Raw genomic sequence first — 56,764 nt, forward strand, 5'->3', positions numbered from 1 at the left:
CGCAGAGATCGGGGGATGATCATGATGTTTCGCGCAAACTGGATTTTGGCGGGTATGGCCGCAGCGGCTCTGGGCGGCTGTGCAAGCCTGCCTGGCTTGGCCACACCGGCTCAGGATGATGTGGTGGAGTCGGCCGTACCCGTTGTCGAGACCGCCCCGCTCCGTCCCGAACTGGCGCCGCTGACCTTTCTGACCGGCAATTGCTGGAAGGGCACATTCCCCGATGGCGTGCTGATTGACGTGCACTGTTATGAGGTGGCCTATGATGGTGCGTTTGTGCGTGAAGTGCATGCCGTTCCCGGCGAGACCGGCATTTATCGCGGTGAAACCCTGTATCACTGGGATCCGGAAAGCGAGATGATCCATTATCGCTATTACACCAATACCGGCGGCGTGAGCGATGGCACGGCGGGTATGGATGGCGATGCGCTGCGCTTTCCCGACGAGATCCACCGATATGCTGACGGACGTGTCCAGATCTTCTCCTCCCAGCTTGAGCGTCTGGGTGAGGATTCCTATCGTGTCGTGTCCAATGACGTGACCGATGGTGCCAATCCGGTCGAGGTCTATTCCATGGTGTATGAGCGCATTACCCGCGATGAGGCCTTTGCGCTCATTGAAGGCGGGCTCTGAAACCGGTCAGAACCCGTCGAACACGGCAATCTCATCCAGGCCGGCCCGAGAGGTGCGGGCCTGGTTGACGTCGGCGTTCAGGTCCGCATGTCCCAGAGCAATGCCGCAGAACAAGGTATGATCCTCCGGCATGCCGATCGCGGTTTTCACCGTGCGCGGATAGATGGACCAGGCTTCCTGGGCGCATGTGCCGAGCCCGGCCTCGGTTGCGGCGAGCAGGAAGGTTTGGATGAACATGCCCAGATCCGACCACTGCCCTGGTTCCATGTCCTTGTGCAGACCAATAAACAGACCGACAGGCGCATTCCAGAACTGGAAATTGCCCGCGACATGGACTAGCCGTCCCATCTTGTCCTCGCGCGCGATACCGGCAGCGGCATAGACCGTCTCGCCACATTCATAACGTCGTGTGCGCCAGGGTTCGGCCAGGGGTTTGGGATAGATGCGGTATTCGGGATCGGGCTCGCCCAGCGGATGCTCCTGCTGCACGGCCTGGACGGCATCGATCACGGCCTGACGCGCAGTTCCCGATACGACATGCACACGCCAGGGCTGGAGATTGCCGCCCGACGGGGCCTGCCGGGCCAGGTTGAGCAGGTCCTCGACCGTTTTTTGTGAGACCGGTGTATCGCGAAAGGCCCGCGTTGAAATACGCGCCTCCAGCAGGGCTGCAAGGCCGGACATGGCAGACATGAACACTCTCCCCGTGTTGTTTGGGGAAAGACTAGTCTGCCTGCCATCAAGGTCCAGCCTCCAGGCGCCCTGGAGTCTTTAATTGCTTTGGAACAGGATGGTCTGAAAACCGCCGAACATCAGGCGCTGGCCATCAAAGGGCATGGCCTCCATGCCCATATTGGCTTCCATATCCGCATGAAGGGCGGGCATGGCGGCATCCCGGGCCTCGCGTGACGGCCATTCAACCCAGGAAAAGACGACGACTTCGCCCTCTTCCAGACGTACTGCCTTGGGGAAGGAGGTGACGTTACCATCGGGCACATCTTCTCCCCAGCATTCGCGCACAGACAGGGCGCCATGTTTGAGAAACAGGTCGGCGGCCGTGCGGGCGGTTTTCAGATAGGCGTCCTTGTTCGCCGCAGGGACCGCCGCGAGATATCCATCCACAAAAGTCATGTCACTCCTCCCGAAATCGCGGAGGCCATAACACGGATCAGATGGAAAAGCTTGTGCCACAGCCGCAGGCTGCGGTCGCATTCGGGTTCTTGATCTGGAAAGAGGCGCCGATCAGCTCATCGACATAATCGATCTCGGACCCGTCCAGGAAGGGGAGGGAGGCCTCGTCGATCACCACGGTTGCGCCATCACGTTCGATGATCTGGTCATCGGACTGGGCTGCCGTGTCCAGGTCGAAGGTATAGGAGAAACCGGAGCAGCCACCGCCCACAACGCCAATGCGCAGCACACTTGCCCCGTCCTGGGCGGACATGATCGTATTGATCTGCCGTGCGGCGGAGGCGGACAGGGTCACATTAGAAGTCATGATGTTAGACCAATTCTGCTTGCAATCATGCGGGGCGTTCGTTTACTGCCCCGAAGACTATATGGACCCGACCGGGCTTTGAAGAAAGGGTCAACCCACATGACGATTGCTGCGACGGACAGGGCCCGTGCCTCCTATGCCTGTCATCCCTCGCGTTCGCGGGGACGGTTTTACCCCCAGCCCGACAGCGCCATGCGCAATGCCTTCCAGCGCGATCGCGACCGGATTATCCATTCCGCCGCCTTTCGTCGTCTGAAGGAAAAGACCCAGGTCTTTGTGGCGCACGAAGGGGATCAATACCGCACACGGCTGACCCATTCGCTGGAAGTCGCGCAGATTGCCCGCACCCTGGCGCGCGCGCTGGGCGCGGACGAGGACCTCGCGGAAGCCTTGGCGCTGGCGCATGATCTGGGCCATCCGCCCTTTGGTCATGAAGGCGAACGCGTGCTGGCCGAACGTATGAAAGGCTTTGGCGGTTTCGACCATAATGCCCAGACCCTGCGTGTCGTGACCAAGCTGGAAGTGCGCTATCCCGAGTTTGAAGGTCTCAACCTGACCTGGGAGACGCTCGAAGGCGTGGTCAAGCACAATGGCCCCTTGCTCCGGCCGGGACAGTCGCCGGACGAGCTGGCATGGGCGTTCACAGCCTATCCCGGATGGGAGGAGCTGGAAGTGGCCACTCATGCCGGTCTGGAAGCCCAGATCGCGGCGATTTCTGATGATATCGCCTATAATAATCACGATATTGATGACGGGCTTCGCGCCGGCTTGCTCGAGCTGGACGCCCTGATGGAATTGCCGCTCCTGGGCGATATTTTCCGGGGTGTTCAGAAGAAGTGGCCGGACATCGACCGTAATGTTCTCATCCATGAAGCCGTGCGTGAACTCATCGGCGAAATGGTCGGGGATGTGCTCAGCGAATCTGTACGTCGTCTGACGCAGAGCGCGCCGGGCTCAGACCAGGAGGTGCGCCTTCTGGAGGCTCCGGTGGTCGCATTTTCCGAGGAGATGGTCGGTATTCTGGCCGCCCTTCGGCGCCATCTCTTTGCCCACATGTACAGGCACTATAAGGTCAATCGCATGATGAGCCAGGCCGGCCGTGTGATGCGGGACCTGTTCGACCTGTTCCTCAATGATCCCGGTATTTTGCCTGATGAGGTGCGTCGGCAGACGGATGGCGCGGGAAGCGCGACGACGGCGCGGGTGGTCTGCGACCATATTGCGGGCATGACGGACCGTTTTGCTGTTGAGGAACATCGCCGTCTGTTTACCGTCCAGGGATATTTTTAGTGCTTGGCTGTGTGTCGGGCTGAGTCTGGCCATAATGACCATCCAGTCTCGACGTGATTCGCGTGGGGGCTCAGAGTGATTGAACGGATTGAGAATGACTGATCGCGACGAGGACCGCCTGGGCGCCTATGCGCCACCGGCCGACGAGTTCGACACTTTTGATGCGCGCGGGGAGGATGCCCGGCGCGGACCGCTCCTTCTGACCGCCGCAGCTGCCGTCTTTGTACTGTTCATCGGCGTGGTCTGGTCGGCCTATCATCAGGGTGTGCGTGAGGGTGGGCGCAATCAGCCGCCACGTATCAGCGAATCCGGTGAGCCGTTTCGTATCCGTCCGGAAGACCCGGGCGGGGAAGAAACCCGGGACGCTGGTCTGGATGTCTATAATCGCCTGACCGGTGAAGAGGATACTGGCGAAAATGCGCAGCCGCGTCCGGCGCCGGAAGAACCGCTGGATGATGTCACGCCGTCTATTCGTGTGGAAAGTGATGACGCGCCACAAGGTGAAGGCACTGTGCGCGATGCCGATACCATCCCCGATGTACAACCGCGCCAGGCGCCGCCGCGCCCGCAACGTGAGCCGGATCCGGAGCCCCAGACTCCTGCAAACACTCCGGCAAACACTCCGGCAAACACTCCCGCGGAACCCCCGGCAGATACGCCGACCGAAACGCCTGACACGTCGAGCAGGCCCACCTCAACCCCGCCCAGTTCTGCACCGGCGGAGCGTCCCGAACCGCAGGCCGAGCAACCCGACCCGGTTCCGTTCCGGCCGATAGCAACAGCCAATGGCAATTGGGTGGTCCAGATCGCCAGCTTCCGCACTGAAGCCGATGCAGAGGCCGCCTGGCTGGCGTTTCGCACCCGCTATTCGGATATAGCCTCAGGCCTCGCACCGGATGTGGCTAGTGTCGAGATCGAGGGGCGTGGCACCTATCACCGTCTGCGAATTGCGGCATTTGGCAGTCGGGAAGACGCAGCAGCGTTTTGCTCCACGCTTCAATCGCGCGGCCAGGATTGTCTGGTGGCCAGCCGATGAGTGTCTCTGCTGCGATTTACGGCCTTCAAGGCCTGACCCTGACGGCCGACGAGAAGGCTTTTTTTCGCGACAGTGATCCGTGGGCCTTTATCCTGTTTGCCCGCAATATCGAGAGTCCCCGGCAGGTTTCCCGCCTGACCATGGGCCTGCGTGATCATCTGGGACGCGATGTTCCGGTCTTTATTGATCAGGAAGGCGGGCGGGTGCGCCGCCTGCGACCGCCTCACTGGCGCGATGTGCCGGCGGCACAAGCCTTCGCGGATCTTTATCCGGATGCGCCCGAACAGGCCATCGAGGCCGTCTGGCTCAATCACCGGCTGATGGCGCATGAATTGCGGGCTGTCGGCGTGGATGTCGATTGTGCGCCGGTTCTTGATCTGCGCATTGAGGGCGCCGATGCCATTATTGGTGATAGGGCCTTTGGCCGCACTGTTGAGCCTGTTATCGCCCTGGGGCGTGCGGCGATGGACGGATTGAGTGCGGGCGGTGTGGCCCCGGTGATCAAGCATATCCCCGGTCATGGACGGGCTGATGCTGATAGTCATCTGGCTCTGCCGCGTGTGGATGAGCCGCTCGACGTGTTGCGGGAGACAGATTTTGCCCCGTTCAAGGCGCTCCACGACGCGCCCATGGCGATGACGGCTCATGTGCTCTACAGCGCGATTGACCCTGATCAGCCTGCGACGATCTCGGCGACCGTGATCGGCGATATCATTCGCTCAGAGATGGGATTTGAGGGGCTCTTGATGGGCGATGACCTGTCCATGCATGCGCTGGAGGGCGGGCTGGGCGAACGCGGCGAGCGGGCCCTGGCGGCGGGATGCGATATCCTCCTGCACTGCAATGGCGATATGGCCGAGATGATCAGTGTCGCCACATCTGCTCCGGCCTTGTCCGGTCGCGCCCTGGAGCGCGCCGATGCGGCGGCGGCCGTGCGTGAGGGAATCGAAGATTTTGATCCTGTGGCTGCCGAATCGCGCATCAATGATCTTTTGGGCCTGAACGCCCGGGCTTGAGCGTGCGCCAGGCCAGAGCCAGACCCGTGGCAAAGCGAGAGACTGTGTGAGCGAGGAGTTTGAAGAAGACGTCCGGTTTGACGCCGCCGAGGAAGCCGAAGCTGAAGCGCTTGTGGTGGATCTCGACGGGTTTGAAGGACCGCTCCACCTTCTTCTGGCTCTGGCGCGCAAGAAAAAGGTCGATCTCGCCCGGATTTCCATCCTCGAGCTCGCAGATCAGTATCTGGGCTTCATCGAGGCCGCCCGACGCCAGCGTCTGGACCTGGCTGCCGATTATCTGGTGATGGCCTCCTGGCTGGCTTTCCTGAAATCGAAACTCCTGCTGCCCAAACCCCCCAAGGTGGACGAGGAGGCCCCGGCCGAGGAAATGGCCGCTGCCCTGGCGTTTCGTCTGCGCCGGCTTGATGCCATGCGTGCGGCGGGAGAGGCGATTTATGCCCAACCCGTTCTCGACAGGGATATCTTCCTGCGCGGCATGCCGGAAGGCGTGCGCTCTACCCGGTCCATGGTGTGGGAGGCGGATCTCCACGATCTGCTGTCGGCGTATGCAAAAAGACGTGCACGCAAGGCCGCTTCGGTGTATCGCCCGCCCGCTGTGAAAGTCTATGCCCTCGACGAGGCGCGCGACCGGCTCGAACGCATCTTACCGCGTCAGTCGGACTGGCAGGATCTGGATGCGTTGATGCCGGATCTGACCGCGCTGGGGGAGGATGCGCCGCCCCGGGCTTCCATTCGTGCCAGCTCAACATTGGCGGCGTTGGAGATTGCCAAGGAAGGCGCGGCTGAAATACGACAGCGCGAAGCCTATGCGCCGATTTATGTGCGTGGCCGACAAAGAGATGAACAGGATCCGCAATGACGGACGAGACCGATATGCCAGGCGAAGGCCCTGAGGGAATAGACCAGTCGGCGCAAGCTGCCGACGCGATCACCGAGGCGATCGAAGCCTTGCGTGAACGCTCTGTTCGACAGGGTCCGGCAACGGAGGCCGAGACGGCTGACAGTCTGGGCGTGCGCCTGGCCGTGAATACCCAGCGCTACCAGTTGCGCATTCTTGAAGCCCTTTTGTTCGCTGCCTCAGAACCCCTGGACGAGGAAACGCTGACGGGGCGTCTGCCTCTGGAGGCGAATGTTCCTGAATTGCTTGCGGCCCTGCAGGCGGAATACGCCGAACGCGGTGTGCGTCTGGTTGAGGTGGGTGGACGCTGGCGGTTTGAAACCGCGCCGGATCTCGCGGAGATTCTCAATGAGGTGCGCCAGGAGCCGCGCAAACTGTCCCAGGCAGCCCTCGAAACCCTGTCCATCATCGCCTATCATCAGCCGGTGACGCGCGCCGAGATCGAGGAGATCCGCGGTGTGGCCGTGTCCAAGGGCACGCTGGACCTGTTGCTGGAATTGCGTTGGGTGCGCCCGCGCGGGCGTCGGCGTACGCCGGGCCGTCCCGTGACCTATGGAACAACGCCGGGTTTTCTGGAGTATTTTGGCCTCAGCGGAATCGGCGACCTGCCCGGCATGACCGATCTCAAGGCGGCGGGGCTGTTGGATGCGCGCCTTCCGCCTGGTTTTTCGATCCCTGATCCGGCCCGGGCCGACGAGTTGGCGGATGAAGATCCGCTGGATGACGAGGATGCACACGCCTTCCATGTGGACTATATGGAAGGTGAGGACGGGGAAGATGACGCCTGAGGGCGTTGTTTCGGCTGGTTCAGATCCGGTCGAGCCCGATTGCTGCGGTGATGGACCTGGCGACGGGCTTGCACTAGACCTGATAGAGACACTTTCGACGGAGACGGCAATGGCGCCCGGCATCTGGCAATTCGGACTGGTTATTCTTCTTGTGGTTCTCCTGTTTGGCGGACGCGGCAAGATTTCTTCCATCATGGGTGATTTCGCCAAAGGCATCACCAGCTTCCGTCGCGGTCTGCGCGATAATGAGGAGACGTCCGAGACCAAGGATGATGCTCCGGGGATCGCTGAAGACAGCCGCGACGACACCAAAGCCGGGAGCTGACCGGTATGAGCCCGGGTATCGGCGGGCCCGAACTTCTCGTCGTCCTTATTCTGGCGCTGGTGGTCGTGGGGCCGCAGCAATTGCCGGTCATGATGCGTCGGGTGGGTCAGTTTCTGGGCCAGATGCGTATGATGGCGCGGGAATTCCAGCGCAATTTCGAGGAAATCGGTCGTGAGACCGAGTTGTCGGAGCTGCGCCAGGAGATCGAGGCCCTCAAGAAGGCCAATCCCGTCAATGAAGTGCGCGATGAACTGAACGCGACGGCCCAGGATCTGCAGTCGGCCCGCCTCAACACGCTACACACCCCGCAACAGGCCCGGCAGGCCGCTGAGGTTGCCGGTGAGGTTGCCGGTGAGGCGAGCGATGATGCTGCGGCTGATCTACCCGAGGCTGAACAGGCCGCCAGCGGATTGTCCAGCTCAAAAGAGCCGAATGCATGAGCCACTCTCCCCTTGATGAGATCGAATCCAGCCGCGCGCCGCTGCTCGATCATCTGATCGAATTGCGTCAGCGCCTGATCATCGTGATCGCGGCATTGGGGGCAGGCTTCCTGGCCTGTTTCTTTGTCTCGGAGTGGATTTTCCAGGTTCTTTTGCTGCCCTATCGGGATGCCTGGGCGAGTGTGCATGACACGCCGGTCGAAGCGACCGAGTTGACGGCGAATTTTTTCAGCCCGCTGGAGATGTTCTTTCTGCGTCTCAAACTGGCGCTGGTCGGTGCCATAATCCTGACATTCCCGGTCATTGCCTGGCAGGTCTATGGTTTTGTCGCGCCCGGTCTTTACAAGAATGAGCGCGGGGCGTTTGCGCCTTTCCTGATCCTGTCTCCGGTCCTGTTCTGGTCGGGCATGGCCTTCGTGTATTACTTTGTCCTGCCCATGGTGATGCGTTTCTCGCTCAGCCAGGAACAGACCTATGTCGGCAGTGGGCTGTCGGTCGAGCTGCTGCTCAACGTGTCCGACTATTTCAATCTGATCACCACTTTGATGCTGGTGTTCGGGGCGTCTTTCCAGATGCCGGTCCTGATGATGCTGCTGTCACGGGCGGGACTGTTGAAGGCCGATACCCTGCTCAAGGGATGGCGCTTTGCTGTTGTTGCCGTGGCTCTGTTTGCGGCCTTTGCCACACCGCCCGACCCGGTCAGCCAGATCCTGCTCGGCTCCGCTCTCCTGCTGCTCTATTTCATCTCCATTGGCGCGATGAAGCTCATTGAAGCCGGTCAGGCGAAACGGGATGCGCAGGCGGCTGAAGAGGAGGCGGGGAATTCCGAGTGATCCGGTTGCCGCCGCGCGCGGGCAGGGCTATAGCCCGATGGACACATCCAAATCCGGAATGATCCCATGCATGATATCCGTCTGATCCGCGATGACGCGGCCGCCTTTGATGCCGGTCTGGCCCTGCGGGGCCAGGAGGCCCAATCCGCTCGCCTGCTCGAGCTGGACGAGAAGCGCCGCGAGGCCCTGACCCGCCAGCAGGAAGCCGAGACCGAGCGCAATACGCTCTCCAAACAGATCGGCCGGGCCAAGGCATCAGGCGATGAGGACGAGTTCAATCGTCTGCGGGCCGAGGTCGAGCGCCTGAAAGGCGTGCTGGAAGAGGCGGGTGAACAGGCCCGGCATTTCGACGAGGCGCTGAACCAGCATCTGGCCGCTCTGCCCAATATTCCCGAAGCCGACGTGCCGCAGGGTGAGGATGAGGCTGACAATGAAGAAGTGCGGGGCTGGGGCGAGCCGCGTGAATTCAGCTTTGAACCCAAGGATCATGTCGATCTGGGTGAAGGCCTCGGCCAGATGGATTTCGAGAAGGCCGCAGCGCTCTCGGGCGCACGTTTCGTGGCCCTGACCGGTGGTCTGGCGCGGCTGGAACGGGCCCTGGCGCAGTTCATGCTCGATATCCACACCCAGGAGCACGGCTATATGGAAGTCTCGCCGCCCTACATGGTGCGCGATGACGCCATGTTTGGCACGGGCCAGCTGCCGAAGTTTACCGAAGACCTGTTCCGCACGACGGATGATCGCTGGTTGATCCCGACGGCCGAGGTTCCGCTCACCAATCTGGCGCGCGAGACCATCCATGAAGAGGCCGTGCTGCCCATGCGCATGACGGCGTTCACGCCATGCTTCCGCGCAGAGGCGGGGTCGGCCGGACGCGATACGCGGGGCATGATCCGCATGCACCAGTTCCAGAAGGTGGAAATGGTCTCCATCGTGGCGCCGGAGGAGAGCGAGGCCGAGCTCGATCGCATGACCGGCTGCGCTGAACGTATTCTTCAGCTGCTCGACCTGCCTTACCGGGTGATGCTGCTGTGTTCGGGCGATATGGGTTTCTCGGCCAAGCGCACCTATGACCTGGAAGTCTGGCTGCCGAGCCAGAACACCTATCGCGAGATCTCGTCCTGCTCCAATTGCGGGGATTTCCAGGCGCGCCGGATGAATGCCCGTTTCCGCAAGGATGGCGAGAAACGTCCGCAATTCCTGCACACGCTCAACGGGTCCGGTGTGGCCGTGGGCCGCGCCATGTTGGCGGTGATGGAGAACCATCAAAACGAGGATGGCTCGATCACCATCCCCGAGGCTCTGCGTCCCTATATGGGCGGCATGGAAACGCTGACAGCCTAGGCTGGTACAGACCGGTGATCACAAGAGCCCGGGCGCCTGGCGTCCGGGCTTTTCACATGGTGATGACTGAGGTTTCCCACGGACGTGATTGGCGGGTGACTGGCGTCGCGACGGTTTTGCTTTAGAAGCGGTCGGGTAACACGAGAATGAGCAATCGACATGATCCCCGAAAATCCCCGCATCCTGCTGACCAATGATGATGGTATCCGCGCGCGCGGCCTTGTCTCTTTGGAGAAAATCGCCCGCGAACTGTCCGATGATGTGTGGATCGTGGCGCCGCATGAGGAACAGTCCGGGGCCGGGCGCTCTCTGACCCTTCATGATCCGCTGAGGATCCGCAAATGGGATGATCAGCGTTTCTCTGTGACCGGCACGCCTACTGATTGTGTGCTGATGGGGATCCAGGACATTATCCCGGGCAAGAAACCGGATCTGGTGCTCTCCGGGGTCAATCGCGGACAGAATATCGCCGAGGATGTGACTTTCTCGGGCACTGTCGCCGGGGCCATGCAGGGCATGCAGCTGGGTATTCCCTCCGTCGCCCTGTCCCAGGCCTATGGGTTCAAAAAGGGTGATCCGATCGAGTGGGAGACGGCCGAAACCTTTGGAGCGCCGATCCTGCGACGCCTGTTTGATCTCAAATGGCCCGACGATGTGCTGATCAATATCAATTTCCCGGACGCCCGGCCCGAGGATGTAACGGAAGTGGAAGTGACTCGCCAGGGTCGCCGCGACCAACATATTCTGCACGCTGAGCACCGTGTGGATCCGCGTGGTGAGGATTATTACTGGCTGGGGTTCAAGGGGCTTTTGTCGAACCCGCCGGCGGGTGTCGATCTGAAGGCGATCTATGAGGGCAAGATCTCGGTCACGCCGCTGCACATGGATCTGACCCATGGCGAAACCCTAGGCAATCTGAAAACCATGCTGGGCGGAGTTCCGCCCAAGCACTGACGCTGACAGGACGCCCGCCATGTCGATGCCTGATCCCCGGATGATCCAATTGGTCATGGCGCTGCGCGGTGGCGGTGTGACCGATGCGCGGGTGATGGGGGCGATCGAGCGGACACCGCGCGATCTCTTCGTGCCGGAACGTTTTGACGACCAGGCGTATGATGACCGGCCCTTGCCGATCGATTGCGGGCAGACGATCTCCCAGCCCCTGATCGTGGCGCACATGACCCAGGCGCTTGAGCTGGATGACCGCTCCAAAGTGCTCGAGATCGGGACGGGGTCAGGTTATCAGACGGCCATTCTTTCGCGGCTGGCGCGTCGGGTCTATTCCGTCGAGCGCTACCGGACGCTGGGTCAGCTGGCGCAGTCGCGCTTCGAGGCCCTGCGCCTGTCCAATATTGTGCCGCGGATCGGTGATGGCACCGTGGGTTGGCCCGAGCAGGCTCCCTTCGACCGCATCATCCTGACCGCGTCCGCACCCACGCGCCCGGACGTGATCCTAGATCAGCTCAAACCCGGTGGGATTGCCATCGCACCGGTGGATAGCGGCAAGCGTCAGGTCCTGATGCGGTATCAGCGGATTGAAGACGGGTTTGACGCCCGCGAGCTTATGGATGTGAGATTTGTGCCGCTCATCGAGGGCGAAGCCAAATCCCTGTGACACGCCGCGCAATTGCCACATATGGCTAACGACCGGTTAAGCCTTATCTGGCACGCTCGCCCGAGTGTTGTGTCGAGCGTCTGAAAGACTCTATGCGTTCTAACCGTGTCATATTCTGGATTGCCCTTATGGCGTCGGGACTTGCGGCCTGTTCATCGGTGCCGCGCGATCCGGCGTCTGTCGAATATCGAACCGGTTCGCGCTATCAGGCGCCCTCGAACCCGTCTCAATCCTCTCGTCCGGTTCCCACACAGTGCCAAAATTATACCGTGCGCTCCGGTGACACCTTGTCGGAAATCGCGCAGCGCTGCGGTGTGAGCACGCGCGATCTGGTGCGCGCCAATAATCTGGGCTCTGCAGACCGTTTGCGGGTGGGCCAGGTTCTGGTGATGCCGCGTCCGTCAGTTCATGTGGTGCGACGCGGTGAGAATCTCTACCGGATCGGTCTGCAATACGGCGTGGATTATCGCGAGCTGGCCGCTCTTAACAATATTCGGCCGCCTTATGCACTGGAGTTCGGTCAGGAAATTCGACTCCCGCAAGGTGTGACGTCGCGGCCGGTACCGCGCCCGCAGGATCCCCATACCGATGATCGGCGGCGGAATGAACCGCCAAGACCGCCTGTCAGTACCGGTCCGGTCCGGTTTGACTGGCCCTTGCGCGGTACCATCCTGTCCGGTTTTGGTCCCAAGCCGGAAGGCGGACGCAATGACGGCATCAATATCGCGGCCCGTCTCGGTGATCCGGTCCGTGCGGCGGCGCCCGGCACGGTCGTCTATGCGGGAAGCGAACTGGCGGGTTATGGACAGCTGGTGCTGATCCGGCATGAGAATGATTTCGTGACCGCCTATGCTCACAATTCGCGTCTGCGTGTGAGTGAAGGGGATCGCGTTTCCACTGGTCAGGTGATTGCGGAAGCCGGATCGAGCGGAACCGTCTCGACGGCGCAGCTGCATTTCGAGATCCGCCGGGGCACGAATCCCGAAGATCCCATGCGCTATCTGCAATAAGGCAGACTGCCAGCAGAGCTGGGTTTACGGTTTAGCCTTGTTGCAACACCCCACAGCACCGATATAGTCCGGCAAACTCTGTTATCGCCGTTATATAGGGGCAATCCATGCTGAATCTGACTTCCGTGGCGACCGCCGCCGCCGCACCGGGTGGTGCCGGCTTCCTGATGCAAATCCTCCCCTTCGTCCTGATCTTCGTGGTCTTCTATTTTCTGCTGATCCGTCCGCAGCAAAAGAAGATGAAAGAACACCAGGAGATGGTGTCCAATGTCAGCCGCGGCGATGAAGTCGTCACCCAGGGTGGCCTGATCGGCAAGGTGTCCAAGGTGTCCGATGAGGAAGCGATCGTCGAGCTGGCGGATGGCGTGAAGGTACGTGTGGTCAAGAGCACCATCGCGGACGTGCGCAATCGCACGGAGCCGAAAACAGCCAACGACACCCCTGATGACACGTCAGACAAGGCGTCGGACGACTAACTTCCCGTTCTCACTCACTGAAGGTCAGAGTCCATGCTGTATTTCGGACGCTGGAAGCTCCTTTCCATTTTCCTGGTCTGCGCGCTGGGTATCCTGTTTGCCCTGCCGAATTTTGTTCCGGAAAATCAAAGGTACGAAACGGCGTTTGACGGAAGTCAGCAGGCCAAGGGTGTGTGGCGCTATCTGCCCAGCCGCTCGGTCAATCTGGGCCTCGACCTTCAGGGTGGGTCGCACATTGTCTATGAAGTCGACATGTCGGGTGTGCGCCGTGAACGCCTCGACCGCCTGGCCAATGAGGTCATGCAGTCCTTGCAGGAACAGCCGCGTCTGCCTGCCGTGACACCGGCCGTTGTGGGCGAAGATGTGATCGTTCGCCTCGCGCGTCCCGAAGATCGCGATACGGCCTATGATCGCCTGCGCGCTCTGGCCACGCCCGTGAATGCGGGTCTCGGCCCGGCCGGGCCGCAATCGCATACGGTAACCCGCGATGACGATGATCCTCGGGCCTTGCGTCTGTCGATCACGGAAGCGATGTACGACAATATCCGCGAGCAGACACTGGTTCAGTCCATCGAAGTGATCCGCAATCGTCTCGACGGTATGGGCACAACGGATCCGACCATTGCCCGGACGGGTAATTCACGCATCATGGTTCAGGTGCCGGGTGAAAGTGATCCCGACCGGATCAATGCCCTGGTTCAGCAGCAGGCCCGTCTGACCTTCCACATGGTGGCTCAAGGGGTTGATCCTGGACCGGAAGGAGCGGCACGCGTGCCGCCCAATGTGATGACCCTGCCGGGAACGCAACCGGGCGAGTGGTACGCCATCGAACGTCTCGTTCGGCTCGATGGTGATAATCTCAACCGCGCCTGGGTCAGTTCCGACCCGGGATATCCGGTGGTGAATTTCCAGTTCGATACGACCGGTGCGGCGATCTTCAGCCGGATCACCAGCGATTTCACAGGGCAGCGTTTTGCCATCGTGTTGGATGAACTGGTGATTTCGGCACCGCGCATCAATACGCCGATCCTGGGCGGAACCGGTTATATCGAGGGCGGGTTCACCTTTGAGACGGCGCAGGAATTGCAAATCCTGCTGAATGCCGGTTCGCTTCCCGCGCAATTGACGGCGGTGGAACAGCGCACCGTTGGCGCCTCGCTCGGCCAGGACCAGATCGAGAGCGGCACCATGGCCATCCTGATCGGTTTTGTGGCCGTGATCGTGTTCATGATCGCAGCCTATGGCCTGTTCGGTGTGTTCTCCAACGTGTCCCTTCTGGTCAATATCGTCCTGATCCTGGGCGGTCTGTCCCTGTTCGGCCTGACGCTCACCCTGCCGGGTATTGCGGGCATTATCCTGACCATTGGTATGGCGGTGGATGCCAACGTCCTGATCTTCGAGCGGATCCGCGAGGAGTCGCGGGCTAATCGAAAACTGGCCAATGCGATTGAAACCGGTTTTGCCAGCGCGTGGTCGGCTATTCGTGATGCCAATATCACGACGATGATCGCGGCCATGATCCTTTACTCGCTGGGCGCGGGTCCTGTTCGAGGGTTTGCTCTGACGCTGGGTATCGGGATCCTGACCTCCGTGTTCACCGCCTTTGTGGTGTCCCGACTGTTGATCGTGTTCTGGCTGCGCTGGAACAAGCCGAAATCCCTTCCGATCTAAGGAGTGACCGACATGTCCTTTGCTCTTGTCAAATACATGCCGAGAACCTCGATCGGCTTCATTCGACTGCGTTTTGCCTCTCTGGTGTTCTCATCCCTTCTGATGATTGCTTCCTTGGGCGCTTTCTTTACCTGGGGGATCAATTTCGGCATCGACTTTACAGGCGGTGTGCAGACCGAAATTACCACCGAAGGCCCTGCCGATCTTGAACAGATCCGTTCCATCGCCAATGGGCTGGGTCTGGGTGAAGCCCAGGTGCAGACTGCGGGGAATGAAAACCGCGTGCTGGTGACCTTACCCCTCCAGGAAGGTGAAGGGCTTGAAGGCGAACAGGCGCAACAAACAGCCCGTCAGGCCCTGGTGCAGGCCATGACTGACAGCGTGCCCGGTGTGACCATTGAAGGTTCGACCACGATTGGTGGCGCTGTGTCGGGTGAAATGGTCCAGAAGGGCGGTCTGGCCATCGGTCTCGCCCTGTTCCTGATGCTGATCTACATTTTCGTGGCCTTCCAGTGGCAGTGGCAATACTCGCTGGGTGCCATCGCCGCCCTGGTTCACGATGTGATTGCCACAATCGGGATTTTCTCGGTCACGCAGATGACGTTTGATCTGGCAACTGTGGCCGCGATCCTGACGATCGTCGGGTATTCAATGAATGATACCGTGGTCGTCTATGACCGGATCCGCGAAAATCTGCGTAAATTCAAAAAGGAAGAGCTCGCTAACGTGCTCAACCGGTCGATCAATGACACATTGTCACGGACCATTCTGACATCCGTGACCACCTTGCTGGCCTTGATTGCCCTTTACATCATCGGTGGTGGATCCCTGCGTGGGTTCTCGTTTGCGATGATCTGGGGTGTGCTGATCGGGACCTATTCCTCCATCTTCGTGGCGGCGCCCATCCTGTTGTTTACGGATGTGAGACGCAGCGCCTTTGAAGATGAAGAGGATAGTGATTGATCCTCACCGAATCTGACATGAAAAGGCCCGCTCGAACCGAGCGGGCCTTTTTTGTTGTGCAGTTTTAAGTATGTCGCGCGTGAGCGGGTGCTCTACTGCTGGGGCAGGGTGGCGTAGACAGCCGGACGGAACCACGCCGCGGTGCGGCCATCGGGCGTGTTCTCATTGGGCAGGTTCTGGGTCATCATGACCGCCACCATCTGGGAGGCCGGGCTGACAAAGAAATCCGTGTCGAAAAATCCACCCCAGCCATAGTCTCCGGGAATGCCCATCGCGGTTTCACCCTCACCAGCCGGCAAGACGATACCGACGCCAAACCCGTAGGAAAAACCAGGCAGGCTGTCGCCCTTCTGGACCTCCGTAATCTGCGGCGAGGTCATCTGGGCCACGGTCTCTGCAGACAGAAGCCGGGTGCCGTCCAGTTCACCGCCATTGAGCAGCATGCGTCCGAAACGAATGTAATCATCGGCCGTGGAGATCAGGCCACCGCCGCCCGACGCCCAGGTCGGACGATATTCGGGATTGTCCTCGCCATACGCCGGATAGAGCTGGCCATCGGGACCGTGCACGTAAAGTTCGGCTGCACGGGCATAGAGGGCGTCGGAGGGGAAGAAGGTGGTGTCGTCCATCATCAGCGGATCAAAGATACGCGTCTGCAGGAAATCCTCATAGGCCATGCCCGAGGCGACTTCGACGACCCGGCCCAGCACATCGTTGGCATAGGAGTAATACCAGGCCTGGCCAGGCTGGAAGTACAGCGGATGATCCGCAAGGCTGTCGATCTTGGCTTCCAGATTGCCATCGCCTTGATAGAGCGAGGCCTGCATCATGGACCGGCCCAGATCGGTTTGTCCGTCAAAAACATAGCCAATACCGGATGTATGGGTCAGCAGGTGGCGGACCGTGACCGATGTGGTGGTATCAACCGTTACAAATTCGCCGCTCTCGTCCAGCATGGGCGAGGTGGCGACCTCAACGCCTTCGAATGCCGGGATATAGTCGGACAGGGCATCATCTAGCCCGATATCGCCGGACTCGACCAGCATCATGACCGCTACCGCATTGATGGGTTTGGACATGGATGCGATCCGCACGGGCGTGTGCTCGGTCATGGGCTGGTTGAGGGCGATATTGCCCATGCCCGCCGTTGAGATCAGCGTCTCGCCTGCACGATAGATTATCGCGACATAGCCGGCACGGGTCTGGGCTTCGACACGTGTATCGAGCGCGGCATCAAAGGCCGTGCGGGCCTCGGGTGTGAAGGTCTGTGCGAAACAGGATGAGGCGCAGATCAGGGCGGTCGTGGCCGCCAGCGCCAGGCTTTTGAAGCTCATTGGTCTCCCCTTATGGTTCTTTATCGAACAACCGGGGAGGAGATTAGGGCGGACCGGGCCGTTTGACGACCCGGTCGCGCTCAAACACGTGTGATTGTCGTGTGGATCAGACGGCTGCGAAATTGGCAGACGCGAACTCCCAGTTGACCAGATGGTCAAGGAAGGTGGAGATGTAGTCCGGACGACGGTTCTGGAAATCCAGATAATAGGCGTGTTCCCAGACATCCATGGTCAGCAGGGGCGTGACGCCGTCTTCCGTCAGCGGGGTTTCGGCATTGCCGGTCTTGCGCACTTCCAGCTTGCCGTTCACAGCAACCAGCCAGGCCCAACCCGAGCCGAACTGCGTGGCACCCGCTTGGGCAAACGCTGTCTTGAAGGCGTCGAAGGAGCCGAAATCCCGATCAATGGCCTCAGCCAGCGCGCCGGTCGGTGCGCCGCCGCCATTGGGAGCCATGGAATTCCAGTAGAAGGTATGGTTCCAGATCTGAGCGGCATTGTTGAAAACACCGGCCTTGGAGGCGTCGCCGGCAACCGCCAGAATGACGTCTTCCAACGATTTATCAGCCAGGTCAGAGCCGTCGATCAGGCCGTTGAGGTTTTTCACATAGGCCGCATGGTGTTTCCCGTGGTGGAAATCCAGCGTCTGAGCGGAGATATGGGGGGCCAGAGCGTCTTGCGCGTAGGGCAGATCAGGCAGGGTAATAGCCATGGAAACCTCGAAGATGTCAGGCGAAAAGATAGCCGGGAAGAACTCCCGTACCCAAGTGCATATGGGATGGGGTCACTGTGTGTCCAGCGTGAGGGCGTAACATGTCGAAAGATTTTACCGCATTGTTGCAGGCTCAGGACGAGGACCGCTATTTGGCCTCGGTCTTCGCCGCCCCGTCCACGCGCGCGGGTCTCCATGCGCTGTATGCCTTCAACTATGAAATCGCACGTATTGCGGAGGCCACGTCGGAAAGCCTGATTGGTGAAATGAAACTGACCTGGTGGCGCGACGCCGTGGACGACCTCTATCTCGACCCGGCCCGTATTCGCCGTCACGATGTCACCGAAGCCTTGGCCTTGATCATTCATCACCTGCCCAAGGTCGAGCTGCTCTCCCTTGTCGCCGCCCGGGTGGATGATGTCTCGGCCCGTCCCTTCGAGGATCTCGATGACATTCTCGCCTATGTGGATGCCAGCGCCACGGCGCTGATGCGCCTGGCCTTGAGGGTGTGTGGCGCGGAGCTGGATGAAGACCAGTTGCGTTCGGCGGGTCGGGCCTGGGGGCTCACAGGGCTCTTGCGGGCTTTCCCGATGAAAGCACAGATCGGTCGTGCGCCCGTGCCGGGAGACCGGCTGGCGCAGCTGGGCGGGAGTGCGGCCATGATGGCCCAGGGTCTGGGTGAGGAGAAAGTCACCGAAGCGCTTGAACCCGTGGTCAAAGAGGCTCAGATTGCCTATTCAGCGTTCAGGGACGCTGGCCCCCTGCCGGCAGATGCCATGCCCGCTCTGGGTTATGTGGTTCTTGTCCCGCGTTATCTCAAACACCTGCCGACATCGCCCTACGCGCTTGCCGGCGATCTCAATCCGCTGGGCCGCCGGCTAAGGCTGAGCTGGGCCTCGCTCACAGGACGCTAGCGGTCGGGATTGAAGACCTAAAGGACGAATTCATGCTTCATGCTCTCATCACCGGTGCCAATCGCGGCCTGGGTCTGGAACACACCCGTCAGCTTTTGCAGCGCGGCTGGAAAGTGACGGCCGCGTGCCGCGATCCGCAAAGTGCGAGCGAGCTGGCCGGGCTGGACACTGGAGAAGGTGAGCTGGTTGTGGTGGCGTATGACGCCACGGATCTTGCTGCGCCGGCGCGACTGGCAGACACCCTCACAGATCCGATCGATCTCCTGTTCGCCAATGCGGGATTGATGACGCGCGAAACACGCACATTCGGGTCCGCGGCCAATGAGGCCTTCATCGACGAAATGCGGGTGAATGCACTGGCTCCGCTGGCCCTGGTCGAAGCCCTGGCGGACAAGGTTGCAGCGTCCGAGATGAAAGTCATCGCCCTGCAAACCAGCCGCATGGGCTCCATCGCCGATAATGATAGCGGTGGGGCATACGGGTATCGTGCATCCAAAGCCGCGCTGAACGCTGTTGGCAAATCGCTCAGTATCGACCTGGCCGATCGGGGCATTGTGACCGTCTTGCTGCACCCGGGCTGGGTGAAGACCGATATGGGCGGTCCGAACGGTCTGCTCACCATCCCCGAAGCGGTATCCGGTCAGCTCGACCTGATTGCCCGCGCATTCAAGAATCCGGCGATGAATGGCCGCTTCTTCCACGTCTCGGGTGAAGATCTCGCCTGGTAGACGCCTGATCGGACGACGGTATTCGTCCGGCCAACCCGTTTCTGGACAATCGTCCAGACGGCTCCGGACAGGTCTTGTCAGAAACTGGCACGTGTGCGGCGGGGATTACTCCCCGCCGATATGGGTGTCGAGGAAGCGGATCACATTGTCCAGAACGGTCTCGCGGGTCGAGGCACTGGTGAGCCAGTGATCCCCCTCGTCCATGCGAATAAACTCCACCGGCTTGCCCGCGCGCCGCAGCGCATCGCGCATGTCTTCACTCTGGGAAATCGGTACCACGGTATCCTCCTGGCCATGGATCAGGAGGACCGGGATCTGGATTGCCTCGGCGTGGAAGCGCGGTGACAGCCTGCGCAGGTTCTGACGCCGACCCTCATCATTGTCATCGAGAATGGCCTCGTCCCAATAATCAACGACCCAGTGATGTCGGCCATACCGTTCGCGAACAAAACGCAGTAACCCCTGGATGTCTGTTACAGGTGCGATGGCTGCCGCGCATTGATACTGGTCCGGTGTGAAGGCGGCTCCGGCGAGAGCGGCATAACCGCCATAGCTGGCGCCGAGAATGCAGATGCGATCCGTATCCGCATAACCGGCCGTGACAAGGGCGGCGGCGGCATCGGTCACATCGTGTTGCATGACCCCCGTGCCCCATTCGCCGTAGCCGGCCTCTTCCCAGTCGCGGCCATAACCTTCCGATCCACGGAAATTGGGCTGGACGACCATGTAACCGCGCGCTGCCAGGAAATGGGCCAGATAGTCGAAACCACCCGTATCCCGGGATGCGGGCCCGCCATGCGGTAGCACGACGGTCGGATGAGGACCCTCACCGGCGGGCAGGGTCAGATAGGCCGGGATGCGAACGCCATCGCGCGCGGGATATTCGATAGACATGCGTGTGGGCAGGTCCAGCTCATCCAGTTGCGGATACTGCGACATGATCGATATGAATTGACCGGACTGGCGGTCAAAAAGGTAGTATTCCCGTGGTGCAAATTCATACTCCAGGGACAGCAGGATTTTCTGGCGGTCCTCGGACCAGTCGCGGATCAAGGGGTAGACATCGGGCAGGCGTTCGGTGAGCTGCGCCGCGATCTCTGCCAGCTCTGGATCAATCCATTCAATCTCCAGCATGTCTGAGTGATAGGCCGCGCCAACCACACGATTGGTGTAGGGGTCCCGGATCGCGGTGGCGAGGTCATAGGTGTCGTGTTCAAAAACCGTACCGTTGAACTCGCCCGTTTCCAGCGAGACGGAGTAAAGACCGCGCCGAATATCCTCCTTTAATCCAGAGAACAAAGTCGTCACACCCAGATCACCATTGGCCAGAAGCCCGACGGTGGAATAGGCCATGCGCTCGGCGTCTTCATCCTCCGCAATGATCTCCCAGTTCCCATCTCTTTGAACCCGCAGGCGCTGGAGGTTGCGCTCCTGATTATACTCGACGCGCGCAACGGGCTCGCCCGCGTCATTAATCACCCAGTCGACGGTTGATGCGGACCCGCTCGCCATGGTCGACACACCTCGTGACAGCGGATCCACACCAAACAGGTCAAGGCTTCGCCGGGTGTCGCGGGCGGGAATCAGGACCCGGCCGGTCGCATCATGGATGCCCTCAATACGCCCCATATTCACATTCAGGCCGGTCCGAGCGCTGCTCTCCAGGAGTTGGCGGGATGCCATGTCGTTCTGGATGTCAAAGGCGAAAACGGCGGAAAAATCATAGCGGCCAGTATACCGGACAAACCGGGTCGCCTCGCTCGCCGAGAGTAAAACGACTCGATTGCTGGCCCAGCGGAGGTTTTGGGGACGGATCTCGGTGACAATCGCGCCTGTCTGCTCGCCGGTCCCGAAGTCGTAGACAAACAGAATGCGTTCGCCCTGGGAGTTACTGATAAACGCGACCCGGCGTCCATCCGGAGAGAGGGCAGGAAGGTGGAAATTGGGCAAGGCTGCGAAATCCTCGACGCGTACCTGTTGGGCTTGCGCGGTGAGGGATGCCGCACTCCATTGGACCACGGCCAAGACAAGGCCCAGAAGGCCGACGAATCCCAATTTCATTGCACGCATCAGACACACTCCCTCCATGTGCGTGCAACATCGCAGATGCCGATCCAAGATTGCAACCGGGATTGTGCGGTTCAAGGTGTTCGCAAACGACTTGGTTAAAAAATGGGACCGCTACCACAATCTGTGATATCCTCGTCTCGAGCATCAAAAGATGCCGGGTTTCGGGGAGAGAAACAGATGATGTCCAGACTGAAGGTCTCAAGATTGACCGGCGCGTTTGTTGCGGCGTGTTGGATGATGAGCGCCGGCGCCGCATCGGGGCAGGGATTGCCGGCCAGTGTGAGCGAGCCCTATGCGCGCTATCAGACGGCCCAGGCTGCGGGGGATGCACAGGCCGCGGAACAGGCCGCCGGAGAGGCCTATCGTGCGGCCCGGGCTGAAGGGCTTGATCTGAACACGATCGGTGTTCTGGCCGAGATCTACGGCTATCTGGCCCGGCAGAACGGAGACGGTGAAACCGGGGCGGAAATCCTCACAGAGGCGGCCCAGATTGCAGACAGCGTCGAGTCCCCCGCAGGTGATCGATTGTGGCGCTGGTCGCTGGCAGCCTTCTCGGTCCGCGATCTCGGTCAGACCGAGACCGCACTGCGCTATTCAAGCCACGCCCTTGAGGCAGGGGCTGACCTGGATGCTCCCGACAACGAGGCTCGCGATCTGATGGCGCAGATGCGCTATTTGCGCATCAGACTGTTGCGTGCGTCGGGCGAGATGTCGGCCCTGGGTGAAGAGGTGGGGCCTGCGATCGAAAGCTATCAGGTCGCCGGATGGCCGCTCGATGCCCGCTATGCCGTCACATATTCGCATGGCGCAGCCGCGGCTTTCCAGTTTGAGGCCTATGAGGATGCCGCCACGGCTTATTTGATCGCGTCGGACCTTCTGTTCGCAGAAGGCGCTGAGCCGGCCATGGTCTGGAATGCGCGGGCCTATAGCCGTCTGGCCGAGCTGATTGCCTGGGCCGGCGATGAAACGGCGCTGGATCAACGCCTGGCCAGTGATGTGATCTTCCAGCAGATGGCAGAACAGCATGCGGCCGCGACCACGGCGCTGGAAGGCGCAGAGATCTGGTCCCGTCCGGGTTTTGTGGATGCGGTGCTCGAAGAACGTGTCTCACCAGCCTATCCGGAGACGACGGGTACTGACGAGCCGCAGGGTTTTGTCCTGGCCCGTTTTACAGTGCGTGCAGACGGCTCGACCGATGCGGTGGAGATTGTTTCTGAAATCCCCGGTGGTTTGTTCGCCGAGGCGGCAATAGACGCAGTGTCGCAGTGGAGATATGCGCCGGCCACGCTTCAGGGTGATCCGGTGGACCGCCCCGCAATGACCGAATTGCTCAGCTTCATGCCCGGTCAGACCGTCGGTGTGCAAACCGATCCGTTTGAAGGTCTTGGAAACATCCAGATTTCGGCACCTCCGCCCGCCGAGGCGCCACGCGGACCGCGCTGAGGCTCTTCCCCGGACCGGACCAGGCCGGGACTTCGGTCCCGGCCGTGTTGGGTGATCAGGCCGGGCTGTGTGCAGACCAGCTCGCCAGATCGGTGAGCGCCCGGGCCGACATAAGCTTTTTCTTGGCCACGGATTTCGCTTTGCCACGAATACGATTGCCCTCCGCATCCCGCGAGGGCGCCTGCATTTCCGGAAAGAGACCGAAATTCACATTCATGGGTTGGAAACTGCCCTTGCCATGACTGATATGGCCACCGGTCACATGCGCGATCAGGGCACCGAGCGCTGTGGTGGGAGGCGGTGCGGGCAAGGCATGCCCCAGGCGTTCTGCTGCCGCATAACGCCCGGCCAGCAGGCCCATGGCGGCGCTCTCCACATAACCTTCAACGCCGATCAGCTGACCGGCGAACCGCAGGCGCGGCTGGGATTTCAGGCGCAGCTGCGCGTCGAGAAGTTTGGGTGAGTTGAGGAAAGTGTTGCGGTGGATGCCGCCAAGGCGTGCAAACTGTGCCTCGTCGAGCCCGGGGATCATGCGGAAGACCTCGGTCTGGGCGCCGTACCGCATCTTGGTCTGGAAGCCGACAAGATTGAACAGCGTGCCCAGGGCATTGTCCTGACGCAGCTGGACGATGGCGTGCGGTTTGCGATCCGGTTCGTGGGGGTTGGTCAGGCCGACCGGTTTCATCGGTCCATGACGCAAGGTTTCACGCCCGCGTTCAGCCATCACCTCGATGGGCAGGCACCCATCAAAATAGGGTGTGTCTTCCCACTCCTTGAATTCGGTCTTGGGTGCATCGAGCAGGGCGTCGATGAACGCGTTGTACTGCGCCTCGTCCATCGGGCAGTTGAGATAGGCCTTGCGATCAGCATCGGTCTCGCCCTTGTCATAGCGCGACTGGAACCAGGCCTTATCCATGTTGACACTATCGCGATGCACCACCGGGGCGATGGCATCGAAGAAGGCCAGCTCGCCTTCACCGGTCAGCTGGAGAATGGCATCTGACAGGCTGTCAGACGTGAGCGGACCGGTCGCCACGATGACGCTGTCCCAGTCTTCTGGGGGGAGGGCGGGGATTTCCTCGCGCCGGATTTCGACAAGCGGATGATCGGACAGGCGCTGTGTCACGGCTGCCGAGAACTGGTCGCGATCCACCGCCAGGGCGCCGCCGGCCGGAAGCCGGTTGTTGTCGCCCTCTCCCATGATAATGGAATCGAGGCGTCGCATCTCTTCGTGCAACAGGCCGACCGCGTTGGTTTCGTGATCATCCGAGCGGAAGGAATTGGAGCACACCAGTTCGGCCAGGCCATCGGTGTGGTGGGCGTCGGTGCCCTTCACGCCGCGCATTTCATGGAGAATGACGGGAATGCCGGCCCGGGCCAGCTGCCAGCTCGCCTCGGAGCCTGCCATGCCGCCGCCAATCACGTGGACGGGTTTGATATCGCTGTGTGTCATGGGCGGCATATCGATCCGCATGGCAGGCAAGTCAAGTCAGGCCTTCAGACTCGCTTGTTTCGTAAAAGCGCGAAGCCGGAATAATCCCTCTTGTGTGAACGGAGTTCGCATCTACTTCATTCCCGCAGGAGTTGTTTCAGGAGATCTGGTATGCGTATGCGGTTTTTCGGTCATGTGGTGGCTTGGGTCGCGGGTCCGTTGATGTTGGGCTCGGCAGCGTCAGCATTGCCGCCCAGTGTGATGGAAGCCTATGGGGTGTTCAGCCAGGCGCATGCGCAGGGTGATACAGAAACTGCGCTGATGGCAGCCCGCCAGGCCGTCGAGGCAGCAGAGGCAGAAGGCATTGCAGCGGGCGCGATGGGCTCCCTGCTGGAAAATTATGCGTTCTATCTGACACAAACGGGTGATTTCACCGAAGCGGAAGCACGCTGGGTCCAGGCGGCGAATCTTGCGGCCGGTCAGGACGGTATGATCCGGAACGTTGTCTGGCGGTTCTACAATGCCGCCCTGGTGTCCCTGCAGCTTGACGACAACGAGGCTGGTGAACGCGCGGAGGCGCATCTCGAGCGCGCTGTCGAGGCCCTGGAAAGCGATAGCGCTCTTGCCAATGGGGATGCAGAGCTGGTTGGACAGGTGCGCTACTTGCAGACCCGAATGGCGTTTGCCGCTGGCCGACCCAACCGCATGCTCGAACCTGCAAGTCAGGCCATTGCCGCCTTTGAGCACAGCAATCGGGCACCGGATCAGGTGTATGGCCTGGCACACTATTATCGCGGGGTTGCCGCCCTCTATCGTGAACAATGGGCGGATGCGAACTACCACATGCATCTGGCCGGGGACGTGTTCGCCTTTGTGGGACAATCCCGTGAGGATGCATCACGTGCCTGGGCCCTCATGAACTACGCCCAACTTGTGGGCGAGGGTAGCGCAATGCGCGGAGTCGCCGAGCGTCTGGAGAGTTCGAGCCTCCATGCTCTTCTTGTCGATGTTGAAACCGGGACACGACCTGAGCGTCCGGGTCTGATTCCGGCCGTTCTGCAGGAGCAACGTGCTGTGCGCTACCCCCAGATGGCCGCGTCGTCCGGTATCGAGGGTATTGTCGTGGCTCAGTTCGATGTGAGCGAAGACGGTCAACCAGAGAATTTCGAGATTGTGATGGAGGTGCCGAGAGGTGTCTTTGACACAGCTGTCGAAGGGGCAATCAGCGATTGGGAGTTTGAACCGGCCCGCCTAGGAGGTCAGACCGTACGCGAAGAGGGACGAGTCTATCACTTTACGTTCAAACTGCGCTAGGCGCGGTGACCGCGGTCAGGGGGCAGCCGGGGCATCTGATGCCCCGGTTTGCCTGTGCGGGCCGGTCGGTCTAAGTCACGGTCAGCTGACCGGATACTGACCCATGACACCGACCCCGACCGCCTTGCCCCTTCTGCCCACCGTATGGACCACCTGGTTCTGGCTCGTCCGCAATCTGCCAGCCGTGGCCATGATGGGGCTGCCCTATACGGCGCTTTATGCTCTGTCCCTGATCTGGATGCAGATCGGGCCGGTCGGAGCGCTGGCCGGCGTCGGTGGTTTCCTAATTTCCCTCTCCGGTCTTCTCGCCATGCTCGCCTTTCAAGGCGCCGTGTTCCGCATGCATGGCCGTGGCGAAGCCGGAGGGCTGGGAGCATTGCGTCTGGGTGCCGATGAGGGGCGTTTGTTTATTGTCCAGCTCCTGGTCGGGTTTCTGGTTCTTCTGGTGGCTATTCTTGCGGTGATATTCTGGGCCGCCGTCCAGGTGTCCATTGCCAATGGTGTCCTGCAGGCCAACGGAATCGACCCGGAGAACAACCCCTATGACGCGGCGACTGTGATGAGCTTGTATGGCCCGTCGGAGATTGTTGTCCTTGTGATCGTCTCCCTCATCGTGATCGCGGCCATGGGCTGGCTGATTGCCCGTCTTGCACTGGCCTATCCGGCGACCATCATCCGCGGGCGAATCCAGGTCATGAAAATCTGGCCGGTGAGCAATCAAAACGCCTGGCGGATCACATTGGTCGCGGCGCTGACCCTGATCCCGGTCATGCTTGTGGAGATCGGTCTCTACGAAATCGCCGTGATGATTGTGGGATCGTCTTTCCTGGAGACGGTTCAGCGCGGTGTGGAAGCGGATGTCGCCGGTTTCGCCCGCGGACAGGCCTGGATGCGCTGGATTGGCCTCTTTACTCTGATCAATTTACCGCTGCAGGCTGCTCTGTTCTCGGGTGTGTTCCTGTTCCTGTCACCGCAGGACCGCTCCCAGGACGGTTGAGGCTGCACGGGATCGACCAACGGGTGTTCCCACTCGACTTCGCCCATCGAACTGTCATCATCTCCAGCAATCTGTACGCGGTGCGAGCACTCAGGGAGGGCAGGGGATGCCGGTGAAACCGTTCGATATGGGCCAGGCCATGGTCTTTTTCTTCAGCCGCTTTGGCGACAAGCCAGGGGCAGCGTTGTGGCTGATGTTCTGGCAGATTCTGGTGGTTTTTGCCGGATTGGCGGCTTTCTTCCTGATGGTGCAGGATTTTCTCGGCGAAGTCTTTGTTCACATCGATGTGCATACGGGCGAGCCGCTCGATGATACGTTGTTTGAAGCTGAGATGCTTGAATACATGATGGGACTGCTCCTCTGGTACCCGCTGATCATTCTGGGCGCCATCATGGTCTATGCGGTGATCAAGGCGGCCTGGCTGCGCTTTCTTGTTCGCAATGAAATCGCGTCCATTATCCCCTACCGCCTCGGCGGGGATGAATTGCGCCTTGTCGGTGTTGCGGCGATGGCCGTGTTTGTTGCGGTGTTCGGTACCATCGCATTCACCTTTGCCCTGGTGTTTGTCAGCCTGTTGATCGCCTTTGTGACAGGTAGCGGAAGCTCGGCCGCCGAAGTGTTGGGCGTGCTTGTGAGCGTTGTCTTCGCCCTTGGCGGGATTGCGCTGGTCCTCTTTGTCGCCATTCGTCTGAGCAATGCAGACGCGTTGAGTATTCGTGATCGCAAATTCCGCTTTTTCGAGAGCTGGACGGCCACGCGCGGTGTCTTTTGGCCGCTTGTGCTGTCTTATCTGGTCGTGGGCCTGGTGGGCGGTTTTGCGGCCAGCCTGGTCTCCACCTTTGTCCAGGTCGGCGTTATGGGCGCAATCCTCCCGACGCTGGAACAGCTGCAGGACGTGAATATCGACGGCATGACCGGCGAGATGCTGTTGGACATGCTATCCAGTGTTCTCCTGTCGCCCGGCATCCTGATCCCGATGATTGTGGGCACCATTCTGTCCATCGCGATACAGATTCTTCTGGAAGCCGCATTGATGGGGGTTGCCGCCTATAATGTCGTGCGTCTGGGCGGCGGTGATCTGGGTGAGGCCGAAGATGCTCCTGTGCTTGACGGCAGTCACCCGGCCGGCGCGTCGCCGACCCTGGGATAGGGCCAAAGAGTGTTGAAAACGGGCGGTCCGTCAGGGCCGCCCGTTTTGCGTGTTGTTCTGTGATGGCGGCGAGCGTACAGAGCATCGACTTGCCCGGACCCGACTGCTAATCATCCGCCCGTCAATGTGCGTGGGAGATCTCGATGAAACAGCCTGTCAAATTTGCCGATGCCTTCCTGTTCGGCTTTCGGGCCATGAGATGGCGGCCGATGCATGCCGGGATCTATATCGCCGTCGTGACCATTCTCTATTTCCTGTTTTACGCATGGGCGGGCAGCGAGAGTGGGCAGGCTTTCTATCAGGGTTATTTTGAGTCCAATCTCGCCCTGCAAAACCAGCAGTATGACCAGATCGGCCTGGAAATCCCCTTGCTCTTCCTGGTCTCCAGCCTGGCCCATGTGTTGATTGTTGCCGGCGCAGTCCGTCTTTTGGTGCGGCGTGACACCTCCCCCTACTGGCCGCTTCAAATGGGCGGTGATGAATTGCGGACTCTGGGATTGATGGTGGCCATTGTGCTGATCCTGGTCGCTGCCCTCATTGTCGGCATGCTGGGTATCAGTCTAGTCCTGGTCGTTCTGGGGGCTGTCCTGAGTGTGGTGGCCGGCTCGCAAGGCGGTGTTGTTCTCGCTTCGGTGCTGGGTGTGATCGGTGGCATCGTGCTTTTGGTGGCGATGCTCGTACTGGTCGGACGCCTTTGGGTCTCCATTCCCCTGTCCATCATTCGCCGTCGTTTTTCGATGGGCGGTTGGGAGGCCAGCAAGGGGGATGGCTGGACGCTTTTGGGGGCGCATATCGCGATCTACGCGATTATTCTCGGCATGGCGCTGCTCTCCCTGCCCAGCCTTATGGCCGCCGCAACCGATCCGAGCCTGGCTGAAGATCCGGCCGCCATGGCCCAGATGGTGGCGCGCCCGCTTGGAGCGCTGACCTGGGTTCTGACCCCGATCAATGTGGCGCTGATGGTGGTGCTCGCAGGACCGACAGCCGCTGTGGCGTGGAATGCGAGCCAGGCCCAGGATGATATCGCCGACGTCTTCTAGACGTCGTTCGTCCGGGTAAAGCAGTCTCTCCAGATACACAAAGGCCCGTCAGCGTTCTGACGGGCCGTGGTGTACCTGCTTGCAGGCGAGGCGCTGTCGCTACAACATGGGCTTGAGATAGCGGCCGGTCCAGGAGCGCTCTTCCTTGGCGATTGTCTCCGGCGTGCCAGTAGCGACAATCTCGCCGCCACCATCTCCGCCCTCCGGTCCGATATCGATCACCCAGTCCGCCGTTTTGACGACGTCGAGATTGTGTTCGATCACCACGACCGTATTGCCGGTATTGACGAGTTCGTGCAGCACTTCGAGCAATTTGCGGACATCCTCGAAATGAAGACCCGTGGTGGGTTCGTCCAGGATGTACAGGGTCTTGCCTGTGGCGCGCTTTGACAATTCCTTGGACAGTTTGACCCGCTGGGCCTCACCGCCCGAGAGCTGGTTGGCCGGTTGGCCGACCTTGATATAACCCAGGCCAACCCGTTTGAGGGTTTCCAGCTTGTCGCGCACGGCCGGAACGGCCTTGAAGAAGTCCGCACCTTCCTCGACCGTCATGTCCAGCACATCCGCGATGGACTTGCCCTTGAACTTGATCTCCAGGGTTTCGCGGTTGAAGCGGGCGCCATGACACACATCGCACGGCACATACACGTCCGGCAGAAAGTGCATTTCAATCTTCACCACGCCATCCCCCTGGCAGGCCTCGCACCGTCCCCCCTTCACATTGAAGGAGAACCGACCGGGCTTGTATCCGCGGGTCTTGGCTTCGGGCAGCTGGGCAAACCACTCCCGAATGGGCGTGAAGGCGCCGGTATAGGTGGCCGGGTTCGAGCGCGGTGTGCGGCCAATGGGTGACTGGTCGATGTCGATGACCTTGTCGAGCTTGTCGAGGCCCTCGATCGTGTCATGCGGTGCGGGAACCGTCTGGGCCTTGGACAAACGACGTGCGGCCGCCTTGTAAAAGGTCTCGATGGTCAAGGTGGACTTGCCGCCGCCCGAGACCCCCGTCACGCAGGTCATCACACCGAGCGGGAATTCCGCCGTGACATTTTTGAGATTATTGCCCTTGGCGCCGACGACACGCACCTTGCGTTTCTTGTCGATCTTGCGCCGCTCGGCTGGGATGGTGATTGAGCGGGAGCCGCTGAGATATTGTCCGGTCAGACTGTCAGGATGGGCCTTGATTTCATCGGGCGTGCCGGCGGCCACAATATCCCCGCCGTGCACGCCTGCGGCCGGACCCAGATCCACGACATAATCGGCGGTCAGGATGGCCTCCTCATCATGCTCCACCACGATCACGGTATTGCCCAGATCCCGCAATCCCTGGAGGCTCTCCAGCAGGCGGGTATTGTCACGCTGGTGCAGGCCGATAGAGGGCTCGTCGAGCACATAGAGCACGCCGGTCAGACCGGAACCGATCTGGCTGGCCAGGCGAATGCGCTGGCTTTCCCCGCCTGACAATGTGCCGGAGGCCCGATCCAGTGTCAGATAGTCCAGGCCCACATCATTGAGGAATTTCAGGCGTTCGAGGATTTCCTTGAGAATGCGTTCGGCGATCGCGTTCTGCTTGACTGTGAGGCTGTCAGGAATCTGGGCAAACCAGTCACGGGCCTTGCGGATCGACAGCTTGCTGGCGTCCGAAATGTCATAGCCGCCAATCTTGACCGCCAGGGCTTCCGGTTTCAGACGTCGTCCACCACAGGTTTCGCACGGCTGGGAGGATTGGAACCGGGCCAGATCTTCGCGCACCCAGCTGCTGTCGGTTTCGCGCCAGCGTCGTTCCAGATTGGGGATAACCCCCTCAAAGGCTTTCTGGGTTTCGAATTTGCGCAGACCATCTTCATAGATGAATTTGATCTTCTCCTTGGTGCCATAGAGCACGACGTCGCGGAATTTCTTGGGCAGGGAGGACCAGGGCGCGAACATATCGCCACCGAAGTGATCTGCCAGGGCCTGAAGGGTTTGCTGATAGAGTTTCGACGTCGCACGGCTCCAGGGCGCGATGGCCCCGTCATTGAGTGATTTCTCCCCCTCGGGCACAACGAGACCCGGGTCGAATTTCAGGGATTGCCCCAGCCCATCACAGCTCGGACAGGCGCCGAAGGGATTGTTGAACGAGAACAGGCGCGGTTCGATCTCTGAAATCGTGAAACCGGAGACCGGACACGCAAATTTCTCGGAGAAGACAATGCGCTGCGGGGCGCCATCCTCATCCTTGCGGTCGGCGAATTCCGCAATGGCGATGCCGTCCGCCAGCCCTAGCGCTGTTTCCAGACTGTCCGCCAGACGGCTTTCCATGCCCTCGCGGATCACGATGCGATCGACGACCACATCGATATCGTGCTTGAATTTTTTGTCGAGTTCGGGCGCGTCTTCCATCGTGTAGAATTCGCCGTCGACCTTCACCCGCTGGAAGCCCGCCTTGAGCCATTCGGCGAATTCCTTGCGGTATTCCCCCTTGCGGCCGCGCACCACGGGCGCCAGCAGATAGAGGCGTGCACCGTCTTCCAGCTCCATCAGTCGGTCGACCATCTGACTGACGGTCTGGCTTTCAATCGGCAGGCCGGTCGCCGGCGAATAGGGCACACCCACACGCGCCCATAACAGGCGCATATAGTCATAGATCTCGGTGACCGTACCCACCGTGGAACGCGGGTTTTTGGAAGTGGTCTTCTGTTCAATCGAGATCGCAGGCGACAGGCCCTCGATGGAATCCATGTCCGGCTTGGCCATTAACTCCAGGAATTGGCGGGCATAGGCCGACAGGCTTTCCACATAGCGCCGCTGTCCCTCGGCATAAATGGTGTCAAAGGCGAGGGAGGATTTGCCCGATCCCGACAGGCCGGTGAAAACGATCAGACTGTCGCGTGGCAGATCGACGGAGACATTTTTCAGATTGTGTTCGCGCGCGCCTTGCACACGGATTTTGTCGAGCGCCATACGGTAAGCCTGCCTTGAGTCGGAAATGTCAGTGTTGCGCGGAACAATGGGAGAACATCTCCGCTCTGTCCAGAAGAAGTGCAGAACGGACACATTTAGGGCTCACACAGGGCGTCGTCCAGCCTGTGAACCGGTTTGCTCCTGACACAAGGCTGGCAGGAGAGGGGGTAGAGGTCAGTCTCGCAAGGATCGTTTCACCCGCTGGAGCGCGAGCCAGACTCCGCCAAAAATGACCGGCACCACGAGGGCTGTGGCGAGCGCCACATTCAGCGCCGGCCAGAAACTGCCCGCCACCCCTTTGAAAAGGTAGTGGGCGAGGCCGGTGCCATAATAGGTGATGGCAACAGTCGAGAGGCCTTCGACGGTTTCCTGAAGTCTGAGTTGCAGGCGAGCGCGCTGATCCATTGAGGCCAGGAGGGCGGCATTCTGGTCTTCCAGGGCGACATTCACACGGGTTGCTAGAAGTTGATTGGCGCGGGTCACACGCTGGCCCAGCGCGTCGAGCCGGCGTTGGGCCGCCTCGCAGGTCCGCATGGCCGGCGCCTGACGTCGTTCCAGAAAGACGCTGAGCCGTTCATATCCTTCCACCCGTTCCTCGCGCAGTCGTGTCAGCCGTTCGCGCATGACGGCATCATAGGCGCGCGAAGCCGCAAAGCGGTAATGGGTGCGCGCGTCTGCTGCCGTGACCTCCCCGGCAATGCGGGAAAGACGCTCCAGCAAATCCTTGTCCCGGCCTGTTTGTGGGGGTTCGCTGATCTGAGCGGACAATGTGTCGAGTGCGTTTTCCAGCCGGTTGAGTTCCTGTCCCAGTGCCTGTGCGAGGGGCAGCGCCAAAAGCGCAGCAATCCGGTAGGCATCCACTTCGAGGAGTTTTTGCACGACGCGGCCGCGGCGATCATCGGGTGCACCGGGATCGAACAGGATAAAGCGGACTGCGCCCGTCGCGTCGGCCTTGAAATCGGTCGCGACGGTGAAATCACCCCCTCCAATCGCGCTGGCAATGAAACGGTTTTCCCCAAAGGCCTGGCGAGCGAGTTCCGGCTTGAGCCGTCCCTTCGAACTGGGTTGCACGTCCAGCCGGGTGGCGCTGAGCAGATCGCCAAACCGGTCCAGCACCTCGCCAGGCAGTCCCAGTTCGGGTGGGCCGGAGAAAGGTGGTTTACCTGGACCTTCTTCCATCAAGGTCAGCGTACTCATTTCGGTATGGCGTTCCCAGATCAGCCGGGTCCGGCCCGATTCGATCTGATGACGCCAGGCATCGGGATCCGGGGGCGGTGTCCCGAGCGCAGCACACAATGCCTCGATCTGTGCGACCGGATCGAGCACCTGCCCGTCGCGTCTGTGCATGAAGGCATAATGGGTGAGCTGGGCCGGCAGCGGAGCGGGCAGGGAGGGACGCGCATGCGCTTCTTGCAACAGCTTGCCGCGCAGGAGCGTCATCTGTGCCGCGTTCACCTGATTATCTGCGGCCATAGGGTCTGACATCACGGGCCTCCGTCCGGTTTCATCGTGAGGACGAGGCGGGTCTGGCACAGTTCAGGGCGTTGACCCAAGCGAAAACCGGGGCGAGGGGCTGGCTGGGCAGGCCCACGGTGAGCTTCGATGCAGCACAGCCCCGTGCCGGGCGATTACTCGGCAGGAATCTCAGTCTTGAACGCGTTCAGACACGTGTTGCGGCTTTCAGCTTCCATCGCAGCATAAAGAGCGAACGGATCCGCGACTTTCGCGCCCAGGGCGGTTTCAAATTCAACCTGGTTGGAGCGGGTGATCTGCGCCGCACTATCACCATCGCCGAGATTGGAGGTGAAAATGCCGGCTGCACTGACCGGCAGGAAGTCTTCATAGATAATCGGGGAGGCCGTGACCCAGCCGCGCTCGATCAGGGTGTCCAGGGTCAGGTCCGGGTCGTGACGGGCTGCGGCCGCAGCCTTGCCGGCTTCGCTCAGTGCAAAGCTGAAATAGGCCAGGCCCTGCTCTCGCATCGCGGTCCAGTCGTCCGGGAAAGCGGAAAATACCTCATCCAGATGGGCCCGGTATTGCACCGCATTGGAGCCGTCGGGCGCCGGGGTGATGACCTCGCGTACCGTGTCGAGCAGGCGGTCATACAGCGCCCGACCCTTGGGAGTGAGGGCTACACCGCGCTGTTCGATCTCACCAAAACGGGCCAGGTGTTCACCTTCCACGCCATCGGCAAAACGGACCGGTTCGACAATCGCCTTGAAGGAGGTCTGACGCAGCAGGATCGGGCATTGCCGCGCCGGCGGACCTTCGATCACGGCCTTGGGCTCGATTCCGGCCTGCGGCATGCGGGCCTGTACGATTTCAATGTCCAGCGTGCGCGGGGTGAGGTGATTGATGTGCGGTCCCTTGAACGAGACGATATCGGCAATCAGGCGGTGCGAGGTGAGAAGCGCCTCGTACACGCGAGCGGTCACAGGGGCATCGGCATGCCACTGGAAAGTCTGCGTCAGCTCCGTCACAAAGCGTTCGGCATCCTCGGCATCCAGTCCGCCCTGGGCCTCGGCACGTTCGCACAGATCCATCGCGGCGGCAGTGAAAATGGAACGCGCGGCCAGAAGCTCACGCGCCGTTTCGCGCAGCGTCTGAGACGGGATCAGGTCAAGGCGCAAAAGCGAGGTGAAGACGCGGAACGGATTGGCGGCCAGCGCATCCGGCGAGACCGGGCGGAAGGCCGTGGAATGAACCGGAATACCGGCCACAGTGAGGTCGTAATATCCCACGGGTTCCATGCCGAGCTGAGCAAACATGCGTCGCATCATGTTCAATTCGTCGGCTGTACCCAGGCGAATAGCGCCATGGCGTTCCAGTTGCAGGCGTCCGGCGGCCGAACTTTCGACCGGCGCGGCACCGGCCTGGGTGTTCACGCTGTCGACGATATCCAGCAAGGTGCCATAGGCGGGCACTTCACGGCGATACATGTCGGACATGAGGGAGGAAAAGCGGGTGCGCAGGGCATCCCGGGAGATCAACGCAACGGACATGGGACCAACTCTTTGTCTTTTTGTTCAATTTAGGTGTGTCGCCGGGCAATCCCATCAATTTTTCCGGTTGGCCTGCATGCGTTTTTGTGCGGCGCAGCACGAATTTTGCGGCAGACATTCTGCTGTGCAGCATGCCGTGCATGAACGTGCCAGACGTGAGGTGTGCTCGTGCGGTTTGCATGGCGTGCGCGAGGCCGGATGCGCGGGGGTGGGGATAACCATCGGGCCAGTGGAGTCGTTTGCTGGACGTGTGCGGGCTTCGTGATCACACTGCCAGACGATTCGCGGGTTTGACCTGCGGAACAGAATGTGAACAATGCGACAGACAAGGCTGCTCAAGGCAGTCGGCGAGCGGAGACAAGGGCCATGGCGGGCGTAAACAAGGTTATTCTGGTGGGCAATCTGGGTCGGGATCCGGAGATCCGCCGCCTGAACTCCGGCGAGCCGGTGGTCAATCTCTCCATCGCGACATCCGATACCTGGCGCGATAAATCCTCCGGCGAACGCCGCGAGCGCACCGAATGGCACCGTGTCGTGATCTTCAACGACAATCTGGCCAAGGTCGCGGAGAACTATCTGCGCAAAGGGTCGAAAGTCTATATCGAGGGCGCTTTGCAGACCCGCAAATGGACGGACCAGAACGGCCAGGAAAAATACACGACCGAGATCGTGCTTCAGCGCTATCGCGGTGAGTTGCAAATGCTTGATGGCCGCAATGAGGGCGGTGACAGCTTTGGTGGTGGCCGGTCCGGTGGTTCCAGCTTCGGCAATGACAGCTATGGCGGTGGCGGTGGCGGCCAGGTCTCCAGCGACCGTCCGCAGGAGAGCTTCCATAATGCTGACATTGATGACGAAATTCCGTTCTGATCCGGGCACCGGGTTCGAACTGACACTGTGAAGGGAGCGCCGGATGAGAATTTGCATCACCGGCGCTTCCGGTTTTCTGGGCTCGCATATCGCGGCCCATCTGCATGCGGCCGGTCATCACATCATTGGTGCGGCCCGCCGGGTGGACGCTGCGCGCCGCCAATTCCCCCATCTGGACTGGGTGACCTGTGATCTGCGTTTTGACACGGTCGAGGACTGGCAGGCCCGCCTGGTCGATGTGGACGCGGTCATCAATTGTGCCGGCGTTTTGCAGGACGGTCTGGGAGAGGCCAGCGAAGCCGTCCATGTTTCAGGGGCGTCCGCGCTGTTCGAGGCCTGCGAACGCGCCAAGCTGCGCCGCGTCATCCATATCTCCGCCGTCGGCATTGATGAGCCCGCGACCAGTGCCTATGCGCGAACCAAACGCGCCGGCGAGGAGGCCCTCAAGACCCGTGATCTTGATTGGGTGATCCTGCGGCCCTCCCTGATCGTGGCGCGCACCGTCTATGGCGGCACAGCCGTGATGCGCATGCTGGCGGGGCTGCCCTGGATCACGCCCAGTGTGGCACCCGACCAGGCCTTCAGGCCGATTTGCGCGGCTGATGTCGCCCGGGCCGTCGCCGAATGCCTGACCGCACCCCAGGCGGTGCGAGGCACGTGGGATATTGCCGGCCCGGAGGTGAAAACCGTCGGGGAGACACTGACCGCGCTGCGCCGATGGCTGGGCTTTGGGGCAACCCGGATCTGGTCCGTCCCGCTCCCGCTGGCCCGTCTGGCCTGTCGGATCGGAGATGGTCTGGGCTGGCTGGGCCTGCCTTCGGCCATGCGGACAACCGCGCTGCAGCAGCTGGACTGTGATGGATGTGGTGATCCGCGTCCGTGGCAGGCATGGAGTGCGGTCCGCCCCGCCACGCTGGAGGCCTATCTGCACAGCGAGCCCGCCTCTGTCCAGGATCGCTGGCACGCTCGCCTGGCGCCTCTGCGCCCACTGGCGCGTGTGGTTCTGGGCCTATTCTGGCTGACCACAGGGGTGATTGCGCTGGGGCCCGGCCGGGAGGCCGCACTCGCAGTTTTGAACGCAGGCGGGTTTGGGGATGCGGTGCGCGGGCCCTTATTGTGGGCGACATCGATCATGGATATCGCTTTGGGTCTGACCATGCTGATGGGCTGGCGGACCCGGCTCGTGGCCCTGGGCATGATCGGTGGAACCCTGGCCTATGTTGCCGCCATTTCACTCAGCCTGCCAGAGCTCTGGCTGGACCCGCTGGGGCCGGTTCTCAAAGTCTTTCCCGGGATGATGCTGGCGGCTTTAATCGCCGCGACGGAGGATAAACGGTGAGCCCGGTTTTTGTGACGCTGAAACTCGTACACATCCTCTCCGCGGGCATTTTGTTCGGCGCGGGCATGGCGATTGCCTTTTTCATGTTGATGGCCTGGCGATCGAGGGACCGAGCCGGATTTGCGCTCACCGCGCGCCATGTGGTGCTGGCAGACTGGGTATTCACAACGACCGCGGTGATCGTTCAGCCGGTTTCCGGAGTAGCACTGGCCCATTGGGCGGGATGGCCACTGACTTCGCCCTGGCTTCTGGCGACCTATGCCCTCTATGTGTTTATCGGGGCGTGTTGGTTGCCGGTGGTCTGGATCCAGATCCAGGTGAAACGCGAGCTGGCCTCTCATGACAGTGCACATGATGGCAGGACCGGTGTAGACGGGACGGGTCTGCCGGACCGGGTCCATCGGTTGATGCGCTATTGGTTTATGCTTGGCTGGCCCGCTTTTACGGCGCTTATTGCGATTTTTGTGCTGATGATCGCCAAGCCCGCTCTGGTGTGAGCGCGTTTCAGGTCAAAGCGGATCTCTGATCAGAATTCAGATCGGTGCCATAATCCGAGCCCAGATCCGAGCCGTGATCCGAACCTATGTTCGGCTGCGAAACTTGATCCTGAAGCGCGACAGAACCGGCTCGACATCAAGCCGAACCGGTTCCGCCGGGGGGAGGCTCTTTGGTGAAAGAGCCTGCACAGGGGTCAGTTGGTATCAGTAATAGCCATACGGGCAGCGGCCCACGACTTCCGCGTCATAATACGCGGTTGCGGTGCCGGTCGCCTGGCCGAGAAGCGCCATGTCGCCATAGCAAAACTCCTGCGCCCAGCCGACGACCTGGGTTTTGCTGGCATCGGAGTAGTATGTGTAGATGTGCAGACGGTCGCCAAACATGTTGGCCGAACCGGCTGTCGTGGCAGTCAGCGCAGCCAGGGCTGCAACGGCCACGGCCAGCTTGGTGGTGTGTGTCTTGATCATACGCATGTCGATCTCCCTCTGAGTGGGCGAACCTCCAGCTCTGTCACTCCCGATGAACAACCTAAGGTGGCTCGCAGGTGCAGGATTGCCCTGACGCGCGGAGAAATCAACCCCTGAGGGAATAATTCAATTCAAACGCGCTTGGGTGTGCGAAGCTTGCACAGATCCGAGCAAACCAGACCGACCACCAGAAACGGGTCCAGCCGATGTCGACGGACTTATAGCAAGTCGACGAGCCAGGGGCACTTTGCCACCCAGCGGCGTGAAGGCATTGAGACGGCCTGCGACCACGATAACCGGCGCCGCAAAGGCAGCCATGCGTGCAATCATCACTCACCCCTGTCACGGTTGGGGGACAGGATTAAAGAGTGTTGGAGGTCGCTCGAGCCCGGCGAAAATCCGATTCACGGGTAAGCCCCGTGTCGTCTGCCGTGATCGTGGACGACCTCCTGTCGTGTACTCGTCTGGCCGGGTTATGGCGTTCCGCAACGACCGTCCGTCAGCCGGGCCAGGGTTGCGTCATCACCGGCGGTGTCTGCCGGATCAAGACCCAGGGCACAGGCCATCAGACCGTAGACATTGACGTTCTCGAACGCGTCCGGACGTGCCCCTTGCGGGAAGATGGGACCGGCGCCGATAAAGGTGGCGCCCATATCCATCTCCATATTGTCATACCCATGATTGCCGCGGAGGTTGGCCTGGTAGGGCGAGGCCAGATCCGCTTCACGCAGGGTCACGGACCAGCGGGGTGAGGGCAGGAAGATCATATCGGGACCACGGGTCTCGTGATCGAAGTGGAAATGATCCGGCATGGTGTCGCGGGTGAAAACCTCAAGCTCGGGATGGGCTCCCTGCATGGCAGCATGCACCCGGGACACGGTTTCCGCATCGCCATAGCCGAAGATATAGGGGTTGAGCCCGGCGCCATAGCGTCCCTGGACTTCCGGCATGTACAGCCCCTCAAGCTCGGCATAATCATCGATGAAGATGACCCGGTCGGAATTGTTGACCGGTGCCATGCCGTGATCGGACACGACAATGATCGTTGTGCGCTCCAGAAGGCCGCGTTCGGTCAGGCCGTCCACGAGGTTTCCGACCAGTGCATCGACACGGGCTACCGCCTGACCTTCGGCTTCGGTGAACGGACCGGCACGGTGTGTGATGCTGTCGACATGATCAAAATAGACGGCGGCAAAATCGGGTTGTTCGTCTAGCGGGGCATCAAACCAGGCGAGGACTTCCGCCACGCGCTCCTCATAGGGTTTGTCGTGTTGGTAGGGATGCCAGACGGTGGGACGGCGACCCTCCACTTCTGATCCCAGCCAGAACATGACATGGGCGCGTCGGCCCTGGGCCTCGGCGGTCGTCCAGATCGGCTCGCCCGCCCACCAGCGCGGATCCTGGGGGCCACCGCCCCGGTTGGAAAACACTTCATCATAGACCCGGTCATACGGGGCATTGGTGATCATGCCATGATCTTCGGGATACAGGCCCGTGGCGATGGAATAGAAGTTGACGAAGGTCTTGGATGGCATCACCGGGATCATGCGTTGCGGGCGTGTGCCACGCGCAGCTAGCGCCTGCAGATTCGGTGCGGGATGGCGGTCAATCGCATCAAAGCGCAGCCCGTCCAGACCAATCAGCAGGACAATCGGATCGTCAACCGGTGCGGCAACCGCCCTCTCCGTTTCGTTTGGATCCGGGTCCACAAGGGCGGCGCAGGCGGCCAGTGTGCTGGCCAGTGCCAGAATCAAGGTGGTTTTCAGTGTATGGACGCGCATCGCTTCCCCCAATGGTTTGTCCTGAACGAGCGGTTTTCTAGTGCGATGCGGCCCGTTCGCAAACGCATATGTTTGTGACGGCGCCTCAAACCCCCCTGTTATTACTGGGAATTCAGTGTCCGGACAGGATTTCGCGTGCGTCGGGGCGGGTAATTTGTTCTCATTCTCCCAGCGGGCGGTGACGCTGCAAGTGGTCCTGCCCGACATGAGTGACTCATCCGAGTCGGAATGTGAGTGCGAAACAAACGGGTCGAACCGGACATGACACGACGCGAAAAACGATCGGAATCCCTGGAAATCCGGCTGGGCTATTCCAGCAAGCAGGCCTTCATGGAGGCGTGTCGGGAGAAAGGGGTCACCGCCAGTGAGGTGATCCGGGCGTTTGTCGAAGATTATCCGGTGAAACCCAAGCGACGGGCCTGGCCAAATTTACGTTTGCCCATCAAGGAGCCTGTCATGAATCTCTCTCTTGTTTCTCTCTTGTCCGCCACCCTGGCGACCAGCGCCATTTTGCCGACCCAGTCCGCGATTGGGGATGAGGAAAGCCCGGACGTCGTATTCGAACGTCTCGATGCGGATGGTGATAACCGTTTCCAGGTCACCACACTCTACGAACTGGCCGGACTGCACCCGGACGGTTCGTTTTCCCAGGCGATGATCGACCAGGTCACCACGGATTTCCGCGAGGCCATTGCCGGTCAGGCCGAGGTGATTGCGGCCAGCGGCCAGGAGTTCGATTATGACGAAATGCTCTCGCGCGCTTTGACGAGCGCCGAGGCCTCGGCGGCGGCCGGGATTGAACGGGTGTTCGAACGCATGGATTCGGACGGCGACACCTGGGTCAGCCGGACTGAATTCTTTGCCTTCTCAGAGTTTCACTCCGACGCCCGGTAGAGATACTCGACAATGCCTGATGTGCCGTCGCCGCCGACACGGGTGGCGCCGGCCACGGTGATGATGCGATCGGGTGTGCTCACGGCACCCAGCCCATGTCGGGGTGTGAGCATGCTCGGTCCATTGCGCCAACTGTCCGATTGCGGATCATAGATCCAGCAATTGGGATAGACACCCCCGCCATCGGCGAACCATTCTCCGCCAAACGCATAGAGTTCACCGCCCAGCTGTCCCGCCGCCAGCCCGCCCTGGCCTTGGGGCATCGGTGCGCGTGTTTCCCAGCGATCAGACTCGAAGTCATAGACCTCGTGATGGGCGAGATTACCCTCATTGACCCGGCGCCCCCCGACCACATGCCAGCCATCCGCCATGTGCACCCCGGCTGCTGAATTGCGTGGATTGGGATTGGGGGCCGCGCTTTCCCAGCGATCTGTGCGGCTGTCATAGACATAGTGCACACCGACATCGCCGTGATGGCCCCAATTGGCATTGCCACCCCCGGTAGGCTGACGACCTGTGACGGCGTGGATCCGCCCCTCATGAGAGGTCGCGACGGTTTCGCCGAGCGGACCGGGCAGGGGTGTCGTTTCCGTCCAGGTATTTTTTCGCGGGTCGTAGACCGTGTGATTGCGGATCATGTTCCACGCACCGCCATTGCCGGCCTTGAACCCGCCCAGAGCATGGATCTTGCCGCCATGTCCGACGAGATGGGGATGGTGACGTGGTTCGGGCAGGGGCGCGATCTCGTGCCAGTCCGCGTCACAGCCCAGGCGAACAACGTCTCCACCCGGCGTGCTTGAAACCGGGGTCCAGCTCCGAAGAGCAAAGGCGCGGTCGGTGATGTTGATCGGGTTGGGACCATCCGTCGACAGGCCTCCCGCCAGATACATGTCGTCATCCAGCACGGCCGGATAGATTTCCTGGGTCTGGATGGGCAGGGTCGCACCGGGTTCCCATCCGCCTTCGACCTGTGCACGAGAGGTGCGGCAACGACTGGCCAGGGCCGGGGCAGGCAGGGCGAGGGCCAGGCCGCTGGCAATCAGGTGTCGGCGATTGAGTCCCGTCATGGATATCCCTCCGGCTGTGTCTGTCCCTAAAGGCTAGCAGGACGCGCGTGTTTGACCAGTCTTTCGGGGATAACCGCGCCCGGGATTTGCGCCGAATCTGCTCGATTGTTAAACCAATGCGACAGAATTGCCGCCTGATTCTCGCGCACGCGGGACGGGCGGTGTTTTTCACAGGGCGACAGGCGGGAATTTCCCCACACCTTGCGGCCCTGCAGCGTGAAAGAGGACCGCCTTGAGCGATCAGGACGACGAACTGAACCCGGGTGCCGCCCCGCTTCCAGACGGTATTGGCAATATCGCCATCGAAGACGAGATGCGCAGCTCCTATCTCGACTACGCCATGAGCGTGATCGTGAGCCGTGCCATCCCCGATGCCCGTGATGGTCTCAAACCGGTTCACCGCCGCATCCTCTACACCATGCATGAAAACGGGCAGACCCATGAAAAGGCCTACCGCAAATGTGCGACGGCTGTGGGTGATGTGATGGGTCGCTATCACCCTCATGGTGACCAGGCCGTCTATGATGCCCTTGTCCGTCTTGCGCAGACCTGGTCCATGCGGGTGCCGCTGGTGGATGGACAGGGCAATTTCGGTTCGATCGATGGCGATCCGCCGGCAGCCTATCGTTACACCGAAGCGCGCATGCAGAAGGTGGCCCAGTCGCTGCTGGCCGATATCGACAAGGATACGGTGGATTTTGTCGAGAACTATTCTGCCGAACGGCAGGAGCCGACGGTTCTGCCGGCGCGATATCCCAATCTTCTGGTCAATGGATCCAACGGCATTGCCGTGGGCATGGCGACCAATATCCCGCCGCATAATCTGGGTGAGGTGATCGACGCCTCGCTGGCCCTCCTGGACAATCCGGCACTGGATGAGGACGAATTCCTGTCCATCCTGCCCGGGCCCGACTTCCCCACCGGAGCTCATATTCTGGGACGTTCCGGCGCTCGCTCTGCCGTGCAGACAGGGCGTGGTTCGATCATCATGCGCTCCAAGACCACCATCGAGGAGGTCCGCAAGGATCGTCAGGCCATCATCGTTCACGAGATTCCCTATCAGGTGAACAAGGCCACGATGATCGAGAAGATCGCCGATCTGGTGCGCGACAAGAAGATCGAAGGCATTGCCGATCTGCGTGATGAATCCGACCGCTCAGGCATTCGCGTGGTGATCGAGCTCAAGCGTGATGCCAATGCCGATGTCGTGCTCAATCAGCTCTATCGCTGGTCGTCCATGCAGACCTCCTTTGGTGCCAATATGCTCTCGCTGGTCGATGGGCGGCCGCAACAACTGGGCGCGCGCGAGATTATCGAGGTCTTCCTGCGGTTCCGCGAGGAAGTGGTTGCCCGCCGCACGAAGTTTGAGCTCAACAAGGCCCGCGACCGGGCACATGTGATCATTGGTCTGGCTCTGGCCGTGGCCAATATCGATGACGTGATCGCCCTGATCCGCAATGCGCCGAACCCGGCCACCGCTCGTGAACAATTGATGGCGCGCGACTGGCCGGCGGCCGATGTGGCGCCTCTGGTGGAGCTGGTTGCTGATCCGCGGTCGATTTTGACCTCCAACGGTACACTGCGCCTCACAGAGGAACAGGCACGCGCCATTCTCGAGCTCCGGCTGAACCGGCTGACCGGTCTGGGGCGTGAGGAATTGGGCAATGAAGCCCGGACCCTCGCGGACGAGATCGCTGATCTTCTCGATATCCTGCGGTCTCGCGTGCGGGTTCTGGATATCATTCGCAGCGAGCTGACCGAGGTCAGAGAGAATTACGCCACGCCGCGTCGTTCCGAATTCCTCGATGGCGGTTATGACTTCGAGGACGAAGACCTCATCCCGCGCGAAGACATGGTCGTGACGGTCACCCATGGTGGTTATGCCAAGCGTACCGCCTTGTCCGATTACCGGGCCCAGCGCCGTGGCGGCAAGGGCCGGTCGGGCATGGCGACCAAGGACGAGGACTTTATCTCGACGCTGTTTGTCGCCTCCACCCATGCACCGCTTCTGTTCTTCTCGAACAAGGGCATGGTCTACAAGACCAAGGCCTGGCGTTTGCCGGCGGGTGCGCCCAATACTAAGGGCAAGGCGCTGGTGAACATCCTGCCCCTGGATCAGGGTGAGACCATCACCTCGATCATGGCGCTGCCGGAAGACGAGAGCACCTGGTCCGAGCTGAATGTGATGTTCGCCACCCAGTCCGGTTCGGTGCGGCGCAACAAGCTGTCGGATTTTGTCCAGGTCAATCGCAATGGCAAGATTGCCATGAAGCTCGATGCCGAGGATGAACGCATTATCGATGTGCGTTTGTGCACCGAGGATGATGATGTCTTCCTGGTGAGTGAAAAAGGTCGTGCGATCCGCTTCCCCGTCACCGATGTCCGGGTCTTTGCGGGCCGCAATTCCATTGGTGTGCGTGGCATTCGCCTGGGCGAGGGCGATCGTCTGATGTCGATGGCCATCCTGCGCCATATCGAGGTCACACCCGCCGAAGCCCGCGCTTATACGAAACACGCCACGGCCATGCGTCGTGCGCTGGGGGATGAGGAGATCGAGGCTCCGGTCGCGGATGCGGCCGAGGATGTCGGTGAAGAGGCTGCGCTCAGCCCTGAACGCATCGCCGAACTGGGCGGAGCGGAACAATTCCTGCTGACCGTGGGCGCGGATGGCATGGGCAAACGATCCAGCGCTTATGATTATCGCGTCATGGGACGGGGCAATCAGGGTGTGGCGGCGATGGACCTTTCGCGCGGCGCACTGCTGGCAGCCAGCTTCCCCGTGGATGATGCGGACCAGATCATGGCAGTCACAGATGGCGGACAATTGATCCGTTTCCCTGTTGATGGGGTGCGAATTGCCGGTCGGTCCACGCGCGGTGTGCGCCTGATCCGTCTGAATGGCGATGAACAGGTGGTCGCGGTTGTGCGGATCGAGGATGCAGGTGATGATGAGGGCGGCGAGGATGAGGCGCAGACCCCGCAAACCCCTGCCGCGGACGGCCCGGAAGCCTGATGTCAGCGGAGTGATTTGCACAGCGCTTTAAACCGTCTATCACCTGTTGGAGAGACTTCCGTTCGGAGGGGCGGGAGTGGCCGGGAGACCTGAGAATGACACGGACCGCGCTCTATCCGGGAACCTTTGATCCGCTGACCAATGGTCATATCGACATCATCGGACGGGCCGTGAAAATGGTGGACCGTCTGGTGGTGGGCGTGGCGATCAATGAAGCCAAGAAACCGCTGTTCTCGCTGGACGAGCGGGTCGCCATGGTTGAGACCGAACTGGCCCGGTTCTCCGAACATGCTCATATCGAAGTGATGCCGTTTGACGGTCTGCTGATGCATTTCGCCGAAAGCATCGGTGCCCAGTCCATCGTGCGCGGCCTGCGCGCGGTGTCAGACTTTGAATACGAATTCCAGATGGTCGCGATGAATCAGCGGCTCAATGACCAGATCGAGACGGTCTTCTTGATGGCGGATCCGCGTCACCAGGCCATCGCTTCGCGTCTGGTGAAGGAAATTGCCAAGCTGGGCGGGGATGTGTCCGCCTTTGTGCCCCCCGCGATTGAAGCCAAGCTTAAGGAGCGTTTTGCGTGATTAGTCGCCTGTCCCTTGCTGCCTGCCTGACCCTGGCCCTGTCGGCCACGGCCTGCGCGCGTGATGCGCAAACCGAGACTGCACCCCAGGACGCATCGCCGACCGAGGTTGCGGCTCCGGCGGAAACGGCTCCGGCTTTTGAATTCTCCGAAGCCGCCTGGCGCGATCTTGATCCCGAAAACACGCTCTATCTGAGCACGAATTACGGACCGGTCGTGATCGAGCTGGCCCCGGAATTTGCCCCGCGGCATGTTGAGCGTATCAAGACCTTGGCAGACCAAAATTTCTACGATTTCCTCATCTGGCATCGTGTCATTGAGGACTTCATGGCCCAGGGCGGCGGGCACCGCTCCAATCCGAACCACCGGACCGATCTTCCGCCGGTCCCGGCCGAGTTTACCGTGCGTCGCGGGGGTGAGCTCCAGGTCTCGGAACTGATGATGCGCCCGGTGCGCCCGCGGGGTCGTGACCAGGCGCCCGCCGGCTTCTGGCAGGGTTTCCCGGCCGGAACCCGCCCGCTCGCGGCCGCGGCTCTGATGGGCGATGGCCGGGTGGATAGCTGGCTGCTTCACTGCACCGGTGCGGCGGCGATGGCACGAACCGCGGACCCCAACAGCGCGGGCAGCCAGTTCTACATCACGCTGGGAGATGCCGAACACCTCAATGCAGACTATACGGTGTGGGGCCGTGTGCGCCATGGCATCGAGGCGATTGAAAGCCTCAATGTCGGTGTTCTGTATGATGATCCGGAGTTCACGCCGGACGTCATCCGGTCCATACGCATGGAAAATGCCGTGCCCGAGGCCGAACGCCTTCGCGTTCAGGTCGTGGATACCAATTCGGCGGAGTTTTCCGCCTATCTCGACACTTTGCGTGACGCGGATGGTGTATTGCCGGATGTGTGCGACATCGACGTGCCGACTCGAATCTTGAACTAGGAAAGACTTATGGCTGAAGAACAGATCGTATTCACCCTCGATGGCGGCGACGTCGTTATTGGCCTGCGCCCGGATCTGGCGCCGAAACACGTGGCTCGCATCACCCAGCTGGTGAAAGAAGGCTTTTATGATGGCCTGACCTTCCACCGCGTGATTGATGGTTTTGTTGCGCAGGGTGGATGTCCGAACGGCACCGGCATGGGTGGATCGGGCGAGAATATTCCGGCCGAATTTAGCGCAGAACCGCATGTGCGCGGGACGATGTCCATGGCGCGCGCGGCCAATCCGGACAGTGCCTCCTCGCAATTCTTCATCTGCCTGGATGAAGTGCCCTACCTCAATAATCAGTACACCGTGTGGGGACAGGTGACGTCCGGCATGGAACATGTCGACGCGCTGCCCAAGGGCGAGCCGCCGGCCGAGCCGGGCAAAATCATCAAGGCGGTTGTGGTCGAGGCCTGATCCCTTGAGCTGGATCAAGACGATTTCACGCGAGGCGGCCGATGGCCGCCTCAACTCTATCTATACCCGTGTGGCGGGGCCGGACGGCCAAATCGACAATATACTGGCCGCCCATAGCCTGCGCCCGCACACGCTGGAAGGGCATATGGCCCTCTACAAGGCGGTTCTGCATCACTACGGCAATGCGCTGGACAAGGCCTATCTGGAGACTCTGGGCACCTATGTGAGCCTGCTCAACCAGTGTGCCTACTGTGTCGAACATCATTATGCCGGGCTGAAACGCCTGCTTGGCAATGATGATCGCGCCCAGGAAATCCGGGAGGCTCTGGCGTCTGACCAGCCAGCCCGGGCCTTTGGCGTGCGCGAAGCAGCCGGACTGCTGTATGCCCGCAAGCTGACGCTGTGCCCGGACCGTATCGGACAGGCTGATATCGAGGCTTTGCGCCGGGCCGGGTTCGAGGATGGCGAAATCCTGGAGATCAACCAGGTCACCGCCTATTTCGCTTACGCCAATCGCACCGTCCTGGGACTGGGTGTCAGTCATGAGGGTGAGCAATTGGGCTTGTCACCGGGCGATAGCCATAGTCCGGACGACTGGTCCCACGGCTAGGCGTCTGGCCCGTCACTCGAAGGTCGGATGCGCAGCCGGACCCGAACGGGCCGATGATCGGATCCGGTACTGGCCAGACGATCGCGGCCCAGCAGTTCCACGGCCTCTCCGGCAAAAACATGATCAATACCGATCAACGGTGTCGCCACACCGGATGCGTCTGTGCCGAAACGTCCTTCGGCGGGCCAGGTCGGCAGGCCGTAGGTCAGGCGTGCCAATCCGAAATCCTCACCGAAACGGGCCAGGGCGCGTGATGGATCTGCGGCGTTGAAATCCCCGGCGATGATCAGCGTATCCTGGGGGAAGCGGGTAAGGTGGCTGGCCAGATTACGCCGTTCGCAATCCTGGACCCCAAACGGGTTGGGCCAGTCCATATGTACGGAAACCACATGGATGACCCCGCCCTCGGGTCCGGCAAAGCGGGCCCAGCTGGCGGGCGGCAGGTCAAGCTGGCAGGGGGAGGCGTTTTGCCAGTCGGTCGCCGGACCGTGGCGAATACAGCCGGTGTCCAGGGGTGCGCGACGGGCATAGATGCGGGTTGAGGCGCTGCACTCCGTGGCGAACGGATAGGCGCGTCGAAATCCGGCTCGCTCCAGCCGCTCGATATTCCACGCTTCCTGCAGGGCGATAATATCCGCCCCGCTAGCCAGCATGACATCGCGGGCCGCCTCGGTGTCGTAATAATGGCCCCACAGATTATGGGTGACGAGCGTCAGGGTGAACGCTTGGGCTGGCGGTGTCTCGTTCGGGCGAAAGCGCAACATCGCCCATGTCGGCGTGAGTGCGGGGAGCAGGACCAGAATCAACAGCACGGCGGCGATGATCCGGCTGGCGGAGCGCGACCGGGGGCGGAAACTGCGTGGCTGGGGCACGGGGAGCCAGACCAGTGCTGTCAGCGTGAGCGCCAACAGGGCGCTGATCGGCCAGAGCTGTCGAGTGATGTCGGCCAGGCTGACAATCGGGGACAGCCAGATGAGGGCGGCGAGCCCGGCCAGGGCGGTCCCACTGCCCCAACGAATCAATTTACGCACTTGACGCCACACACGCTCGGCCTTTCCTGTCGCAGTCCCGCATACAGGCAAAAGATTGCGAAGCGGTGTGGCGGAAGTTAGATCCTGCTGCATGCAAGTGTCTGATTTCGATTTTGAGCTGCCAGAGGCGAATATCGCCCTGCGACCGGCCCGACCGCGCGATGCGGCGCGTCTGCTTCATGTCGCCGCCGATGGCGCGCTGGGCGATAAGGGTGTTCTCGATCTGCCCGATCTGCTGCAGCCGGGCGATCTGATGGTGTTCAATGACACCAAGGTCATTCCCGCCGCCCTTGAAGGTGTGCGCGCCGCGCGTGCCGAGGGCGGGGGCGGTGATGTGACGCTTGAGGTCAATCTGCACAAGCGCGAGGCGGCAGATCAGTGGCGCGCCTTCATCCGGCCGGCCAAGCGTATTCGCGTGGAGGATGAGGTGCGCTTCGGACGCCTCGTGGCCACCGTGAGCGAGAAAGGGGAGGGCGGTGATACCGTGCTGACCTTCGCGCTGTCCGGCACCGAGCTCGATGCAGCCATCGCCGAAACGGGGGCGCCGCCCCTGCCGCCCTATATTGCCCGCAAGCGCGGTGTGGATGAGCAGGATGTGGTGGACTACCAGACGCTGTTCGCCCGTGAGGCCGGCTCGGTCGCAGCGCCGACGGCGGGTCTGCATTTCACCGAACGCCTGATGGACGCGCTCCGCACGCGCGGGGTGGAGATGTGCCAGGTGACCCTGCATGTCGGCGCGGGCACTTTTCTGCCGGTCAAGTCGGATGACACGGATGACCATGCCATGCATTCGGAATGGTGCACGATCTCTGCCACAGCCGCCGAGGCCATCAACACCGCCAAGGTTCAGGGGCGGCGGGTCATTCCGGTCGGCACCACAGCCCTGCGCACACTGGAAAGCCTGGCAGTAGCCAAGGGACGGGTCGCAGCCGGCAGCCGCGACACGGATATCTTCATCACGCCGGGATATGAGTTCAAGATCATCGACGCCTTGATGACCAATTTCCACCTGCCCAAATCCACGCTCTTCATGCTGGTTAGTGCCCTGTCGGGGCTGGATGTCATGCAGCGCGCCTATGCCCATGCCATCGCGCAGGGTTACCGGTTTTATTCCTACGGCGATGCCTGTCTCCTGGAGGGTCAGCGATGAGTGTTTTTCCGTTCACGGTTCATGCCAGTGAAGGCGCTGCGCGCACTGGGACGCTGTCGACCTCGCGCGGCGAGATCCAGACACCGGCCTTCATGCCGGTCGGGACCGCCGCGACCGTCAAGGCGCTGTACATGGACCAGGTCCGGGCGACCGGTGCCGATATCATCCTGGGCAATACCTATCACTTGATGCTGCGCCCCGGTGCGGAGCGGGTGAAACGCCTGGGTGGTCTGCACGCATTTTCAACCTGGTCCGGTCCGATCCTCACCGATAGTGGCGGGTTCCAGGTCTGGTCCCTGTCCAAACTGCGCAAGATGAGCGAGGAGGGTGTCACCTTCCGCTCTCATATTGACGGTTCGGAACACAAGCTCACTCCCGAACGCTCGATCGAGATCCAGGCTGACCTGCTGGGCGCCGACATCTCCATGCAGTTTGATGAGTGCACGCCCTTTGGCTGTTCCCGCGACGAGGCGCGCGCTTCCATGGAATTGTCCCTGCGCTGGGGGCAGCGATCGAAAACCGCCTTTGGTGAACGTGAAACACAGGGCCTGTTTGGTATCGTCCAGGGATCGGTGTTCGAGGATTTACGCCGTGAGAGCGCGCAGCGCTCTATCGAGACCGGTTATGATGGATACGCGATTGGCGGTCTGGCCGTGGGCGAAGGGTTTGAAACCATGTGCGAGGTGCTCGATTTCACCACGCCGCATCTCCCCGCTGACCGGCCGCGATACCTGATGGGGGTCGGCAAGCCCATTGACCTGGTGGAAAGTGTCGCGCGCGGTGTCGACATGTTTGACTGTGTGCTGCCCACCCGGTCGGGGCGTCATGGACAGGCCTGGTCAGACTGGGGTCCGATCAATATCAAACGCGCCGAGTTTATCGAGGACGAGCGTCCGCTCAATCCGCAACTCGACTGCCCGGCCAGTACGGACTATTCCCGCGCCTATCTCAACCACCTCTTCCGCTCGGGCGAATACCTCTCGGCCATGTTGTTGAGCTGGCACAATATCGCCTATTTCCAGGACCTGACGCGGCGTATGCGCGAGGCCATTCGCGCGGGCCGGTTCGAGGCTTTCCGTGCCGAATTCAATGCGCGCTGGGCGGCAGGCCCGCAGGCCGAAGAGATTCAGGCACCCTAGTCACCGGATTCGGGATCAATGAGCTGATAGGCTTCAAAGGCACGGCTCATATAGGAGGGCGGGCATCCAAACCCGTCATACAGTCCGCGCAGATAAGCCCGTCGACGCTGACCCATATCGCGGATCTGCTGCGCCTCGCGCTCGATCCGGCCGGACTGTCCGATAAAGCGCACCACAGGCCGGACGGGATTGAGGCCGACAATGGTCGAGCGATACAGGTCCCGCGCTCCGCTGGCCGCTGCATCGGGGGCCCGGCTGGCATAATACGAACCCTGGCTGACCCAGTTCTCGTCGCTGCGCGCCTCGCGTTCCTCAATTTCGGCGAGGCGGTGCTGTTCCTCGATATCCGCCCCCAGGACGGATGTGATTCGGGCGATATCGCGGGCCACGGTCGAGCAGCGCCGTCGGGAGCCATCGCCGCCATAGGGGGTCGGGACGGTGTCATCCAGCTCGTCCACCATCACCGGACCGGGGCGTTCACGGGGTAAACCCACCGCATCCTGGACCGCAACAGAGGTTTCCGAGCTCATGAATGAGCCGGCTTCGCTCGCATTGTCGCGAGCACTGGCGCATGCAGAAAGGGCTAACGCCCCCAAAACACACGGGAAAACTCGATACACTCCCCACATATCCACACTCTTACCCAAGAATGCGGCGAAAAGTCATCAGAAATGCTGTTTTTTGTGCGCATAAGCGCATTGACCCTCCGGAATCTCGCGTATAGGTTCCGCGCTCCTTTCGGGGAGCCGATAGCTCAGCTGGTAGAGCATCTGACTTTTAATCAGACGGTCCAGGGTTCGAATCCCTGTCGGCTCACCATTCCAATCCTTTGAATTTGTTCCATTTTGTGGTGTTTCGCCCAATAACGAAATCGGATCACTCGTGAGCGTGTGACGGTTTTGGCCCTTTCTTTACCGTCTGACGTGTGACGGTTCAGCGATCGAACGTGTGACTTTTGTCCGAGATTCGGTCCGTGTTTTCCGAAAACTTGCCTCCCCGGCCCAGCCGACTAGTCTCCTGATCAACAGGGGAGAGTGTCATGGCGTTGCGGGGATCAAAGATCGTCCGGCTTTTGGGTCTGATGGCTGTGCTGGCGCTGTCCGCGTGCAGCGCGGTGGACGAGACGGCGCCGGTCGAGGCGCTCGAGATCACCCATCGCGAAATTGCCCAGGGCGAGATCGTCGGCTCGATGAGTGCACAGGGTGCGCATGTCTGGCGGGCCATACCCTATGCTGCAGCACCGGTTGGCGATCTGCGCTGGCGTGCCCCGCGTCCGCCACTGGCGTTTGATGGCCGGTTTGAGGCGCTGGATTTCGGGCCACGCTGCCCGCAGGTCACCAATGCCCTGGATGAGGGGGAGGGGCTGGAGGCCGGCCTGCTGATCGGGGCGGAGGATTGTCTCACCCTGGATGTGTATGCGCCGCCGGGTGCGCAAGACCTGCCGGTCATGGTGTGGATCCATGGCGGGGCGAATGTCTGGGGCCGGTCCTCGGCCTATAACGGGTCGCAACTGGCGCTGGACCAGAATGTGATCGTGATTGCCCTCCAGTATCGGCTGGGGCCACTGGGCTGGTTTTCGCATCCCGATCTACGCGCGTCCGCCGAGACCGAAGCGGATGAGGCAGCGAGTTTTGCGCTGCTGGACATGATCGCCGCGCTCGAATGGGTGCACACTAATGCGGCGGCATTTGGCGGAGATGCCGACCGGGTCACCGTGTTTGGTGAAAGTGCGGGCGGGCATAATGTAGCCGCCCTGCTGGCCGCGCCACGCGCCCGGGGGTTGTTTCACGGTGCGATCATCCAGAGTGGTCTGACCTGGTCCGTGACCCGTGAACAGGCCGAACAGGGGTCAAACCTGTTTCCGAACCCGTCGCGGGAGACGGCGCAGCGCATGACGCAGCGCATAACGCAGGGCGAGGTCTCGGCCGAAACGCTACGCTCGGTCTCGCTGGCCGATCTGTTCGGCGCCTATAATATCGGCGACAGTCTCGAAATGCCGCTGATGATTGAGGATGATGTGGTCCTGCCCCGTGGAGGCATTCGCCAGGCGGCCGCCACACCGGATGGGTTTGCCGACGTTCCGATCATCACGGGTACCAATCGCGACGAGATGCGGCTTTACACGGCGCTCAATCCGGATCTGGTGCGGCGGATCGGATTGATGATCTGGCCGCGCAATGCCGATGCCTATGAGGCCATCGCGGATTATCCCAGCCGGTTATGGCGTGTCCTGGCGGTGGATGATCTGGCGAACCGGCTGAACGCGGCCGGGCATCAGGATGTCTGGGCCTATCGCTTTGACTGGGATGAGGGCGGTTCGCTCTTGCTGACCGATAGCGGACAATTGTTCGGCGCGGCTCATGGCATGGAAATTCCCTTTGTGTTCAATCATTTTGAACTCTATGGCGCGCTCGACCAATTACTGTTCACAGATCGCAATGCGCCCGGCCGCGAAGCGGTGGCCGCCGCGATGGGGGCACACTGGGGCGCATTCGCTCATACCGGGGCTCCCGGCGAGACCTGGTCTCGCTGGCAGTCAGGCGGAGCCTTGCTGCGTTTTGACAGCCCCGAGGCGGGCGGAATGGAGATGATCACCGGCGAGGTTTCGCTCGACATGATCCTGACTGCCTTGATGGCAGATGATCGTCTCGATGCCGGGCAGCGCTGTTTTGTGGCCCGTGAACTGATGGCCTGGAGCCCTCAGGAGACCGGTCGGATCGCCACTGCAACCGGGTGCCTGGCGGCGGAGTGATCGCGCGGCTCCGTCTGGACTGGCACCCCACTCTGCCCGCTGATCTTGTGCGTAAACGGGCAGGGGTCTTTTTCCAAATCTGCACCTAATCACTTTTCACCGCCTCGATTATATCCTTCTCAACGAAGAACGGAGGCGGTTATGCGCTATATCAGTTTGGCACTGTCAGTGGCTGTTCTGGGTCTTATCACCTTGGCAGTTTTTTCCGGACCGGGCGGCGACGCGCTCTATCTGGTGTAACCGCGATACGGATCAGGAGGCTGTGATGACGAATATCCATTTCACCCATGAGGAAAGCGGCTCAAAGGGGCGCTATGTGGCCCATATCGAGGGGCATGACGAGACCGGCGAGATGACCTATTCGCGATTGTCCGCCAGCCGGATCATCGTGGACCACACCGGTGTACCGGACACGTTGAAAGGCATGGGGGTGGGTTCGGCCCTCGCGCGCCATGTGGTCGAGGACGCCCGCGCCCAGGGTTTCACCATCGTGCCGCTGTGTCCGTTTCTCAAAGCCCAGGCCGATCGTCATCCCGAATGGGCGGATGTGATTGAAGGGCTCACGGCGCGATAACGTCTGACCCGTCCGCCTCCCCCTGAAATCGGACGGGACTTCACGCCATGGCTCCCCCCGGCTGTGCGTGACACGGTGCCCGGTCTTTCCCTTGTCGCTCCATGCTCTAGCTTGGTCGTTTGACAAGAGGGAGGCCGGGCATGCGCGTGGCAGTCATCGGTGCGGGAATGGCGGGGCTGAGCTGTGCGGCACGGCTGCGCACATTCGGTCACCAGGTGGAAGTGTTTGAAAAATCGCGCGGCCTGGGGGGGCGCTTGTCGACCCGTCGGGCCGGTGCGTTGCGCTTTGATCATGGCGCACAATTTGCCACCGCACGCGATGCAGATTTCCTCGATCTCATGCAGCAAAACCAGGTCGACCGGATTGCTGCCCCCTGGACCTCTCCGGGCACCGGGACAGGCTGGTGGGTCGGCAGGCCGGGCATGTCGGCCCTCGTGGGACGTTTATCGCTCGGCCTGGATATCAGCCTGAATACGCGTATCACCACGTTGAACCGTCACGGCTCTCTCTGGTCTCTTGAGGACGAGACCACACGACGTCATACAGATTTCGATGCGGTGATTGTGACCGTACCGGGACCACAGGCCGAAGCGCTTCTGCGTCCCGTCTGCGCGCCCTTGGCCGAGGCGGCAGCACGCATGGCCTATGAGCCGTGCTGGACGTTGATGATGGCGTTTGAAGAGAGGCTGCCACTCAAGCAGGATGTAATTGCCGCGAAAACAGAACATATGAGCTGGATCGCGCGTGATTCGGCCAAGCCCGACCGAGTAGCTGGAGCGGATTGCTGGGTGGTTCAGGCTTCACCGACCTGGAGCCGGGCGCATCTGGAGGACACGGCAGAGGTCACGGCCGAACGCATGGCGGGCATGCTGGCGGATCGGTTCGGTTTCACCCTGCCGCGGGCGATCTATCAGCGTGCTCATCGCTGGCGGTATGCGCGTGTCGAACGCGCGCTTGAAACACCCTGTATGTTTGATCCGGATCTGATGCTGGGGCTGGCCGGTGATGCCTGTCTGGCGGCGCGGGTCGAGGCCGCTTTCCTGTCCGGACGGGCCGCGGCCGAGGCGCTCATCTCTGCCCGATAGGGGCCGCAAAAACGCAATCCTCTCCTGCAATCGAGGCGTTTTGCCGCATTTTTCATTGTGTGCAGCGCAGCAATCGCCTATCCGGCCCCTGCCGCGTCATGGGCTGTCCGCGGTGTTTTTGTCCCCGCGCGCGGTTTGTCGCGCAGCGCCTCGGCCATGATGACCGGGGGGAGGGGCACTGTGCGGCCCGGCGACTGCAGGAGGCAAGGTCATGGATTTTCTGGCCTGGGATGGCGCATTCATGCGCAAGATCCGTGAAGAATGGTTCTACAATATCCGGGGTGATGTCCTGTCGGGACTGGTGGTGGCCCTGGCCCTCATCCCCGAAGCGATCGCCTTCTCCCTGATTGCCGGCGTCGATCCGAAAATCGGTCTGTATGCCAGTTTCTCGATTGCGGTTCTGGTCGCGTTTACCGGCGGGCGTCCGGGCATGATTTCTGCCGCCACGGCTGCGACGGCCGTTCTGATGGTCACACTCGTGCGGGATCATGGACTGGAATATCTGTTGGCTGCTACGGTGCTGGCCGGGTTGATCCAGATCCTTGCCGGTCTGGTCAAGCTGGGGGCGATCATGCGCTTCGTGTCGCGCTCGGTGCTCACCGGCTTTGTGAACGCGCTGGCGATCTTGATTTTCATGGCCCAGCTGGGCGAGCTGATCAATGTGCCCTGGTTGACCTATGTCCTGGTCGCGGCCGGTCTGGGGATTATTTACGGCCTGCCCTATATCACCAAAGCGGTTCCGTCCCCGCTGGTGTGTATTGTCGTCATTACGGCTGTCACCATGGTGTTCGGTATCGATGTGCGCACTGTGGGCGATATGGGGGAGCTGCCGGACACGCTGCCGGTGTTCCTGTTGCCTGACGTCCCGCTGAACCTGGATACGCTGATGATTATCCTGCCCTATTCCGTCGCGGTGGCGGCTGTGGGCCTGCTTGAATCCCTGCTGACCGCGTCCATTGTGGATGATCTCACGGACACCCCGTCCGATCGGAACCAGGAATGTATTGGCCAGGGTATTGCCAATACGGTCACCGGTTTCATGGGCGGCATGGCCGGGTGCGCGATGATCGGTCAGTCGATGATCAATGTGAAATCGGGAGGACGCAGCCGCCTTTCGACGCTTTGCGCTGGCGTGTTTCTCCTCTTCCTGATCCTGGTGCTGGGTGAGTGGGTCGCGCAAATCCCGATGGCCGCCCTGGTTGCTGTCATGGTCATGGTGTCGATCGGCACGTTCAGCTGGTCTTCCATCCTGAACCTGCGCTCGCACCCCAAAAGCTCGTCGATTGTTATGCTGGCGACGGTGGCGGGTGTCATCCTGACGCACAACCTGGCCATTGGCGTGCTGATCGGCGTGCTGCTGTCGGGCATTTTCTTCGCGTGGAAGATTTCGCGGATTTTCCGCGTCAGCAGTACAGTGACTGATGATGGCCGCAGCCGCGCTTATGTGATCGAGGGGCAGCTCTTTTTTGCCTCCGCGGAAGACTTCATGAAAGCCTTTGATTTCAAGGAAGCCCTCGACCATGTGACACTTGACCTCAGTCGGGCACACATCTGGGATATTTCCAGCGTCACGGCGATCGATATGGTGGTTCTGAAATTCCGCC

Annotated in this window: 53 protein-coding genes and 1 tRNA gene (1 of these 54 only partly in view); 39 read left to right on the forward strand and 15 right to left on the reverse strand. The window is 61.0% G+C overall.

Features of this window, described 5'->3' with window-relative positions; all coding sequences use genetic code 11:
• Positions 1-21 precede the first annotated feature (21 nt).
• A complete protein-coding gene (locus RMQ97_RS05845; RefSeq protein WP_413659918.1) occupies positions 22-633 on the forward strand; it encodes a hypothetical protein in 612 nt (203 codons plus the stop codon).
• Between the two features lie 6 nt (positions 634-639).
• On the opposite strand, the gene RMQ97_RS05850 is transcribed toward RMQ97_RS05845, so the two are convergent.
• From RMQ97_RS05850 to erpA, 3 genes are all read right to left on the reverse strand, one after another.
• Positions 640-1,326 (reverse strand): nitroreductase, encoded by a 687-nt coding sequence (locus tag RMQ97_RS05850; RefSeq protein ID WP_413659919.1) that lies wholly within the window; start codon positions 1,324-1,326, stop codon positions 640-642.
• A gap of 78 nt (positions 1,327-1,404) precedes the next feature.
• The gene (locus RMQ97_RS05855; protein ID WP_413659920.1) at positions 1,405-1,764 is read right to left on the reverse strand and encodes a DUF1428 domain-containing protein; all 360 of its coding nucleotides are present in this window, start codon (positions 1,762-1,764) and stop codon (positions 1,405-1,407) included.
• Between the two features lie 37 nt (positions 1,765-1,801).
• A complete protein-coding gene (erpA, locus tag RMQ97_RS05860) occupies positions 1,802-2,131 on the reverse strand; it encodes an iron-sulfur cluster insertion protein ErpA (RefSeq protein ID WP_413659921.1) in 330 nt (109 codons plus the stop codon).
• A 99-nt stretch (positions 2,132-2,230) separates the two neighbouring features.
• On the opposite strand from erpA, the gene RMQ97_RS05865 reads away from it, so the two are divergent.
• From RMQ97_RS05865 to secF, 15 genes are all read left to right on the forward strand, one after another.
• Positions 2,231-3,421 carry a deoxyguanosinetriphosphate triphosphohydrolase gene (locus tag RMQ97_RS05865; RefSeq protein ID WP_413659922.1) on the forward strand — a complete coding sequence of 397 codons (1,191 nt, stop codon included), beginning with the start codon at positions 2,231-2,233 and terminating at the stop codon, positions 3,419-3,421.
• A gap of 94 nt (positions 3,422-3,515) precedes the next feature.
• Positions 3,516-4,457, forward strand: coding sequence for an SPOR domain-containing protein (locus RMQ97_RS05870; RefSeq protein ID WP_413659923.1), 942 nt, complete (start codon positions 3,516-3,518; stop codon positions 4,455-4,457).
• A complete protein-coding gene (nagZ, locus tag RMQ97_RS05875; RefSeq protein WP_413659924.1) occupies positions 4,454-5,473 on the forward strand; it encodes a beta-N-acetylhexosaminidase in 1,020 nt (339 codons plus the stop codon). Before RMQ97_RS05870 ends, nagZ begins: the two co-directional genes overlap by 4 nt.
• 46 nt (positions 5,474-5,519) lie before the next feature.
• The gene (locus RMQ97_RS05880; RefSeq protein WP_413659925.1) at positions 5,520-6,332 is read left to right on the forward strand and encodes a segregation and condensation protein A; all 813 of its coding nucleotides are present in this window, start codon (positions 5,520-5,522) and stop codon (positions 6,330-6,332) included.
• Positions 6,329-7,159, forward strand: coding sequence for an SMC-Scp complex subunit ScpB (gene scpB / locus RMQ97_RS05885; RefSeq protein WP_413659926.1), 831 nt, complete (start codon positions 6,329-6,331; stop codon positions 7,157-7,159). Before RMQ97_RS05880 ends, scpB begins: the two co-directional genes overlap by 4 nt.
• A 109-nt stretch (positions 7,160-7,268) precedes the next feature.
• Positions 7,269-7,484 carry a Sec-independent protein translocase TatA gene (locus RMQ97_RS05890; protein ID WP_413659927.1) on the forward strand — a complete coding sequence of 72 codons (216 nt, stop codon included), beginning with the start codon at positions 7,269-7,271 and terminating at the stop codon, positions 7,482-7,484.
• A gap of 5 nt (positions 7,485-7,489) precedes the next feature.
• Positions 7,490-7,924 carry a Sec-independent protein translocase protein TatB gene (gene tatB, locus RMQ97_RS05895; protein ID WP_413659928.1) on the forward strand — a complete coding sequence of 145 codons (435 nt, stop codon included), beginning with the start codon at positions 7,490-7,492 and terminating at the stop codon, positions 7,922-7,924.
• On the forward strand, positions 7,921-8,757 hold the full coding sequence (gene tatC / locus RMQ97_RS05900; protein ID WP_413659929.1) for a twin-arginine translocase subunit TatC: 837 nt from the start codon (positions 7,921-7,923) through the stop codon (positions 8,755-8,757). The genes tatB and tatC overlap by 4 nt, the downstream gene beginning before the upstream one ends.
• 66 nt (positions 8,758-8,823) lie before the next feature.
• Positions 8,824-10,101, forward strand: coding sequence for a serine--tRNA ligase (gene serS / locus RMQ97_RS05905; protein ID WP_413659930.1), 1,278 nt, complete (start codon positions 8,824-8,826; stop codon positions 10,099-10,101).
• Between the two features lie 159 nt (positions 10,102-10,260).
• Positions 10,261-11,055 carry a 5'/3'-nucleotidase SurE gene (gene surE, locus RMQ97_RS05910; protein WP_413659931.1) on the forward strand — a complete coding sequence of 265 codons (795 nt, stop codon included), beginning with the start codon at positions 10,261-10,263 and terminating at the stop codon, positions 11,053-11,055.
• A 19-nt stretch (positions 11,056-11,074) separates the two neighbouring features.
• Positions 11,075-11,716, forward strand: a complete 642-nt coding sequence (locus RMQ97_RS05915; protein WP_413659932.1) for a protein-L-isoaspartate(D-aspartate) O-methyltransferase — start codon at positions 11,075-11,077, stop codon at positions 11,714-11,716.
• Positions 11,717-11,844: 128 nt separating this feature from the next.
• The gene (locus RMQ97_RS05920) at positions 11,845-12,726 is read left to right on the forward strand and encodes a peptidoglycan DD-metalloendopeptidase family protein (protein ID WP_413659933.1); all 882 of its coding nucleotides are present in this window, start codon (positions 11,845-11,847) and stop codon (positions 12,724-12,726) included.
• 107 nt (positions 12,727-12,833) lie between these two features.
• Positions 12,834-13,202 carry a preprotein translocase subunit YajC gene (yajC, locus tag RMQ97_RS05925; protein WP_413659934.1) on the forward strand — a complete coding sequence of 123 codons (369 nt, stop codon included), beginning with the start codon at positions 12,834-12,836 and terminating at the stop codon, positions 13,200-13,202.
• Positions 13,203-13,235: 33 nt separating this feature from the next.
• Positions 13,236-14,873, forward strand: coding sequence for a protein translocase subunit SecD (gene secD, locus RMQ97_RS05930; RefSeq protein ID WP_413659935.1), 1,638 nt, complete (start codon positions 13,236-13,238; stop codon positions 14,871-14,873).
• Positions 14,874-14,885: 12 nt separating this feature from the next.
• Positions 14,886-15,836 (forward strand): protein translocase subunit SecF, encoded by a 951-nt coding sequence (secF, locus tag RMQ97_RS05935; RefSeq protein WP_413659936.1) that lies wholly within the window; start codon positions 14,886-14,888, stop codon positions 15,834-15,836.
• A gap of 92 nt (positions 15,837-15,928) precedes the next feature.
• Here secF and RMQ97_RS05940 read toward each other — a convergent pair whose 3' ends face one another.
• Both RMQ97_RS05940 and RMQ97_RS05945 read right to left on the reverse strand, forming a co-directional pair.
• A complete protein-coding gene (locus tag RMQ97_RS05940) occupies positions 15,929-17,170 on the reverse strand; it encodes a serine hydrolase domain-containing protein (RefSeq protein ID WP_413659937.1) in 1,242 nt (413 codons plus the stop codon).
• 106 nt (positions 17,171-17,276) lie between these two features.
• Positions 17,277-17,879 carry a superoxide dismutase gene (locus tag RMQ97_RS05945; RefSeq protein ID WP_413659938.1) on the reverse strand — a complete coding sequence of 201 codons (603 nt, stop codon included), beginning with the start codon at positions 17,877-17,879 and terminating at the stop codon, positions 17,277-17,279.
• A 101-nt stretch (positions 17,880-17,980) separates the two neighbouring features.
• On the opposite strand from RMQ97_RS05945, the gene RMQ97_RS05950 reads away from it, so the two are divergent.
• Positions 17,981-18,793 (forward strand): squalene/phytoene synthase family protein, encoded by an 813-nt coding sequence (locus RMQ97_RS05950; protein WP_413659939.1) that lies wholly within the window; start codon positions 17,981-17,983, stop codon positions 18,791-18,793.
• Positions 18,794-18,825: 32 nt separating this feature from the next.
• Positions 18,826-19,521 (forward strand): SDR family oxidoreductase, encoded by a 696-nt coding sequence (locus RMQ97_RS05955; protein WP_413659940.1) that lies wholly within the window; start codon positions 18,826-18,828, stop codon positions 19,519-19,521.
• A gap of 105 nt (positions 19,522-19,626) precedes the next feature.
• Here the strand turns inward: RMQ97_RS05955 and RMQ97_RS05960 are convergent, their stop codons facing one another.
• Entirely contained in the window at positions 19,627-21,591 is a 1,965-nt protein-coding gene (locus RMQ97_RS05960) for an alpha/beta fold hydrolase (RefSeq protein ID WP_413659941.1), read from the reverse strand.
• 237 nt (positions 21,592-21,828) lie between these two features.
• Here RMQ97_RS05960 and RMQ97_RS05965 point away from each other — a divergent pair, with 237 nt between their 5' ends.
• Entirely contained in the window at positions 21,829-23,034 is a 1,206-nt protein-coding gene (locus RMQ97_RS05965) for an energy transducer TonB (protein WP_413659942.1), read from the forward strand.
• Between the two features lie 55 nt (positions 23,035-23,089).
• Here the strand turns inward: RMQ97_RS05965 and trmFO are convergent, their stop codons facing one another.
• Complete coding sequence (gene trmFO / locus RMQ97_RS05970; protein ID WP_413660019.1) at positions 23,090-24,496, reverse strand: methylenetetrahydrofolate--tRNA-(uracil(54)-C(5))-methyltransferase (FADH(2)-oxidizing) TrmFO; 1,407 nt, start codon at positions 24,494-24,496, stop codon at positions 23,090-23,092.
• A gap of 141 nt (positions 24,497-24,637) precedes the next feature.
• On the opposite strand from trmFO, the gene RMQ97_RS05975 reads away from it, so the two are divergent.
• The 4 genes from RMQ97_RS05975 to RMQ97_RS05990 all read left to right on the forward strand — a co-directional run bounded on the left by RMQ97_RS05975 (position 24,638) and on the right by RMQ97_RS05990 (position 28,967).
• A complete protein-coding gene (locus tag RMQ97_RS05975) occupies positions 24,638-25,780 on the forward strand; it encodes an energy transducer TonB (protein WP_413659943.1) in 1,143 nt (380 codons plus the stop codon).
• A gap of 103 nt (positions 25,781-25,883) precedes the next feature.
• Positions 25,884-26,777, forward strand: a complete 894-nt coding sequence (locus RMQ97_RS05980) for a hypothetical protein (protein WP_413659944.1) — start codon at positions 25,884-25,886, stop codon at positions 26,775-26,777.
• Between the two features lie 112 nt (positions 26,778-26,889).
• Positions 26,890-27,927, forward strand: coding sequence for a hypothetical protein (locus RMQ97_RS05985; protein WP_413659945.1), 1,038 nt, complete (start codon positions 26,890-26,892; stop codon positions 27,925-27,927).
• Positions 27,928-28,070: 143 nt separating this feature from the next.
• Positions 28,071-28,967, forward strand: coding sequence for a hypothetical protein (locus tag RMQ97_RS05990; RefSeq protein ID WP_413659946.1), 897 nt, complete (start codon positions 28,071-28,073; stop codon positions 28,965-28,967).
• Between the two features lie 99 nt (positions 28,968-29,066).
• On the opposite strand, the gene uvrA is transcribed toward RMQ97_RS05990, so the two are convergent.
• The 3 genes from uvrA to RMQ97_RS06005 all read right to left on the reverse strand — a co-directional run bounded on the left by uvrA (position 29,067) and on the right by RMQ97_RS06005 (position 34,909).
• Entirely contained in the window at positions 29,067-31,907 is a 2,841-nt protein-coding gene (gene uvrA, locus RMQ97_RS05995; protein WP_413659947.1) for an excinuclease ABC subunit UvrA, read from the reverse strand.
• A gap of 174 nt (positions 31,908-32,081) precedes the next feature.
• Positions 32,082-33,392 carry a DUF3422 family protein gene (locus RMQ97_RS06000; protein ID WP_413659948.1) on the reverse strand — a complete coding sequence of 437 codons (1,311 nt, stop codon included), beginning with the start codon at positions 33,390-33,392 and terminating at the stop codon, positions 32,082-32,084.
• Between the two features lie 143 nt (positions 33,393-33,535).
• Positions 33,536-34,909 carry a VOC family protein gene (locus RMQ97_RS06005; RefSeq protein WP_413659949.1) on the reverse strand — a complete coding sequence of 458 codons (1,374 nt, stop codon included), beginning with the start codon at positions 34,907-34,909 and terminating at the stop codon, positions 33,536-33,538.
• Between the two features lie 366 nt (positions 34,910-35,275).
• On the opposite strand from RMQ97_RS06005, the gene ssb reads away from it, so the two are divergent.
• From ssb to RMQ97_RS06020, 3 genes are read left to right on the forward strand one after another with little or no spacing between them, the layout of a single operon-like run.
• A complete protein-coding gene (gene ssb, locus RMQ97_RS06010) occupies positions 35,276-35,776 on the forward strand; it encodes a single-stranded DNA-binding protein (protein WP_413659950.1) in 501 nt (166 codons plus the stop codon).
• Positions 35,777-35,819: 43 nt separating this feature from the next.
• A complete protein-coding gene (locus RMQ97_RS06015; RefSeq protein WP_413659951.1) occupies positions 35,820-37,115 on the forward strand; it encodes an SDR family oxidoreductase in 1,296 nt (431 codons plus the stop codon).
• Complete coding sequence (locus RMQ97_RS06020; RefSeq protein ID WP_413659952.1) at positions 37,112-37,612, forward strand: DUF2269 family protein; 501 nt, start codon at positions 37,112-37,114, stop codon at positions 37,610-37,612. The genes RMQ97_RS06015 and RMQ97_RS06020 overlap by 4 nt, the downstream gene beginning before the upstream one ends.
• Positions 37,613-37,816: 204 nt before the next feature.
• Here RMQ97_RS06020 and RMQ97_RS06025 read toward each other — a convergent pair whose 3' ends face one another.
• Both RMQ97_RS06025 and RMQ97_RS06030 read right to left on the reverse strand, forming a co-directional pair.
• Positions 37,817-38,086: a hypothetical protein gene (locus tag RMQ97_RS06025; RefSeq protein ID WP_413659953.1), complete on the reverse strand. Its 270-nt coding sequence runs from the start codon at positions 38,084-38,086 to the stop codon at positions 37,817-37,819.
• A 467-nt stretch (positions 38,087-38,553) separates the two neighbouring features.
• Entirely contained in the window at positions 38,554-39,861 is a 1,308-nt protein-coding gene (locus RMQ97_RS06030; RefSeq protein ID WP_413659954.1) for an ectonucleotide pyrophosphatase/phosphodiesterase, read from the reverse strand.
• A gap of 261 nt (positions 39,862-40,122) precedes the next feature.
• Between RMQ97_RS06030 and RMQ97_RS06035 the strand changes: the two genes are divergently transcribed.
• Positions 40,123-40,755 carry a hypothetical protein gene (locus RMQ97_RS06035; protein ID WP_413659955.1) on the forward strand — a complete coding sequence of 211 codons (633 nt, stop codon included), beginning with the start codon at positions 40,123-40,125 and terminating at the stop codon, positions 40,753-40,755.
• On the opposite strand, the gene RMQ97_RS06040 is transcribed toward RMQ97_RS06035, so the two are convergent.
• The gene (locus tag RMQ97_RS06040) at positions 40,737-41,822 is read right to left on the reverse strand and encodes a Kelch repeat-containing protein (protein WP_413659956.1); all 1,086 of its coding nucleotides are present in this window, start codon (positions 41,820-41,822) and stop codon (positions 40,737-40,739) included. The two genes, RMQ97_RS06035 and RMQ97_RS06040, sit on opposite strands and share 19 nt — an antisense overlap.
• Positions 41,823-42,054: 232 nt before the next feature.
• Between RMQ97_RS06040 and gyrA the strand changes: the two genes are divergently transcribed.
• The 5 genes from gyrA to RMQ97_RS06065 all read left to right on the forward strand — a co-directional run bounded on the left by gyrA (position 42,055) and on the right by RMQ97_RS06065 (position 47,429).
• A complete protein-coding gene (gyrA, locus tag RMQ97_RS06045; RefSeq protein ID WP_413659957.1) occupies positions 42,055-44,835 on the forward strand; it encodes a DNA gyrase subunit A in 2,781 nt (926 codons plus the stop codon).
• Positions 44,836-44,930: 95 nt separating this feature from the next.
• A complete protein-coding gene (gene coaD, locus RMQ97_RS06050; protein WP_413659958.1) occupies positions 44,931-45,419 on the forward strand; it encodes a pantetheine-phosphate adenylyltransferase in 489 nt (162 codons plus the stop codon).
• A complete protein-coding gene (locus tag RMQ97_RS06055) occupies positions 45,416-46,357 on the forward strand; it encodes a peptidylprolyl isomerase (protein ID WP_413659959.1) in 942 nt (313 codons plus the stop codon). Before coaD ends, RMQ97_RS06055 begins: the two co-directional genes overlap by 4 nt.
• Before the next feature lie 9 nt (positions 46,358-46,366).
• Positions 46,367-46,819, forward strand: coding sequence for a peptidylprolyl isomerase (locus RMQ97_RS06060; RefSeq protein ID WP_413659960.1), 453 nt, complete (start codon positions 46,367-46,369; stop codon positions 46,817-46,819).
• Positions 46,820-46,823: 4 nt separating this feature from the next.
• Entirely contained in the window at positions 46,824-47,429 is a 606-nt protein-coding gene (locus RMQ97_RS06065) for a carboxymuconolactone decarboxylase family protein (RefSeq protein ID WP_413659961.1), read from the forward strand.
• On the opposite strand, the gene RMQ97_RS06070 is transcribed toward RMQ97_RS06065, so the two are convergent.
• Positions 47,426-48,460, reverse strand: coding sequence for an endonuclease/exonuclease/phosphatase family protein (locus tag RMQ97_RS06070; protein WP_413659962.1), 1,035 nt, complete (start codon positions 48,458-48,460; stop codon positions 47,426-47,428). The two genes, RMQ97_RS06065 and RMQ97_RS06070, sit on opposite strands and share 4 nt — an antisense overlap.
• Before the next feature lie 91 nt (positions 48,461-48,551).
• On the opposite strand from RMQ97_RS06070, the gene queA reads away from it, so the two are divergent.
• Together queA and tgt are read left to right on the forward strand one after the other, a co-directional pair.
• Positions 48,552-49,610 carry a tRNA preQ1(34) S-adenosylmethionine ribosyltransferase-isomerase QueA gene (queA, locus tag RMQ97_RS06075; protein WP_413659963.1) on the forward strand — a complete coding sequence of 353 codons (1,059 nt, stop codon included), beginning with the start codon at positions 48,552-48,554 and terminating at the stop codon, positions 49,608-49,610.
• Positions 49,607-50,749, forward strand: coding sequence for a tRNA guanosine(34) transglycosylase Tgt (gene tgt / locus RMQ97_RS06080; protein ID WP_413659964.1), 1,143 nt, complete (start codon positions 49,607-49,609; stop codon positions 50,747-50,749). The genes queA and tgt overlap by 4 nt, the downstream gene beginning before the upstream one ends.
• Here tgt and RMQ97_RS06085 read toward each other — a convergent pair.
• Positions 50,746-51,279, reverse strand: a complete 534-nt coding sequence (locus RMQ97_RS06085; RefSeq protein WP_413659965.1) for a hypothetical protein — start codon at positions 51,277-51,279, stop codon at positions 50,746-50,748. The genes tgt and RMQ97_RS06085 overlap by 4 nt on opposite strands.
• A gap of 213 nt (positions 51,280-51,492) precedes the next feature.
• Between RMQ97_RS06085 and RMQ97_RS06090 the strand changes: the two genes are divergently transcribed.
• The 5 genes from RMQ97_RS06090 to RMQ97_RS06110 all read left to right on the forward strand — a co-directional run.
• Positions 51,493-51,568: transfer RNA gene (locus RMQ97_RS06090), tRNA-Lys, on the forward strand.
• Positions 51,569-51,788: 220 nt separating this feature from the next.
• On the forward strand, positions 51,789-53,501 hold the full coding sequence (locus tag RMQ97_RS06095; RefSeq protein ID WP_413659966.1) for a carboxylesterase/lipase family protein: 1,713 nt from the start codon (positions 51,789-51,791) through the stop codon (positions 53,499-53,501).
• 265 nt (positions 53,502-53,766) lie between these two features.
• Positions 53,767-54,075, forward strand: coding sequence for a GNAT family N-acetyltransferase (locus RMQ97_RS06100; RefSeq protein ID WP_413659967.1), 309 nt, complete (start codon positions 53,767-53,769; stop codon positions 54,073-54,075).
• Positions 54,076-54,215: 140 nt separating this feature from the next.
• Positions 54,216-55,160: an NAD(P)/FAD-dependent oxidoreductase gene (locus tag RMQ97_RS06105; protein ID WP_413659968.1), complete on the forward strand. Its 945-nt coding sequence runs from the start codon at positions 54,216-54,218 to the stop codon at positions 55,158-55,160.
• A gap of 241 nt (positions 55,161-55,401) precedes the next feature.
• Positions 55,402-56,764, forward strand: partial view of a SulP family inorganic anion transporter gene (locus RMQ97_RS06110; protein WP_413660020.1) — the 5' portion only. Its footprint extends 113 nt past the window's final position; only the first 1,363 of its 1,476 coding nucleotides appear in the window; it begins with the start codon at positions 55,402-55,404; its stop codon lies off the right edge, out of view.

This window comes from Maricaulis sp. D1M11 (genome assembly GCF_047308265.1).
Classification (GTDB): Bacteria; Pseudomonadota; Alphaproteobacteria; order Caulobacterales; family Maricaulaceae; genus Maricaulis.

Bases quoted from the DNA above. Each gene is read 5' to 3' on its own strand.
- RMQ97_RS05965 (WP_413659942.1), top strand. From the start codon at position 21,829: ATGAGCGCCGGCGCCGCATCGGGGCAGGGATTGCCGGCCAGTGTGAGC.
- RMQ97_RS05955 (WP_413659940.1), top strand. From the start codon at position 18,826: ATGCTTCATGCTCTCATCACCGGTGCCAATCGCGGCCTGGGTCTGGAA.
- scpB (WP_413659926.1), top strand. From the start codon at position 6,329: ATGACGGACGAGACCGATATGCCAGGCGAAGGCCCTGAGGGAATAGAC.
- tgt (WP_413659964.1), top strand. From the start codon at position 49,607: ATGAGTGTTTTTCCGTTCACGGTTCATGCCAGTGAAGGCGCTGCGCGC.
- RMQ97_RS06105 (WP_413659968.1), top strand. From the start codon at position 54,216: ATGCGCGTGGCAGTCATCGGTGCGGGAATGGCGGGGCTGAGCTGTGCG.
- RMQ97_RS05920 (WP_413659933.1), top strand. From the start codon at position 11,845: ATGGCGTCGGGACTTGCGGCCTGTTCATCGGTGCCGCGCGATCCGGCG.
- RMQ97_RS06025 (WP_413659953.1), bottom strand. From the start codon at position 38,086: ATGCGTATGATCAAGACACACACCACCAAGCTGGCCGTGGCCGTTGCA.
- RMQ97_RS05950 (WP_413659939.1), top strand. From the start codon at position 17,981: ATGTCGAAAGATTTTACCGCATTGTTGCAGGCTCAGGACGAGGACCGC.
- serS (WP_413659930.1), top strand. From the start codon at position 8,824: ATGCATGATATCCGTCTGATCCGCGATGACGCGGCCGCCTTTGATGCC.
- RMQ97_RS05975 (WP_413659943.1), top strand. From the start codon at position 24,638: ATGCGTATGCGGTTTTTCGGTCATGTGGTGGCTTGGGTCGCGGGTCCG.
- tatC (WP_413659929.1), top strand. From the start codon at position 7,921: ATGAGCCACTCTCCCCTTGATGAGATCGAATCCAGCCGCGCGCCGCTG.
- nagZ (WP_413659924.1), top strand. From the start codon at position 4,454: ATGAGTGTCTCTGCTGCGATTTACGGCCTTCAAGGCCTGACCCTGACG.
- RMQ97_RS05945 (WP_413659938.1), bottom strand. From the start codon at position 17,879: ATGGCTATTACCCTGCCTGATCTGCCCTACGCGCAAGACGCTCTGGCC.
- RMQ97_RS06035 (WP_413659955.1), top strand. From the start codon at position 40,123: ATGACACGACGCGAAAAACGATCGGAATCCCTGGAAATCCGGCTGGGC.
- uvrA (WP_413659947.1), bottom strand. From the start codon at position 31,907: ATGGCGCTCGACAAAATCCGTGTGCAAGGCGCGCGCGAACACAATCTG.
- RMQ97_RS06040 (WP_413659956.1), bottom strand. From the start codon at position 41,822: ATGACGGGACTCAATCGCCGACACCTGATTGCCAGCGGCCTGGCCCTC.
- RMQ97_RS06095 (WP_413659966.1), top strand. From the start codon at position 51,789: ATGGCGTTGCGGGGATCAAAGATCGTCCGGCTTTTGGGTCTGATGGCT.
- RMQ97_RS06030 (WP_413659954.1), bottom strand. From the start codon at position 39,861: ATGCGCGTCCATACACTGAAAACCACCTTGATTCTGGCACTGGCCAGC.
- RMQ97_RS05890 (WP_413659927.1), top strand. From the start codon at position 7,269: ATGGCGCCCGGCATCTGGCAATTCGGACTGGTTATTCTTCTTGTGGTT.
- trmFO (WP_413660019.1), bottom strand. From the start codon at position 24,496: ATGCCGCCCATGACACACAGCGATATCAAACCCGTCCACGTGATTGGC.
- RMQ97_RS05850 (WP_413659919.1), bottom strand. From the start codon at position 1,326: ATGTCTGCCATGTCCGGCCTTGCAGCCCTGCTGGAGGCGCGTATTTCA.
- RMQ97_RS05940 (WP_413659937.1), bottom strand. From the start codon at position 17,170: ATGAGCTTCAAAAGCCTGGCGCTGGCGGCCACGACCGCCCTGATCTGC.
- RMQ97_RS05980 (WP_413659944.1), top strand. From the start codon at position 25,884: ATGACACCGACCCCGACCGCCTTGCCCCTTCTGCCCACCGTATGGACC.
- RMQ97_RS05960 (WP_413659941.1), bottom strand. From the start codon at position 21,591: ATGCGTGCAATGAAATTGGGATTCGTCGGCCTTCTGGGCCTTGTCTTG.
- RMQ97_RS05990 (WP_413659946.1), top strand. From the start codon at position 28,071: ATGAAACAGCCTGTCAAATTTGCCGATGCCTTCCTGTTCGGCTTTCGG.
- RMQ97_RS05865 (WP_413659922.1), top strand. From the start codon at position 2,231: ATGACGATTGCTGCGACGGACAGGGCCCGTGCCTCCTATGCCTGTCAT.
- RMQ97_RS05870 (WP_413659923.1), top strand. From the start codon at position 3,516: ATGACTGATCGCGACGAGGACCGCCTGGGCGCCTATGCGCCACCGGCC.
- coaD (WP_413659958.1), top strand. From the start codon at position 44,931: ATGACACGGACCGCGCTCTATCCGGGAACCTTTGATCCGCTGACCAAT.
- RMQ97_RS05855 (WP_413659920.1), bottom strand. From the start codon at position 1,764: ATGACTTTTGTGGATGGATATCTCGCGGCGGTCCCTGCGGCGAACAAG.
- erpA (WP_413659921.1), bottom strand. From the start codon at position 2,131: ATGACTTCTAATGTGACCCTGTCCGCCTCCGCCGCACGGCAGATCAAT.
- RMQ97_RS05915 (WP_413659932.1), top strand. From the start codon at position 11,075: ATGTCGATGCCTGATCCCCGGATGATCCAATTGGTCATGGCGCTGCGC.
- RMQ97_RS05845 (WP_413659918.1), top strand. From the start codon at position 22: ATGATGTTTCGCGCAAACTGGATTTTGGCGGGTATGGCCGCAGCGGCT.
- tatB (WP_413659928.1), top strand. From the start codon at position 7,490: ATGAGCCCGGGTATCGGCGGGCCCGAACTTCTCGTCGTCCTTATTCTG.
- queA (WP_413659963.1), top strand. From the start codon at position 48,552: ATGCAAGTGTCTGATTTCGATTTTGAGCTGCCAGAGGCGAATATCGCC.
- secF (WP_413659936.1), top strand. From the start codon at position 14,886: ATGTCCTTTGCTCTTGTCAAATACATGCCGAGAACCTCGATCGGCTTC.
- RMQ97_RS06015 (WP_413659951.1), top strand. From the start codon at position 35,820: ATGAGAATTTGCATCACCGGCGCTTCCGGTTTTCTGGGCTCGCATATC.
- RMQ97_RS06085 (WP_413659965.1), bottom strand. From the start codon at position 51,279: ATGAGCTCGGAAACCTCTGTTGCGGTCCAGGATGCGGTGGGTTTACCC.
- secD (WP_413659935.1), top strand. From the start codon at position 13,236: ATGCTGTATTTCGGACGCTGGAAGCTCCTTTCCATTTTCCTGGTCTGC.
- yajC (WP_413659934.1), top strand. From the start codon at position 12,834: ATGCTGAATCTGACTTCCGTGGCGACCGCCGCCGCCGCACCGGGTGGT.
- RMQ97_RS06005 (WP_413659949.1), bottom strand. From the start codon at position 34,909: ATGTCCGTTGCGTTGATCTCCCGGGATGCCCTGCGCACCCGCTTTTCC.
- RMQ97_RS06000 (WP_413659948.1), bottom strand. From the start codon at position 33,392: ATGTCAGACCCTATGGCCGCAGATAATCAGGTGAACGCGGCACAGATG.
- surE (WP_413659931.1), top strand. From the start codon at position 10,261: ATGATCCCCGAAAATCCCCGCATCCTGCTGACCAATGATGATGGTATC.
- RMQ97_RS06060 (WP_413659960.1), top strand. From the start codon at position 46,367: ATGGCTGAAGAACAGATCGTATTCACCCTCGATGGCGGCGACGTCGTT.
- ssb (WP_413659950.1), top strand. From the start codon at position 35,276: ATGGCGGGCGTAAACAAGGTTATTCTGGTGGGCAATCTGGGTCGGGAT.
- RMQ97_RS06100 (WP_413659967.1), top strand. From the start codon at position 53,767: ATGACGAATATCCATTTCACCCATGAGGAAAGCGGCTCAAAGGGGCGC.